This is a genomic window from Robertmurraya mesotrionivorans (assembly GCF_050971805.1).
Classification (GTDB): domain Bacteria; phylum Bacillota; class Bacilli; order Bacillales; family Cytobacillaceae; genus Robertmurraya_A.
The window spans coordinates 4,415-62,085 of sequence record NZ_JBPCCH010000016.1; the positions used below are offsets into that span (position 1 = coordinate 4,415).

The following is a 57,671-nucleotide window of genomic DNA, read 5'->3' on the forward strand; positions in this document are numbered from 1 at the left end:
AAGTGTCATGTATGAAAAAGGACAAAGAAGTGACTATTCCTTAAACGCAAATCCCGGTTTAGACCTATCTATCCACAACACATAACTTTAGGAAAAAGTCCCTATCACGTGATAGGGGCTATTTTTTGTGTATAAACACTGTTTCGACAAGTTTCACTGTGCATAATGTGGATAAAATAAACTAAAATTGTGGATAATGTGGAAAACCCTGTGGAAAGCGCATATAAAAACAATTTACCTGTGAACAAAATTGTGGAAAAGAAAAAACCGGGATAGATTCATTCTCCCGGTTCTTTCTGCTTATTCAGCAAGTTCACTCCATTCTTCTAGTAACTCATCTAATTGGAGTTTTGCTGTTTCATTTTCTTCATTAATTTTGAGCACTCTTTCGTGGTCTTGAAAAATTTCTGGATCACAAAGCAGTGTATTATTCTTTTCAATCGTTTCTTCGAGATGTTCAATCAATCCTTCTATTTCTTCGATGCGTCGCTTTCGTTGACGCTCTAATTTCTTGGCTTCCTTATCGATTTGATACGTATTTTTTTCTGGAGAAGCTACCGCGGTAGCTGCAGCCTTTTCTGCTTGTTCTATGGCTTTCAACTCTTCTTGTTCAAGCTTCTTTTCCACGTAATAATCATAGTCCCCAAGGTACTCAACAGCAGCGGTTTTGCTTAATTCAATCACTTTCGTAGCAATGCGATTGATGAAATATCGATCATGAGAAACAAATAAAATAGTACCTGGATAATCTACTAGCGCGTTTTCTAATATTTCTTTACTGTCCAAGTCCAGATGGTTGGTAGGCTCATCTAGTATAAGAAGATTCGCTTTTTGCATCATAAGTTTAGCGAGTGCTAGACGTGCCTTTTCCCCACCGCTAAGGGTGGATACCGTTTTTAACACATCGTCGCCGGTAAACAAGAAATTCCCTAGCACCGTCCGGATTTCCTTTTCACTTTTCAGAGGATATTCGTCCCAAAGCTCATTTAAAACTCGCTTGTTCGAGGTAAGAGCTGCCTGTTCCTGATCATAATAGCCAATGCTAACGTTAGACCCATAATGAACTTGTCCTTCTAACGGTTGTAACGTTCCTTGGATGGTTTTGAGCAACGTTGATTTTCCAATCCCATTCGGTCCAACTAAGGCAACGGAATCGCCTCTAGTAATTCTAAGGGAAAGTCCTTCTGCTATTCGCTCATCATGATAGCCAACTGATAGGGAATGAACATTTAACACCTCATTACCACTTTGCTTTTCAATATCAAACCCGAAGGAGGCGGACTTCTCATCTCCAAGAGGTTTGTCCATTACTTGCATTCTCTCAAGCTTCTTCCTTCTACTTTGGGCCCGCTTTGTGGTCGATGCACGAGCAAGATTCTTTTGAATAAAGTCCTGTAGCTTGGCTATTTCATCTTGCTGTTTTTCGTATTGCTTTAGATCACGCTCGTAGTTTTCGGCTTTTTGTTCAAGATAAGAACTGTAGTTTCCTGAGAATTTGCTGATTTGATTCCTAGAGATTTCGTACACTTGATTGACCACTTTGTCTAAAAAGTAGCGATCGTGGGATACAATTAAGATGGCACCAGTGTAGCCAGTAAGATATTGCTCTAGCCAAGACAAAGTATCAATATCTAGATGGTTGGTAGGTTCGTCCAATATAAGAATATCAGGTTTCGTTAATAACAACTTCGCAAGAGCTAAACGAGTTTTCTGGCCACCACTCAAGCTATCAATTTTCGTAGAGTAATCAAATGAGTGGAAATTTAATCCATGTAGGACAGAGCGTATATCAGACTCGTACTGATACCCCCCATTCTCCTTAAATTCATTTTGGAGATGGTCATATTCTTTTATTGTCCGCTCGTACAAAGCAGCATCTTCAAATACGGTAGGATCAGCCATTTTTTCCTCAAGCTTACGAAGCTCTTTCTCTTGGTTCATGACATGTTCAAAAACGGTAAGCATTTCTTCCCAAATGGATAATCCGGAGACAAGACCTGTATTCTGAGCCAAATACCCGATCGTTACATGTTTGGGTTTGATTAAATCTCCTGATTCATAGGAAAGATGGCCGGCAATAATCTTGAGTAAAGTAGATTTTCCAGCCCCATTTCGACCTACTAAGGCAATACGGTCTCTTGTTTGAACTTCTAGTTTTATATTCGATAAAATAAGGTCAGCTCCATAAGACTTGGAAAGCTGGTTCACTTGTAGTAGTATCATTGATTTCACCTCTATACTTCTACGGTTAGTGTATCGCATTCAATACGGATGAGCAATGATATGAGTTGTGAAGTATGTTACAATGTTTTCATACAGAACGAGGAAAATAGTGTATGATTTTGAAAGAGGTGTATAATAGATGTCAGAGTTCACTCATTTTAATAAAGAAGGCAGAGCGAAAATGGTAGATGTGAGTGATAAGCCCGAAACAGTACGGACGGCCATTGCCCATTCTAGTATCACAGTCAATCAAGAGATATATGATCGTATCACACATAACCAAATGAAAAAAGGTGATGTGCTAGCAGTGGCACAGGTTGCAGCGGTTATGGCTAGTAAAAAAACATGGGATATTATTCCAATGTGTCATCCTATTCCACTTACCGGTGTCGATATTTCTTTTGATTGGGAATCAGATAACCATTGCCATACTCTACATATTTCTGCTAGTGTAAAGACAAAAGGGAATACGGGTGTAGAAATGGAAGCGTTAACAGCCGCTTCTGTTTGTGCGCTTACCGTTTATGATATGTGTAAAGCAGTAGATAAAGGAATGGTTATCGGGAAAACATACCTTGTTGAAAAAACGGGTGGTAAAAACGGTGACTTTAAAAGAGAAGAGAAACTATATTAGTTAAAGATAGAAGGTAGGGGAAGAACGATGAGTAATGAATCCATGAAAATCCCACAAGCAACGGCGAAAAGACTACCATTGTATTATCGCTTTTTAAATAGTTTACACTCATCAGGAAAGCAACGAGTTTCATCGGCTGAACTAAGTGAGGCGGTGAAGGTCGATTCTGCAACGATCCGAAGAGATTTTTCATACTTTGGAGCGTTAGGCAAAAAGGGATACGGTTACAATGTAAACTATCTATTATCCTTTTTCCGTAAAACACTCGACCAAGATGAGTTAACGAAGGTAGCGTTAATCGGGGTGGGGAATTTAGGGACAGCCTTTTTAAATTATAATTTCTTAAAAAATAATAATACAAAAATTGCTGTTGCATTTGACGTAGTAGAAGAAAAGGTAGGCACAAAAATTGGAGAAGTGCCTGTCTATCATATGGATGATTTAGAAGAGGTTATTGAAAGAGAAGATATTCAAGTAGCGATATTAACCGTTCCAGCAACGGTTGCACAATCCATTACCGATCGAATGGTTCAAGGAACGGTGAGAGGAATTTTAAACTTTACACCGGCCCGATTAACGGTTCCATCATCGATCAGGGTTCATCATATTGATCTCGCTATTGAGTTACAGTCACTTGTGTACTTTTTAAAGCACTATTCAGTGGATGAAGAAATGGTAGAGGAATAAACAACAAGCCGCCCCTTATTGGAGCGGCTATTTCTTTTGCTGTTTCTTCATCTCTTTGATTTTAAAATGTAAAAGAATCATCCGAATGCCTGAACCAATATCAAATGTAGCTAGCAAGACTAGCAGGTAGGTAAAAAAGCCCCACTCTCCATTTTGCTGTAAGTCCTGTATCGCAAACACTGTGAACAGAGCACCTAAGATGATGTATATAATACCTGAGAATAAAGGTGACTGTCTCATAAGAAGAATCCTCCAATAAAGCTTTGCATTTGTTCTGCTTGTTTGATTAATTTTTCTAAGTCTTCCCTATATACGGATTGCACAAGAACAACGAACGTATTCATTGATACGTGAGCAACGATCGGAACGAGAATACGATTGGTTTTTACGTATAAATACGCAAAGGTGAATCCCATCGCGGAATAAAGTAGGGTGTGCTCAGGCTCCATATGGGCAAAAGAAAAAATGACGGAGCTAAGCAAGGCAGATAGGAAAAAGTTAAAACGCTTATAAAAAGCCCCAAAAATGATCTTACGAAAGACAATTTCTTCTAATATAGGACCAATAACCGAGCTAACGACAATCATAATAGGAAAAGATTCAATGATACGTAAAATCTGCTGTGTATTATCAGATCCTACCTCAATACCAATCCAACGTTCAATATTTGCAGCAAAGGCTTGGGCAAATAGGGCAAGAAAGACACCTGTGATGGACCAGAGGATCGACCGACCTAAGCTTGCTCCGTTTCTTACTTCATTTGCGTTTACCATCTCTTCACGCAACAACAGCAGGACAATGACAAGTGTGATCGAAAAGCTGATAACAAGCCAAGTGACACCTGCAAACCCTTGAGAGTTTGTTTCAAAACCAATCATTTCTAGTACGAGAGAGGTTATAGGGACACCAATAAAGCTTGAAAGCTGCATAGCAATATAAGCAATTAATATAATCCAATATTCACGTTTCAAAACAAGTCTCCTTTTCAATCCAATATAGTTATTCTACTCGTAAACATCAGGTTGTATCAAATAAGAAGAATTATTGTCCGTATTTTAGCATTATATGGATAGAATAGGTGGAAAAGTACATACTTAGTAAGGTTGTATAATTAACAAGTTATGGGAGGACTTTTACAAAAAAATTATAAAAAAAAGCGGTTTCTCGCTTGCAAAAAATGAAGAGATTCATTAATATAATAGTTGTGTTAGCACTCTAGTTAAGTGAGTGCTAATAATTAAATCTTACATATATTTGAGGAGGTTGTTTCACTTGTTAAAGCCACTAGGTGATCGCATTGTAATTGAGCTAGTTGAAACGGAAGAAAAAACGGCAAGCGGTATTGTACTACCAGACTCTGCTAAAGAGAAGCCTCAAGAAGGCAAAGTAGTTGCTGTCGGCACTGGCCGCGTACTTGAAAGCGGTGAGCGTGTAGCTCTTGAAGTTTCTGTGGACGACCGCATTATCTTCTCAAAATACGCTGGCACAGAAGTTAAGTACCAAGGAAAAGAGTACTTAATTCTACGTGAAAACGATATTCTAGCTATTCTTGGATAAGAGTAGAACTTTCATAATTTAAAAACTAAACGAAGACAGAATAGATTGAAAAAACTCGAGGAGGGTATTTTACAATGGCTAAAGAAATTAAGTTTAGTGAAGACGCACGTCGCTCGATGCTTCGTGGGGTAGATGCACTTGCAAATGCTGTAAAAGTAACATTAGGACCAAAGGGACGTAACGTGGTTCTTGAAAAGAAATTCGGTTCACCACTTATTACAAACGATGGTGTAACAATTGCAAAAGAAATCGAACTTGAAGATGCATTCGAAAACATGGGTGCTAAGCTTGTTGCTGAAGTAGCTAGCAAAACAAATGATGTTGCTGGTGACGGTACGACAACTGCAACTGTTCTTGCACAAGCGATGATTCGTGAAGGCTTAAAGAACGTAACAGCTGGAGCTAACCCAATGGGTATCCGTAAAGGGATGGATAAGGCTGTAGCAGTAGCGGTTGAAGAGCTACGTGCGATTTCAAAGCCAATCGAAAACAAAGCTTCTATCGCTCAAGTTGCGGCTATTTCTTCGGCTGATGATGAAGTAGGGCAATTAATCGCTGAAGCAATGGAACGCGTTGGTAACGACGGCGTTATCACAATCGAAGAATCAAAAGGCTTCACTACTGAGCTTGATGTAGTAGAAGGTATGCAATTCGATCGTGGATATGCGTCTCCATACATGGTAACTGACTCTGATAAAATGGAAGCTATTTTAGACAATCCATTTATCTTAATTACTGATAAGAAAATTGGAAGCATTCAAGAAATCCTTCCTGTTTTAGAGCAAGTTGTACAACAAGGTAAGCCATTATTACTTGTTGCTGAGGATGTAGAAGGTGAAGCATTAGCTACATTAGTAGTTAACAAGCTTCGTGGAACATTCAATGCAGTAGCTGTTAAAGCTCCTGGTTTCGGTGACCGTCGTAAAGCTATGCTTGAAGACATCGCGATCTTAACAGGTGGAGAAGTGATCACAGAAGAGCTAGGTCGTGACCTTAAGTCTGCAACGATCCAATCTCTAGGTCGCGCTTCTAAAGTTGTTGTAACAAAAGAAAATACAACAATCGTTGAAGGTGCTGGAGACTCTGCACAAATCGCAGGTCGTGTAAACCAAATCCGTGCGCAAATGGAAGAAACAACTTCTGAATTTGACCGCGAAAAATTACAAGAGCGCTTAGCTAAGTTAGCTGGCGGTGTAGCAGTTGTTAAAGTTGGAGCTGCTACTGAAACAGAATTAAAAGAGCGCAAGCTTCGTATTGAAGACGCATTGAACTCAACTCGTGCAGCTGTTGAAGAAGGTATCGTTTCTGGTGGTGGTGTTGCCCTACTTAACGTATACAACAAAGTTGCTGCTCTAGAGGTTACTGGTGACGAGAAAACAGGTGTGAACATCGTTCTACGTGCGATGGAAGAGCCAGTTCGTACAATCGCACACAATGCAGGTCTTGAAGGATCTGTTATCGTTGAGCGCCTAAAGCGTGAAGAAGTGGGAACAGGTTTCAACGCAGCTACTGGCGAGTGGGTAAACATGATCGAAGCTGGTATCGTTGACCCAACTAAAGTAACTCGTTCAGCTCTTCAAAACGCTGGATCTGTTGCAGCAATGTTCTTAACAACTGAAGCAGTTGTTGCTGACATTAAAGAAGACACTCCTGCAATGCCTGACATGGGCGGCATGGGTGGAATGGGCGGCATGATGTAATCTGCCCCCAAATATAAAAAAGAAGCTTCTCATAAGTTCACTGAACTTTTGGGAGGCTTCTTTTTTTTATTCCTGAGTTACATAAAGGTAAACTTTTTCGTGATCTGACCAATCATTGGAATGCCTCCTTATGAATGGTTCAAGTAACATTTTTAATAATAAAAGGGGTTTTTCATTTCGTAATCTATCGTACAAGAATATAAAAGTGAATATAAAGAAGAATTTCAACTATCATTGTTCTTACACTTTTTGAGAATTGGATTTACAAAATATATAAAGGAGATCACACTAGCTGGTAATTTTATAATCTCCTGTCCCTTATTTTCCATCTGCTTATTTTCAGTCCCCGCTCTAATCTTGAGTAACAGCATCGTTAATACATCATTACATAGTTGATAGGATTAATGTTTACCTCTAAAAATACTTTTTCCATATATGTTTTTCCGATGAATAGGTAGTTAATTGTATAGTGATGCTTGTTCTTATTTGGTTTTATATTTCTAACATCATACGTTTTGCTTCGAAATATAAAGCATGAATAAATTTCTTTATATTTATTCGTGTGGAAGTGAACGCTGGTTTTGTATCATTTTTTAATTCTGTCATCTTATTACGAACGATAGTAAAGTCAAAAAACTGGGAAGAATACTTTTCAAATTTTGCATTTGAGAAATCTGTAAGTCCCAAAGATGCTAAGTGATTCAATGACTGATAAATGGTTCTCCGAACACGCTGTTTAGAAGCTTTTGCCTCTCTTCTTAAAGCCCCTTCGTCAGCAGTAGCTCCAAGCTTTTTATTTGCTAAATACTCATAAATGTCATTAAGAGATGGTAATCCGTGTTCAAATGTATTCTTTTTCTCATAATTAAATAAAAAAGCCAATATTTCTATTAAATCTTTGCTGCCACTCTCACCAGAAATACCTAATTCTGTGAAAAGTAACTCACCATAATTTTTAATATTATATTCCTTAAAAGATTTCTCCTTTTGCTGCAACATTGTATCCATTTGAAGAACAGTATTTAATGACTTTTGAATGTCATGAATGGATTTTTCTAGGCGAGTATGTTCCATTACTTTTCGGATAACAGCAAGCACTTCTATCTTATTAATTGGCTTTATAATGTAGTTTTCTATTCCAAGTGTATATGCTTTACTAATCAGTTCTTTTGACTCTATTTGAGAAATCATTATGATTTTCCCCTTAAAAGTCGGTTTGATAGATTGTATGGTTTCAAGACCATCACGATTTGGCATTAATAAATCGATCAATAAAATATCGACCTTTTTTAAGTTTAAAGTTTCTCCATTCAATAATATCCCATCATCGGATTCGCCAACAACTTGACCTAGATCTTCATCCTCGATAAATTGAGCAAGCATGGAACGAACTATTACATCATCATCTGTTATATAAAAGTTCATCAAGAATTCTCCTTTTCAATCAAATTATCAACAGGCAAAAAAATAATGAAAACTGTTCCTTTTTCGTTTGAGCCACGTTTAAAGGTGACGTTTCCATTGAGCTTTTTGACCATATGTTCTACAAAAGTTAATCCAATACCTGTTGAGGGATACCCCATACCGTCAAATTTAGAAGTGAAGCCAGGTTTAAATATTAATTCCCTATTTTTATCTGAAATTCCTGGGCCGTCATCTTCAATCTGAAATTGAACCGAGTTATGTTGGAAACTTACTTCTATATTGATTGTTCCCTTTTCTTTAATAGCTTCTACAGCGTTTGCAACTAAATTGTTAACAATCGATAGAATGGTATATATATGGTAATTGGGGTGATTTCCCTTAATGTTATAACTAAAAAGAATACCTTTTTCTAAGAAATGTGCATACTTTTCATTTGCTCTTACAATTATTTTAATCAGATCAGAAATATTGACATAGTCTGTAAAACCTTCATTTGAGATAAGTTTTGATAAGCCTGCAAAAATTCTCTGATTATCTTTTTTAATCTCATGTATTTCACCAGCTATTTCTAGTAATTGTTGACTGGTTTTTTCAATAAATTTAATGTCTACAATTTCATTTTGAATTAATTCTCTATATAATTCGTAAGTTTTTATTGTAATCGTTTCCGAATTTTGTAGTGTTTTTTTTAAATGAATAGATTCCTCATATAAATTAGATACGTGCAATAACATATGTTCATTACGCTTTCGAACTTCTATCTCCCGGGATTGTGCTTCATAAAGTTTCATCATACTAAACACCCCTAATACCATAAAGCTATGAGTAAGAGCAATAAAAAACATCTCAATAAATGAGCCTGAAGTAATCGTGACTTTAAAAATAATATACTGTATGAATATCTCTACGAGATTGGATAATATTTCAATGGTTATCCCAAAGAAACCAATGATCAAAGGTCGACGATGAAAATGATTTACTTTTACTATATAAAAAAGGCAAGTATAGGTGAAGTAAAAGAAAAAGCTGGGATAATGAGTTTCAAAAGAAGTTAGCCAGTTTAAGTTTGCTTCCATTATGAAATCTAGTAGAATACGAAAAAATACAACAAGCATAGCTGTTAAAAAGCCTGGGATAATTGCAGTTTTTCTTAAAAATAATAGGAATAAGAAAAGGGTTGGAGGGCCTAAGCTAACTCGAAACGTCTCATTAATGGGATAAAAGTTTATTTCACCTGCTAATGGAACAAAAAGTATCATGAATAAAATAATGGTACGATCTTTCCTTATCAAAGGATTAATACTCAAAACGAACACTTCCCATTTAAAATTTCGAATAGTAATGATAGTTTAAATAAAAAGTTCTTCTGAATCAACAACAGATTATCTGAATATTATTTAAATTTTTAAAAATTTATTTGTAGTAATCGGTTACTTTTTGTAGCTTGGATTCTAAAATAAGTTATATTTGTGAACAAAAAGTGAAAACGCTTACAAAAGGGGGGTGGATTCAATTTGAAAAAAGATGGGATGATGCAATTGGATCAGGAAGAAGTTGTACTTCTTATCACAATACCAGGATTAAAGAAATATAGCTGCAATTATTCTTGCAGAAATAGGAGCAGATATTCCTCAATTCCCTATTTCTAAACATCTTGCTTCTATAAAACTATATTTATTATCACAGAAAAAGAGGTGATCTTTATGGCAGAAAGTTTGATTAATTGGGGAAATGCAATTCTATGGTCCTATGTTTTAATAGTTTTACTTGTTGGTATGGGGATTTATTTTACTTTCAAAACAAAATTTGTTCAGGTGACGAATCTAAAAGAAATGTTTCGTTTATTAAAGGAAAGTCCTCCTACTAGAAATGGAAAGAAACAAGTTTCATCATTTGGAGCGTTTTGTATTAGTGCAGCTTCAAGAATAGGTACGGGTAATCTAGCTGGTGTTGCCATTGCGATTACATTAGGTGGTCCAGGTGCTGTGTTCTGGATGTGGGTTGTCGCGATCTTCAGTGCAGCATTAAGCTTTATTGAAAGTACGCTAGCTCAAGTCTATAAAGTAAAAGATTCAAACGGGTTCAAAGGCGGACCAGCCTACTATATGGAAAAAGCGCTTGGTGCAAGATGGATGGGAGTGTTGTTTGCACTTTTAATCACCTTTTGTTTTGGACTAGCTTTTAATTCCGTTCAAGCAAATACCATTTCAATTGCATTTGAGGAAGCATTTAATACGAACCGTCTTGTGATCGGTGTAATCTTAACTGCGCTTACCGCAGTCGTTATTTTTGGTGGTGTTAATCGTATTGCTAAAGTGTCTCAGGTGGTTGTACCAGTCATGACTGTATTCTATTTATTGTTGGCTGTATATATAGTCATATTAAATATTGGTGAACTTCCAAGGATCATCGGGCTTATCTTAACTAGTGCATTTGGTTTAAACGAAGCAGTTGCTGGTGGGATTGGTGCTGCAATAATGAATGGTGTAAAACGTGGATTATTTTCTAATGAAGCTGGTATGGGAAGTGCGCCAGTTGCAGCCGCTACAGCAGATGTAAGCCATCCAGCAAAGCAAGGGTTTATCCAAACGCTAGGTGTTTTTGTGGATACATTGTTAATTTGTAGTGCTACAGCATTCATTATTTTATTGTCTGGAATTTCTGGAGAAGGGCTAGGTGGAATACAGCTTACTCAGAGCGCATTAGCTAGCCACGTTGGTCCATGGGCAAGTATTTTTGTTGCCATTACGATTCTGTTACTTTGTTTTAGCTCAATTATTGGAAATTATTATTACGCCGAATCAAACATTGGATTTATTAATGAAAACAAATTGGCTATCCTTATATTCCGTTTAGCTGTGTTAGGAATGGTTCTTTTTGGTTCACTATCAAATTTAAGCATGGTTTGGAATTTAGCCGACCTTTTTATGGCACTTATGGCAATCACGAACTTAATCGCACTTGCTCTAATTGGGAAGATTGCACTTGCTGTGTTAAAAGACTACGTGAAACAGAAAAAAGAGGGGAAAGAGCCTGTATTTTATGCAAGCAACATCAAAGGGCTTAAAAATGTAGAATGCTGGAAAGATGAAAAGACCGAGGTGCGTAAAGAAGCATAAAAGAAATGCGCAGGCACCCTGTCACAAGAAACAAATTATATATTTAGTTATCTGTTCAGCTTAGTGTATGTGTATGAAATAGAAATATATTAAATATAAAAATAATTTTTTGATGTATTTGTAGTGTTCTGTTTCTTTTCGTAGCGTGGATCCTAAACTGAATTATATCTAATTAACTCAGAAAATAGGAAGCGCTTACAGGGTGGTGGGGAAATGTATCAGCAAAAGATAATAGAAATAAATCAAGAAAGTGACCTCATGGAGGAAAAATACCTTGATGAATGGGTTAGGAAATACCGTTTGCTTGGTATGAAAGGCCGATGTGCTGACTATATCCCAGCTTTAAGCGAGTCTAACCGATCGGATTTAGGAGTTTACATGATTAGTTCTGATGGTCTTGAGATTAAGGCAGGAGATTGGCAAGTTCCTTTTACTTTGCAAAGTATTTCAAAAGTTATTAGTTTTATTGCTGCATGTTTAGACCGTGGAATTCCATATGTATTAAATCACGTTGATGTCGAACCAACAGGGGACGCTTTTAACTCTATCGTTCGTTTAGAATTGCATAAACCAGGTAAACCGTTCAATCCAATGATTAACGTGGGAGCGATTACAGTCACATCTCTTCTTAATGGGGAATCACCAGAGCAAAAGTTAGAATCGATCTATGCATTAATAGAAAAAATGATTGGGAAACGACCAACCTTTAATGAAAAGGTATTTCAGTCTGAGTGGAAAACAGCAAATCGAAATAGAGCTTTAGCTTATTATTTGAAAGAAAGCGGATTTTTAGAGTCAGAAGTAGAAGATGTGTTAAAAGTTTACTTAACACAATGTTCAATCGAAGTAAATACAAGAGATATTGCGTTAATGGGTTTAATTATATCTAATAATGGTTACGACCCAATTCAAAAAAGACAAGTCTTTCCTAAACAAATCGGGAAGTTAATCAAAGGTTTAATGCTAACTTGCGGGATGTATAATGCTTCAGGGAAGTTTGCAGCATTTGTTGGAATTCCAGCAAAAAGTGGCGTATCGGGTGGGATTATGGCATCAGTTCCAGCTAGATATCGACAAAATACACCTTTTCAAACAGGGTGTGGTATTGGGATTTATGGACCTGCTATAGATGAATATGGAAATAGCCTGGCAGGTGTTGAGTTATTAAAACAGCTAGCTGAGGTTTATGACCTCAGTATTTTTTAATTATTGAGCTATTTTATTACTGAAAATGAAAGTTATAAAGGGGATATTATCTTGAAGAAGTTGCTGTTACTTACTACAGGTGGGACGATCGCTTCATTAGAAGGAGAAAATGGATTAGCTCCTGAGATGAAGGGAGATGAACTTTTAAGTTATCTATCAGGAATAAATTTACATTGTCAGATTGATAGTAAGCCTTTGATGAATATAGATAGTACAAATATGCAACCAGAAAATTGGGCGAAAATAGCAATATCAATATATGAGCATTACCATGATTACGATGGCTTCGTTATTACACATGGGACAGATACAATGGCTTACACTTCAGCTGCGCTATCTTATATGCTACAAAATAGTGGGAAACCTATTGTGATAACAGGATCTCAAGTCCCAATTTCCTTTCGGCAAACAGATGCTAAAAGAAATATCTCTGATGCGTTTCGGTTTGCTTGTGAAGAAATTGGTGGAGTATATGTTGTTTTTGATGGGAGAGTTATTCAAGGGACAAGAGCAATTAAAGTAAGAACAAAAAGCTATGATGCGATTGAAAGCATTAATTATCCTTATGTGGCTTTTATATATAATGAGTGTATTCATTATAATTTACCGATCGATACGTCAAAGAATAAAGAGATAAAGCTAGATACTTCCCTTTGTACAGATGTTTTATTAATAAAGTTGTATCCTGGCATGAAGCCGGAATTCTTTGACTCTCTGAAGAATTTATGTAAAGGGATTGTAGTTGAGAGTTTTGGAAGCGGTGGTATTCCATTTGACAGAAGAAACATTGTAGAAAAATTAAATGACTTGACTAAATACGGAATATCTATTGTCGTTACTACTCAATGTTTAGAAGAAGGAGAGGATATGGATATTTATGAAGTAGGGAGAAAAGTTGATCGTAATACCATTATTCGTTCAAGGAATATGAATACTGAAGCCATTGTTCCAAAATTAATGTGGGCTTTAGGCAAGACAGGGGATCCGCAAAAGGTGAAGATGGTTATGGAAACACCAGTTGCAGATGATTTAGATTTTAAAACTTACAAGGGGTGTAAAGGAAATGGTGATAGACAAGAAAGAATACCGAATTGAGAAAGATTTTCTTGGAGAAAAGGAAATACCTGCAAATGTTTATTATGGAATACAAACGTTACGGGCTGTAGAAAATTTTCCAATCACTAGCTATAAAATTCATACAGAAATGATAAAAGCACTAGCAATGGTTAAAAAAGCAGCAGCACTTGCCAATATGGATATTAAGCGTTTATATGAAGGAATTGGTAATGTAATTGTTCAATCTACAGATGAAATTCTAGAGGGAAAATGGCACGAGTATTTTATAGTCGACCCGATCCAAGGTGGAGCCGGTACGTCAATGAATATGAATGCAAATGAAGTCATTGCAAACCGTGCGCTTGAGTTACTTGGCCATAATAAAGGAGAATATGGAAAATTAAGCCCTAATAGTCATGTGAATATGTCGCAATCAACAAACGATGTATTTCCGACAGCCATCCATATCTCGACACTTAATATGCTGAACAAGCTTCTGGATACCATGAATGACATGTTAAATGCCTTTAAGAAAAAAGCTCAGCAATTTGACCATATTATAAAAATGGGACGTACTCACCTTCAAGATGCTGTACCAATTCGCCTAGGTCAAGAATTTGAAGCTTACAGCCGTGTATTGGAACGTGACATTAAACGGATTGGACAAACACGCCTGCATCTTTACGAAGTGAATATGGGGGCGACGGCTGTAGGGACAGGGTTAAATGCTGACCCCAAGTATATAAAAAATGTTGTAAAGCACCTTTCAGATATTAGTGGCTTACAGCTTGTAGGAGCTGAACACCTTGTCGATGCAACACAAAATACAGATGCTTACACAGAAGTGTCAGCAGCATTGAAGGTCTGCATGATGAATATGTCCAAAATAGCGAATGACTTACGATTAATGGCATCTGGACCTCGTGCGGGATTTGGAGAAATTACCTTACCATCACGTCAGCCTGGTTCCTCCATCATGCCAGGAAAGGTAAACCCAGTAATGCCAGAGCTTATTAACCAAGTTGCCTTTCAGGTTATTGGAAACGACCATACGATTTGCTTAGCCTCTGAAGCAGGGCAGCTTGAATTAAACGTGATGGAACCTGTGTTGGTTTTTAACTTGCTGCAATCAATCAGCATCATGAACAATGCATTTCGAAGCTTTACAGACTTTTGTTTAACAGGTATAAAAGCAAATGAAGACCGGATGAAAGAATATGTTGAAAAAAGTGTGGGATTACTTACAGCTGTAAATCCTCACATAGGGTATGAAGTTGCATCGCGAATTGCTCGAGAGGCCATCCTAAAAGGTAAATTGATTAGAGAGCTTTGCCTACAATATGAAGTGTTGACAGAGGAAGAGCTGGATTTAATATTAAATCCTTATGAAATGACAAATCCTGGAATATCTGGTAGTGCCCTTTTCGAACGCGTGTAACAAACTATACTTTTATAAATAAAACTTAAAAGGTAATAGCTCCTATTATAAAAATCATCCTATTAGGAACCATAGTATGATAGTAAAAGATATTCGTTGTTAAACATTTCCTATGTATCTCTTAATTTTGAGATGACTTTTAAAAGAAAGATGAACGTTTAAATATAGAATTCCGAAAGAGCTTTATTGTTGATAGGGGGAGTAGGAGTGAGGAATGTACGATTACCATCAATGTTAGAGATTATCATAACATTGGGTTTGTTTTTAATCATTGTTTTTTCATTTACCACTATATTTGATTTACCGATACAGCTAGCGCTATTGATATCGTGGTTCATTGTTATTTTACTTGGATTACACTTAGGACACAGATACCAGCAATTGCAAGGAGCTATTACAAATGGGATTTCAAATGGTCTTGAGGCTATTTTAATTCTCATTGTAGTCGGTGCCCTTATCGGTACTTGGATTGCAGGAGGAGTCGTACCAACACTTATTTATTACGGTTTAGAGTTTATCCACCCGAGTATTTTCTTATTAGCTACACTCGTCACTTGCTCGATCACATCTTTGGCAACAGGTACGTCGTGGGGAACAGTAGGGACTGCAGGAATCGCAATGATGGCAATTGGAGAGGGAATGGGTATCCCTCTGCCGCTTGTAGCTGGTGCTGTTCTTTCAGGTGCATACTTTGGAGATAAACTTTCTCCACTTTCTGACAGTACCGTACTCGCTGCATCAATGTCGAAAGTTGATGTTATTGCACACGTACGTGGCATGTTATATTTAGATATCCCTGCATATATCATTACTGCTATTCTTTTTACTATAGTAGGGTTTATGTATAGCGGGAAAAATACAGATTTAGAAAAAGTGGAATTTCTAAAGACTGCATTACTTGAAAACTTTACAATTCAAATCTGGATGCTCATTCCAGCTATTTTTGTCATTCTAATGCTAGCACTGAAACAACCTTCTATACCAACAATTGCTGCAGGAGCTTTCCTAGGTACTATTTGGGCAACTGCCTTTCAAGAGGTAGATTTTTCCGTAGCTATTGGTATTGCTTACAATGGTTTTTCAATAGATACAGGCATTGAATTCATGGATGATCTTCTGAACCGTGGAGGGATCCAGGGGATGCTAGGATCAATCGTCGTTATTATTTTTGGATTAGGATTTGGTGGTCTTTTAGAACATTTGGGAGTACTAAAAGTAATAGTATCTAAATTCCAGAACAGGCTAACTTCAGCAGGTAATGTGACCATATCAACAATAATTGTAGCCTTTTTAGCGAATGTATTTGGTTGCGCTATGTACGTATCTTTAATTTTAACACCTAAGATTATGGAAGAAAACTATGATAAATTATATATTGATAGGAGAGTATTAGCGCGAAATTCTGAAGTCGGTGGTACACTAACATCTGGGATGATTCCATGGTCTGACAACGGGATTTTCATGGCAGGGATTTTAGGAGTAGCTACCTTTTCTTATGTTCCATTTATGTGGTTAAGTTTTGTTTCCATTTTACTAGCGATCATTTATGGTTATACAGGAAAATATATTTGGTACACTAAAAATGATGTCCAAAAACTTCGACAGCAGGCTAACTAAAAAATCTGATCAATATTTTCTCTCTTTAAAGGGAAATATTCATAAAAGGAAGTAAGAATTTAAAATCAACACTATTTACTTTAAAATGCTAACATTTTACTAATGCAATGGAAGTTTCTCGTAAGTTAACTAACTTGTGAGAAGCTTCTATTTTTTTTAGTTTTGCTCAAGGAAAACGTTTGTTAAATTCTAGAAAATTGAACGAAACTTATCTATGATTAAATCGTATAGATAAGGTGAAAAACATAATTTTGAAAGGGGAGAGGGCCATGGAATATTTTATTGGTTTTATTTTGATCGGATTCTTCATTCTGCTAGGAAGTACATTGTTTTCAAGCGGGAAGAAAAAATCATTAAGGAATGACCCGATCCCAGAACAACTGGGTGTACAGGTAGAAGAAGGAACCCCGATTGTGAAAAAGCTCGATCAATCCTTACCAAATTTTTATATGGACAATGTGAAAAACCGGGTCTTACAGAATCATCCTAAATGGAAGGATCATGAGTTTGACTGGGGAATGTTTGAACTAAAGCGGTATTTCTTGATGAATAGTTTATTAAAAACAGTTCCGATGTTTAGCCATCATGTAGATGAAATTTGGCATGAAATGCTAATGTTTACAAGGGATTACGAGAAGTTTTCCAAGGACTTTTACAAAGATACACTGCATCACACACCTAATATGGATAGCACACCGATTCCAGGGGAACGAGCTTTTTTTGATTGGGTCTATATTAGTTTGTTTGAAGTGACTACGAACAGTAGAGCCATCTGGGGGAGCTTTTTACAGAACCCCATCAAGCGTGAGATTTTAGATGATTTTCGTTTATTACGTGAAGATGAGCTATTATCAAAATATTTTAGAAAAAATGAAGATTGGTTGGACGTGAAAAGATATTTAATTAGCAAAATGAAAAACGAGATTCATGAGGCTGAGCAGCAATACACTGACTCTAAGGAGTTTGCGCCATATTCATCAACAAGTAACGCCCACATTTATTCAGTTGCAGCGGGGGCAGCTGTCTATTATTCCATATACGATGAAGATGAATTTCATGAGCAGATGAGCGAAGTCGTTCCTGAAGAGTATCAAAAAGGTACACATTTCAGTGGTGGATCATCTTGTTCTGGTTTTGCTTGTAGCAGTGATTCAGGCGATTCAAGTGGTGGTGGTGATTCAGGAGGTTCTAGCTGCTCCAGTTGTGGAGGCGGCTGCAGTAGTTAATTAATGGGAAAAAAAGAGACCGGATTCGGTTTCTTTTTTTTCTAGAATAATAGAATCATGATTAGTTTCTTTTAATTTCTTAGAGTTATAGAGCTAAACATCCATACCCTTGTCCTCCTTCATGAATAACATGTTATGAAGGAGGTGAAGGGGTAATGTCAAAGAAGAAAAAAAAGAAAGAGAAGTGCTGTTGTTCCAATCAAATTTTCAATCCAATCGTACAACCCTGTTCATTATCAAAGGTAAAAGTAATACCTATAAGAGACATACCGGACAACTGTCAATTAGTTTGTGTAGGACCTTTTTGCTCACTAGTCTGTTTTGGTGAGGGTTTACGAGTCATTCATTGTGATATTGTCTGTGATGATGCTGGCAATTGTACGGTGAATTGTACGCCTAGTGGCGGAGGGGGAAATGTTTAAATTTTTTTGCCCAAGAATTCTCTATTAATTTAAATAAACCATAGAAAGGAGTGAAGTTACTTGTTTAATAATAACCAATTTAGTAAAACCGTTAATATCCCTAACCCCTTGTATCAATCCTTACAAGGGAGATATTTTGTTGGACAAACAGATCACATTCGTTTCGGAAAAGGGAAAAATGCGTGGGGAGGCTTAATTAATCCGTTTAAATCCAATGTCAATTTATTTGTAAATGCGTTTACCATCACGAATCATTCCAATCAACCTTTTGAAGCTGAAATTTGGTTTAATCCCATTCCTCCTAGCAAACTTATGATTTCGAATAATGTGACACCCGCAAACACAGCCCTTTCGCCACTCCCAAAGCCCGAAGTGAAAATCGCATATGCTGAATTTGTTAAAGGATTCCCAAAAGGAGGGGTAATGGCATTTAGGCGGATTGTTCCCCCGCAAAGTACTTTAGTTAGTGATGAAGATGGGAAATTTATCTTTCCACCGGGTGGGTCTTTTATTATTTATTTAGTTTCACCAAATAATGAAATCATTCAGGCGGAAGTTGCGTTCGGCTGGTTTGAAAAAAATAAAAAGGAATAGCATGAAGAAATAATTGAATGAAATACAATCTGTTTGATAATTATGTATGTTTTTTAGCGATAGGGTGCTTTAGTGGAAAACGTCAAATAGCCTCTTCCTTCAAAAAGGTAGGGACTTGATTTTATTATTGAAGGCTCCGATAAGCAACGGGAAGATCCAATCGATTTGGGGTAGTAGGGAAAAATGCCCCAAACAAAGAAGTTTCTTATAAGTTGACCAAACTTGTGGGAGGCTTTTTTTTATTTATTACGTCTTAGGTACTTCTTCTTCAATCTGACAAAAAACGGATAAATAATACCTCAATACTTGATTTTAGACATAAGAATATATGACTAAAATTTCATAAAAGATTTAATTGACAGATATTTCACTTGGGATTAAAATGTTTCCCAAGGGAAAGTTTTTTAAACGGATGCATATAATGTGATTATAGGGAAAGAATGATCCAGTTTTTTTTGCTCTAAAAATTGCACTAAGCAAACAATGTTAGAGGTATGAAAGATGGTTGTCTTAATGAAAATAGCAGTAGGAGGCGATTAAATGAGTGATGCACTCGCAGTTAAAAGCTTGTTTGTATCCTATCACGGTAATGAAGCGGTTAGAAACGTTAGTTTTTCAATAGAACAAGGGAAGATGGTTGGGATAATAGGCCCGAATGGAGCCGGAAAATCAACTTTATTAAAAGCATTATTAAACCTAATTCCAAAAGATAATGGTGAAGTTCAAATTTATGGAAGATCCTTTAATGAATTAAGGAAATCTGTAGCATATGTTCCGCAAAGAAGCAATATCGATTGGGATTTTCCAATTAATGTTTTAGACACGGTCCTAATCGGAACGTATCCCAATATGGGGATTTTTAAAAAGCCAAAGAAAAAAGAAAAAGAGTGGGCAATGCAATGTCTTGAAAGAGTCGGTATGGAGAACTTTGCAAATCGTCAAATTGGGGAACTTTCAGGTGGCCAACAGCAACGGGTTTTTTTAGCAAGGGCACTTGCTCAAAAGTCTGAAATATTCTTTCTTGACGAACCTTTTGTAGGAATAGACGCATCGAGTGAGGAGACAATTATTACAATTTTGAAGGAACTGCAAAACAGCAGGAAAACAATTCTTGTCGTTCATCATGATCTAAGTAAAGTAAGTAATTATTTTGACCAGCTTATTCTGTTAAATAAAGAACTGATCGGTTTTGGGGAGATTGAGGATGTTTTCCGACCGGAGGTTTTGGCCAAAGCTTATTCTGGACAATTTTCATTTCTTGAAAGACTGGAGGGAGTGAGATAAATAGCTTGTCTTGAGAGACTGAGAGGAGAGAGAAAAATGTTATTTTTAGATGCTGTGAGCCAATACGGATTTTTACAAAAGGCTTTACTGACCTCGACTATGGTTGGGATTATTTGTGGAGTAATTGGCTGCTTCATTATTTTAAGAGGGATGGCACTTATGGGAGATGCGATTTCCCATGCTGTCCTTCCTGGTGTAGCAATTGCTTACATGCTTGGAATTAACTTCTTTGTTGGTGCGGTTGTTTCTGGAGTATTAACAGCAGTGGGTATTGGTTTTATTAGTCAAAATAGCCGTATCAAAAATGATATCTCCATTGGAATTATGTTTACCTTCGCATTTGCATTAGGAATTATTCTTATCACATTTATGAAGAGCAGCACAGATCTTTACCACATTTTATTTGGAAATGTATTAGCTGTCCGGCCTTCGGATATGTGGACGACACTTGGAATTGGAATATTCGTTCTTGTATCCATTTATTTGTTTTACAAAGAGCTTCTTGTTACATCGTTTGATCCAACAATGGCAGAAGCGTATGGATTGCCGACCAAGCTTATTCATTACTTTTTAATGACGTTACTTACAATGGTAACAGTAGCCTCTTTACAAACGGTAGGAATTGTACTTGTAGTGGCTATGCTGATTACACCAGCAGCAACAGCTTACCTTTTGACCGATCGACTTTCGGTGATGATTTTCATTTCAGCTGGTTTAGGAGTAGTTGCTTCCATTGTGGGACTATACTTTAGCTTCACATACAACCTTGCATCTGGGGCAACGATTGTTCTAGTTTCAACCTTTCTATTTTTAATCGCCTTTACCTTTTCACCAAAACAAGGCATTCTATGGCGTTTACTAAAGGCAAATAAAAGAAAGCAGGATGTTTCATTTTAAGGAAGCAGGCACGGTTCTCGTGCATCCTTTTCGACCTAACCAAAAAGCAGAGAGAATGTCTAATCAAGGAACTTTCAGAAAAGAGGAGGAGTGTTATTTTGAAACACTTAATAAAATTATTTATTACTAGTTTTGTTGCAATAGTTATTTTAGCAGGATGCGGTGGAAATAAAGTTTCTAAAGAAGAGGGAGACGGTAAATCAGATAAATTACAAGTTGTGACGACGTACTCCATTCTTTACGATATTGTAAAAAACATAGGTGGCGATCAAATTGAGATTCATAGTTTAGCGCCAATTGGATCGAACCCTCATGAATTTGATCCGCGTCCTTTAGATGTTCAAAAAACCACTGATGCAGATGTTGTTTTTTACAATGGTTTAAATCTTGAAGCGGGGAATTCCTGGTTTGAAAAACTGATGGTTACAGCAGGAAAAAATGGTGAAGATGCACCTGTTTATCGAATGAGTGAAGGTGTTGAACCGAAACATTTAACAACTAAAGGAAATGAAGGGGAAGAGGATCCGCATGCATGGCTTGATATCCGAAACGGCATTAAGTATGCAAAAAATGTCAGAGATGCGCTGATTAAGGTAGATCCAGACCATGCTGATATTTATGAAACAAATGCTAAAGAATATATTGAGAAATTAGAAAAGCTTCATCAAAATGCAGTAGAGAGCTTTAACAAAATCCCGAAAGAAAAACGCTTTTTGGTTACAAGTGAGGGAGCTTTTAAATATTTTAGTGACGCGTATGGATTTGAAGCAGGATATATTTGGGAGATAAATTCGGAAAATCAAGGCACACCACAACAGGTTAAGGAAATAGTAGATATCATAAAATCAAGAGAGGTTGCAACATTATTTGTGGAAACCAGCATAGACCCACGTAGCATGGAAATGGTATCATCAGAAACCGGGGTGCCGATTGGTGGAAAACTATTTACAGACTCTCTAGGGAAACCGGATGAAGATGGAGATACCTATATTAAAATGATGGAATGGAATATCACAATTATTCTAGATAACTTAATGAAATAAGAAGACGTGGGACGGTCCTTTTCTTCATTTAGACCTAAACTATAAGGCAGAAGAGCCGTCCCTGCTTCAGATAACAAAAGCAATAACCACTTCCTATCAAGGTAGGAAGTGGTTATTTTTAGATTATTTTACTACCTCAGGCTTCAGTAAAACACTTATTAACCGATCCATCCCGAGTTCAATGGTTTCAGGGGTTGAATGGCTAAAGTTTAGTCTGAATGTGTTGTTCTTTGGTTCATTCACGTAGAATGGTGCGCCTGGTACAAAGGCAACTCCTTTTTCGACTGCTTGGTGTAATAGAGCGGTTGTGTTTAATTCTTTATTGCCTTCCACCCAAATAAACATACCGCCTTTTGGTTCCTTCCATTTGAATAAATCAGGTCCTAATTTATTTAAATAATCTCTCATGATTGTCATCCGTTCATAATAGACACTTCTTATGACCTCAATATGAGAAGTAAGGTTAAAATCACGCAATAAATAATAGAGAGCTTGCTGGTCGATCGAACTGGAATGTAAATCATTCATTTGCTTCGCTTGAACCATCATATGGATTACTTCCGATGGTCCCGTTACCCACCCTGTTCTTAATGCAGGAACCACGGACTTTGAAAATGTACTAGTATAAATAACGTGGGTATGTTCGTAATCATAGGAAGCCACAGGGTTATACTGTTCCTCTGGATGAAATTGAATATCCCCATATGGATCGTCCTCTAAAACAAGCACATTATTCTCTTTGCAAAGGCTTAGAAGCTTTCGACGTCTATCATCGCTCCAGACCTTCCCATCCGGATTAGCAAAGGTAGGAATGATATAAACAAATTTAGGATTCAACGTTTCCATTTTCTCCTTTAAGTCTTCTGGTAACATCCCGTGTTCATCACTGGATACGGAAATGACATTTGCCCCGTAAGACCTGAAAACCTGCAGAGCTGCTAGGTAGGTTGGATCCTCTGTAAGAATAATATCTCCGGGAGTCAGCATAATTCGTGAAAACAAGTCAATGGCTTGCTGAGATCCTGTTGTTACAAGAATATTATCAACAGTAGATGAAATTCCTCTATCCTCCATCTTTGCTTTAATTGCTTCCCTAAGCGGAATAAATCCTTCTGTTAAACCATATTGCAAAGAAGAATTTCCTGAAGCAAATACTTTCTCATAGGCAATTTTCACTTGTTCAAGAGGGAAGATATCTTCTGCTGGTAATCCCCCAGCAAATGAGATGACGTGTCCTTGTTGAGTCACCTTAAGGATGTCTCTTACTGCAGAAGATTCAAAGTTTTTGGTTTGGGGTGCAAATGTATAATACATGGTGGTCGCTTCCTTCTATTAATAGTCTGTTAGTTGATCAAAAGTAAAATTAATTCGGCATATAATATATTGTTTTAAATAGTACAATATAACAGCCAGGTTGTGCAATGGTTTTTTTAAAATATTTAGAAAAATTAAATAAATACCTTTAACTAATATTCGGTGTATTGACAATTTTCTGACTTGCGATAAGAATATATAATAACATCCTGTGTATATGGTATACAGAAATGAAGGAGTAAAATTAAACATGGATAAAAACTCTTTATCTGTCCAAATTGGTGAACAGTTGCGTTATTTCCGTCAGCAACGTCATTTGACATTAGAAGATTTGGCTGAGTTAACAGGTGTTAGTAAACCAATGATCGGACAAATTGAGCGTGGCAGCTCTAACCCCACTGTTTCAACTCTTTGGAAAATTGCAGCAGGACTACAGATTCCCTTTGCTTCTTTCTTAACAACCAATCCTTCGGTTAAAATCAAAAAAGTAGATGAACAACCTTTCTTTACAGATGATGATGACTTATTCGAAGTTTACAATACCTTTTCATCACCTGGTATTCCCGTTGAAATATATAGAATTCGTTTGTTACCTGGGTGTATGCATTTTTCTGAACGAAGTGGAGCTGGTACAGTGAAGTCTATTACTGTCCATACCGGAAGGCTAACTGTAAAAATCGGTGAGGAAGAATCATTTACTATTAATAATGGAGATTCTGTTTCCTTTACAACGGATAACTGTCAAGTCTATGAAAATACGTCAAAAACCGTATGCGAAATCAATATGGCCATCTATTACTCTCGTAATCAAGTTCAACTTTAAATCTGTTATACCAAATCTTAATATAGTAACTTTTATGAGGCCTCTCTTAGTTGGGAAGCCTCTTTCTAGTTGGTATTAAAAAACACTACAACGAAGATGGATATATTGAATACTTTGTGACAATTTGAAATTGTATTGACAATTATATGCTCCAACTCTACTATTGATAATAGTTATCATTATCAGCTTAGGAGGAGGAAGTATTATGTCAAAAAAACCCGTTCTAATTATGTCTATAATTATTCTTATTTTATCTATAGCTTTAATTGGTTGTTCAAATGAATCAGCAGAAAATAATGAGGAAACTACAGGTAAGAGTGATAATACACTTACTTTTGCATGGCCTAGAGATATCGGTGAATTGAATCCGCATATGTATAATCCATCACAATTATTTTCTACATCGATGGTATATGAGCCTTTAGTAAGCTTTGGGGATGGAGGAGAGCTACAACCACATTTAGCAGAGTCTTGGGATATTTCTACGGACGGGAAGGAATATTTATTCCATTTACGTCAAGATGTAAAATTTTCAGATGGTACAAGTTTTAATGCAGAGATTGTGAAAAAGAACTTTGATGCTATACTTAAAAATGTAGATTTTCATAGTTGGTTAGGATTTATTTCAAAGATTGCTCAAACAGAGGTTATCGATGAATATACGTTTAAATTAACGCTAACGGAACCCTATTATCCTACTATCCAGGAGTTAGCAGTTGTACGTCCTGTACGTTTCCTTGGAGAAGCTGGTTTCCCTCAAGATGGGGACACGTCTAAAGGTGTAGAAAAGCCAGTGGGGACAGGTCCATGGGTGCTCGATGAATATAAAGTGGACGAATACGCTGTCTTTACACGTAACGAAGATTATTGGGGAGAAATTCCAAATGTAGAGAAGATTACAGTAAAAGTCATTCCTGATGCGGAAACACGTGTACTTGCTTTCGAAAAAGGTGAATTAGACCTTGTGTATGGTGAGGGCGTAATCAGTATCGATTCGTTTAATCAATTAGAATCAACAGGTTCTTATGGGACGAGCATTTCTGAACCAGTAGCTACTAGACAGCTCGTCATGAATACAACCAAAGAACAGCTATCTGACGAACGTGTTCGTCAAGCATTACATTATGGATTTGATAAAGCGGCTTTGGTTGAGGGAGTTACCTCCGGATTAGAAGAGAAGGCAGACTATATCTTACCAACAAACCTCCCTTATACTTCTGATATTGATGTTACTACAGTAAAATATAATGTAGAAAAAGCACAGCAATTATTAGATGAAGCGGGCTGGAAGTTGCCAAAAGGTAAAACGGTTCGTGAAAAAGATGGAAAACCACTAGAAGTCGAGTTAATGTATAACTCAGCTGAATCTATTCAAAAGACAATGGCTGAAACATTACAATCGGAATGGGCAGGAATAGGCGTAAAATTAAATATTGTAGGAGTGGAGCTTACTACTCAAGTAGAAAGGTTCAAAGCGAATGAGTTTGAAATGAACTTCTTCAGTAACTATGGTGCTCCATATGACCCACATTCTTTCGTAAATGTCGTTGCGACAGAAGGATTTGGATTTAATGAAGCCATTTCCGCTTATCCTAACAAAGATGAGATAATTAGCAAAATTTCTAAAGTCACACAAACAACAGATGAAGCTGAGCGTCAACAACTATATTCAGAAATCTTAGGTTCTTTACAAGAGCAGGGGGCAATCCTACCTATTTCGTATATTAAGAAAATAGCAATATATAAAAAGGATATTTCTAACTTTACATTCCCTGCTAACAGAGATGAACATCCATTTACAGGAGTTAGTGTAAAAGAGTAAACATCAGGAGGAGGTATTTATGGCTACTTATGTCTTTAAACGAATCATCACTATCATTCCCATTTTTCTCATAGCTACTTTCATAACGTTTGGGATGATTAATCTATCACCGGTGGATCCTGCAGAGGCCTATTTTGCTGCTGCACATATCCAAGCAACGGATGAGGCGTTAGAACAAAAAAGGCATGAGTTTGGCTTAGATCAACCTCTTTTAATTCAATATGTGAATACCGTTATTAAGATATGCCAGTTTGATTTTGGTACATCTTATGTTACGAATAAACCTGTATGGGAAGAAATTTCCGCTCGAATTCCAGCAACGATCCAGCTAACGATCGGTAGTCTGTTGATAGCTATATTAGTAAGTGTGCCTATAGGCTTTTTTGCAGGTATAAAGAAAAACAGTGGGATCGACCATTTTAGTCGATTCCTCTCTTTTATTGGAGCATCCATCCCATCTTTTTGGCTTGGATATTTATTTATTTTTTTCTTTTCTGTGAAATTGGACCTTTTCCCTGTAGAAGGTACGGGAACGTGGAGGCATTTAATACTACCTTCAGTCACTTTGGCATTCCCTTTAATCGCTTTGTATACTCGACTGTTACGTGCTAGCATCATAGAGAATTTACAGGAATCTTATGTGCTTTTTGCAAGAACCAGAGGGCTTCATGAGATGGTCATCATGGGAAAACATGTGTTAAGAATTTCCATTTCTCCAATGATTACGGGACTTGGAATGAACTTAGGGAATTTATTGACTGGGGCTATCATAGTAGAGGCAGTCTTTTCATGGCCAGGATTTGGACGGTATTTCCTTGAAGCGATTTTTAACCGTGATGTTCCTGTTATTCAAGCCTATGTGTTATTAGCAGCGGGATTATTCCTGATAAGCAACTTGATTGTCGACCTTATCCAAATGTATATTGACCCACGTATTTCTAGAAAAGGAAGGCAGTTTCAATGATTGCAAAGTTACGTACTAAATTAAAAGGTCATAAAGTGATTGTTATTTGTTCTTTTATATTGTGTTTGTTGTTTTTTATTACGATTTTTGCTCCATGGCTTGCACCTAATGACCCTATTGCTGTTAATTTAGCAGACAAGCTACAGAAACCTTCATTAGAGTATCCATTAGGAACCGATCATTTAGGACGATGTACGTTATCACGTATCCTATATGGTGCCCGTATCTCTCTCGGATACGCCATGCTCATTTTTATTTCAGCTTTAAGTATCGGGCTTATTATTGGTATCATAGCAGGGTACAAAGGTGGTTGGGTGGATCAAATGTTAATGAGACTCGGTGATGGCCTAATGGCGATTCCAAGCCTTTTGTTTGTTATTGGTTTTGTGGGTATTTGGGGAGCAGGTCTAAAACAAGTCGTCTTAGGATTAATCCTCGTACAATGGGTTTACTACGCTAGGGTCATTCGAGGAATGGTTTTAAGCTTGAAAGAACAGAATTATATTACGGCAGCTAAAATCAGCGGTTCTTCTACATGGACCATCTTAAAAAATCATATTATCCCCAACGTGATTCCCTCACTAGCGGTAATGGGAACATTAGAAATGGGTTGGGCAATTATGAATTTATCCTCCATGTCCTTTTTAGGGTTAGGGGTTCAGCCCCCAACACCAGAGTGGGGAGCGATGATTCATGAAGGGAAATCATATATCAGAACAAATCCTGCTTTAATGCTATACCCGGGTTTAATGATTATGCTAGTCGTTGTTACCTTTAACTTATTAGGAGAATCACTATCAGAACGTTTTGGAGTTAAACGTCGCTAATAACAAAGGACTGTTGAAGAATGGAAACAATAGAGCGAAACATTTTAAATGTACGAGACTTACAAGTGAAAGTAAGAACGAAAGAAGGTTCTTCCACACTTGTCCAGGATATTAATTTTGGAATAAAAAAAGGGGAAGTCCTTGGTCTTGTTGGGGAGAGCGGTAGTGGAAAAACCGTTACAAGTATGTCTATTTTACAGCTGCACGATCGAAAGAACATGGACATTACGGGGAGTATTACACTACACGACAGGGAATTGAATGGTTTAAGTAACAAGGAGATGCGGAAAATAAGAGGGAAAGATATTGCGTTTATTATGCAAAATCCAATGAATGCATTTACTCCCGTTTTTACGATTGGTCAACAGTTTATAGAAACGATTCGCTCTCATACTTCGCTAACTAACAAGCAAGCAAAGGAGCTTGCCATTGAAGTAATGGAAAGTGTGAATTTGCCAGAGCCAGATAAATTATTAAAATACTACCCTTTTCACTTAAGTGGGGGAATGCTTCAAAGAGTGATGATTGCCATGGCTGCATGCTTACAGCCATCAGTTATTATTGCTGATGAGCCCACTACAGCACTTGATCTCCACAGCCAAGTGTTAGTTCTTCGTCTACTAGATAAAATTCGCTCGGAATACGGAACAGCTATCTTACTCATTTCTCATGATCTTGGAGTGATTTCGGAAATGGCTGATCATGTAATCGTGATGCAACATGGGAAGATAGTAGAATCGGCAAATGTGTTAGAAGTATTTGATAATCCACAACATGAATACACGAAGAAGCTATTAAGGACAAGACCGACCTTATATTCTGAAAAACAACCTTATACTTATATGTTGTGAATACTGATTTAAATTCCAAGAGGTGAAACCAATGAGCCTATTACAGGTAAAGCAAGTAAATCTGAGCTTTCATTCAAAGAAGCTTTTTAAAGGCAAGGATCAACCAAAAGTTCTAAAGGATATTTCCTTTGATATTCAAGAAGGAACATGTTTAGGATTAATTGGTACAAGTGGAGCCGGTAAGAGTACTTTAGGGAAAGTCATTCTTGGAATTCAACGTCCACAGCAAGGTCAGGTTTTGTTTCAAGGACATGATATTTACAACGCGGACAAACAAACTCGACAGAAACTACGTCGCAATCTTCAAGTGGTTTTTCAAGACTCCTATTCATCCGTTAATCCTCGCATGACAGCTGAATCTATTATAAGTGAGCCATTAAAGAATTATGAAAAACTTACTGTGGAAGAACAAAGAAGAACGGTGATTGAGCTACTTGAAAGAGTAGGTTTAAATGAGAAGGATCTAAAAAAATATCCGCACCAATTTAGCGGTGGTCAATTGCAAAGAATTAATATTGCTAGAGCCATAGCTCTGAAACCGAAGTTAATTGTTCTTGACGAATCAGTAAGTAGTTTAGACATGGTCACACAGAGCTTGATTTTACAGCTATTAAGCGAATTAAAGGATGACTACGGCTTATCTTATCTTTTTATCACACATGATATTAAAGCTGCTTTTTCTATATCGGATAAAATTGGCGTTCTCGAAAAAGGAGAATTGGTTGAGCTTTACGACTCAAATGATGAATTCTTTTCCTCAAAACATCCTGTAGTCAAACGATTGAGAGAATCCGTTCTTTCTGAACATCCACGCTTTCGTACGATTAGGACGTGGGAGAATAGGGTGTAAAGATTTCCCACGATAAAGTTACTGAAAATCTTCAGCAAAAAAATATTGATATTATACGGAAACCGGCTTGGGTGCCTATGTTTCAATGATGGTTTTGTAGAATTATTCGGACTCTCAAAGGCGGTTTCAAACAAGATTTGTCTAAATAACCTCTGTATTCGGACTCTCAAAGGCGGTTTCAAACAAGATTTGTCTAAATAACCTCTGTATTCGGACTTTCAAAGGCGGTTTCAAACAAGCTTAGTCTGAATAACGTCTGTATTCGGACTCTCAAAGGCGGTTTCTAACAAGCTTAGTCTGAATAACGTCTGTATTCGGGCTCTCAAAGGCGGTTTCTAATAAGATTTGTCTGAATAACGTCTGTATTCGGACTTCCAGGTGTAATTCCCATCAAGTGCAGTCTGAATAACCCTTGTAATCAGATAATCAACTAGTTTCTTATCACACCTGGTGCTTTTGTTGGTAGGGAAAAAACTTATTCCTTATTTTGATTATTAATTAGCATAAATAAAAAAATGGCGAGCTATAAATGAAAACAATACCCGCCATTTTCTATGTTGTTTAACTGTATAGAACCTCAAAAAGAAACTTTATATATAGTGTGAAGCTACTTTTTCCCTGTCTCAACCATAAAAAATTATTCGTTTGAGCTCCCGCCAAAAGCCTCTGGAATCATGGTGAATCCTTCAATCACCGTATCTTCTTCCACTTCAATCATAAGGTACCGTTTACCCGCAAGGTGAACTTGTTTGACGTAACGTAAATCTTGTGGACTAATCGAAATATTAGCGATTTTTGTGCTGATTTTAATAGATTTTGAATTAAACTTCGGCAAGATATTACTTGCTTTGATCTCATATTTGTCATCATCTATGATTTTTTGGAAGGCTGCTTCTACCTTTTCCGTGTTTATATCTTCAATGCCGCTCATCGTTAAAACTCGTTCCACGTCTTTTGTATCTAATTTCGGTTGCTCTTCCTCTTCATTTTCGACGATCATACGATTAATCTCTTCGTACACATTAGCGAGAGTGGATGTATTTAACTGATCTCCTGTGACATCTTTAATAATTTCTTCAAAAACGATTTTATCATCTTGTGCAGTCATGATCTCTTCGCCATTTAACACGTCCTCTATGAATTGATAATCAGGTTCATGCACTTTTCCTGCTGAATAGAGAATATGGTTCACATCGGCTGCGTTATCGGTAAAGCAAGGAAATAAAAAGCCTGCAATTGGAGCGTTCAGGTTAATGATGGGATCCACAACAAAATGGTATTTAAACTCTCTCTCCACATAGTCAAAAAGCAGCTCTTTTTTCGGCTCTTGTGTGTTATTGATACTACATAGAATAAAAGGGTGGGAGTAAACGGTATCGCGTTCACTTTCCTCTGCCTCATCATTTCGGCGTTTCGTTGGCTTTAAATATTCTGCGCGAATGAATGTGACAACCAGATCCTTTTCATATTGTTTGTTTAGGAGCATTTTGCCTATAATCTTCAGCATTTGCTCCTTCCAGTCCTCCACATCACTGCTTAATAATCCTTGATGCAAAATGAGCTGACTGTTATTCTCAGCATTGCGTTGAAACTTTAATTCAAAGAGCTTTTCATCTAATTGGCCGGCAAGTAATTTTTTAAAGTTATTCATGAAGAGCTCTTGTTGATCTTGGTCAAGCATTCCGAAAGGTTGACTTTGGTGATGATAGATATCACTAGAATCCTTCATAATATAGACATTGAAAATGTCGAGGATTTTGAGTAGATCATTATTTATTTTGAATTGTTTTCGTATGTTTGCTACATCTTTTTTGTTCATGATTTATTCCACTCCCAAACTGCACTGATTGGATTTCCACGTATGTATAAGTATTTTTCCTGTTATCGACATCCATTTATTTTAACATAAATTGTACTGCAAGTTTTAAGCTAAGCATTTGGGAAATAGTTGTGTAAAAACTTATTTGCATAAAACTAATGGCCACTCTAAACGAAGGTATTAATCCAATATCATACCGGGAGAATGAGTAATTAAAGTAGTAATTTAAATTGATGGGAATATTATCCTGTTTTCTCATACCTACTTGGATTTTATTGGAAGATTCTACTGGAAACAGTTATAAAATAAAAGAAGATATTTTAGAAATGGGTGATTTTTTGAGAAAGAAGTATTTAGTATTTTTGTTAGGGCTGATACTCATCATCGGTGGTTGTAGTAAGGCAGACGAGAATAAAGCTACAACTTCTGTTATTACGCAGGACAGTAAGACAGAGTTAGTAACAAATGATACAACAGAAGCAAAAGAGAGTATAGCAGAAGTTGAACAAACTAAACTATGGCCAGAAGCATTTAAAGTAGATTCCGAAATAAATTTTTCTTATCCTTCTACATTGAGTGAAGCAGAGAGCTTCCCGAAAGGAATATGGTGGGCAAAAATTAAACAAAGTGAGCCAAATGATACCGACAAGGAATTGGTTCAGCAAACCCTATTGTCAATAGCAGAATCCACTCTTAGTGATGGGGAAAAAGGAAGCCAGATCAAACGTTTTTTTGCAGAGACATATTTTCCTGACCTGCCCGGTATGTCTTTATTTATACCGAGAGGGAAAATTGACCTTAAAGATGTTGAATCAAATTCGAATATTAAGCTGAATGGCCGAGAAATGAAAGAGCAAATAAATATTGCTATCATTCTGGATGCATCTGGATCAATGAAACAGGTGCAGGGCGGAAAGACCATAATGGAAATGGCGAAAGAATCCATAAGCGATTTCACCTCTAACCTTCCAGAAAACGCTAAAGTCTCTCTCACTGTGTATGGCCATAAAGGTACAGGTTCAGACCAGGATAAAAAACTTTCCTGCAGCAGTATTGAAGATATCTATCCGCTTTCTAGTTATAATCAAGACTCATTTGAATCGGCTTTAAATACCATTTCACCAAGCGGTTGGACATCTATGGCGGAATCTTTAAAACAAACCGGGGCTAAGCTTAGCCAGGAAAATGATGTAACAAACGTCATATATCTAGTATCGGATGGTAAAGAAACATGTGATGGAAATCCTACTGAAGAAGCTAAGAATCTAGTAAACTCTAACATTAATCCAATTATTAATGTCATAGGTTTATCGGTAAACGGGGAAGATGAAGCCCAGCTTAAGGAAATCGCAGAAAGTGCTGAAGGACGTTATATTGATGCGAAAAACCAGCAGGATATGGACCGCGAATTCGAACAATCTAGAAATACATTAAACTTATGGGTCGATTGGTATAGACAAAATAATGATAAAGCAATCGACCAGTTAAGTGAGGATAAACAACGGTTGATGGATTTAAATAAAGAAACCGTCGATAACCTCCAGACGTTTAAAAACATAAGTGAAAAAGCTTTAATTGACTTGAATCATAGTGGAAAAATTAATGATTCTATTTATCAGGATGTGTATGGAGCGTTAAATGACTTTTATCGCCAATTATATAGTGAAAAAGATCAACTTTACAATGAAAAATACAAGCAGATAGAAGACTCTTTTAATTTAACAAAGGAAGAAATGGATACCAAGTACAATAATAAGTGATACCCAGTAGGGAGGGTGTTGGGAAAAGTAGTGTAACCGATTTACAGCCTTCCTATTGATAGCTTGCATACTAATAAAATTTTAATGGTTAGAAAGGTCTTTCATCAGTTTGGTAAAATGTTGGAGACCTTTTCCTATATTGCGATCATATAGGCATAGAAGTTTCTATTGACGCAGTATAAATATCCGTTTGTCCAAGAGCTCTCCAGAATGGCGACAGGTTTGATGAATAATCCACGAGACTGTATATCTTCTATCTTCTCTAATAATTATTCTTTACAGCTTCTAAGATATCCCACAAATCATATTTAACAGATACCCTTTTTGCACTAGTTTCTAATAAGTTTGAAAATACATTTCTAACAATTTTCTAATTTGAATACTGTCAAAAAGGGGAAAAAATGAACTCAAAGTGAAATATTACTCTTAATTCAAACGATTTATCAAGTAACCAATTTGTTTCATTACAAAGAATCATTGAAAATGAGTAAATAGAACTATGAAATTTAACATTTGTAATTTATGGGAAAATCACATTGATATTTTAGATAAAAAATATCATCATAGTAATTTTTTTATAGGAATATATAACTATGTAAAAATCTTGGTTTTGAGATAATTATAGGAAGAAAATTACAGACAAAATTCGACATACCCTAAGTGGGTTTGACGAAATTGTGAACGCATGATAGTAAATATATAGTAGAAAAAAAGAAAAATTTTCTAATAATGACCTTTTCTACAGATAAACGAGGTAGAAAGTAGGGAAAAGGTTTTCAATCTTTTATTATACAAAAATACAACTACTGTGGGAGAGAAGAAGCAGGATGTTAGAGTCAAAGAGAAGAGCCATCATATTTTTATTATTAGCCTTTCTGTTAGCTGCATCAGCTGGATACCTTGTTTTAGATAAAGTAAGGGATTTGAATGCAGAATTGGGTGGAATGACAAAGATATATATTGCGAATAGTAGTATACCTGTGAGAACAATGATCAAAAGCAATCAAATCACTACAATGCAAATACCGAATAAATTTGTGAACGAGGCACATATAACTGATAAGGATGAAATACTCAATAATGTTTCTGTTGTTCCTCTATCAGAAGGAGAAATTATTACTTCGAATATGTTGAAGCCATTTACAGAGCTGAGGGATGAAAATAATCGTCTAATTGCCATGTACCCTTCGGAGAAGGTCCAGTTTGATCAGGTAATTGAGACACTTGATCGAGTGGATATTATCGTTTCCACCGACAATAACGGAGAACAAAAAACAGAGGTTTTCATGAGAGATGTGCCTGTTGCCTATGCACAAGGGACTGAGGATGATTTTGCTGGTGTTGCGCTTGAGGTAAGCATGGAGGACGCTCCAAAGCTCATACATATTCAAAACTATGCAGATAAAGTAAGGATTTTAAAGGCGAATGTAGGAAAAGAAGATACTACTTCCACTTCGCAAAAACTAGATGAAGAGCAAGTTGCAGAAGAACAGCCTTCTCAAAATCAAGAAGAAAATGCAGAGAAACAAGGAGCGGCGGATCCAGCTGCTAAAACTAAAAGTGAAACCAGCCAAACTAAAAAATAAGAGGGAATCCTATGGAGTCAAATCTAAAAATATTATTAGTCAGTGATGATGAGGTTATACATAATCCAATTTTAAATGCGATTTCAGGCAGTTATTCGGTGCAGCTGATTAGTTCAACCGATGTAGTAAGGGAAATGAATCGTGAAGATCGGGATATTGTAATATTTGTACAGCCAGACAGTGATATTGCTGTAGAAAGTATTCAATATATTAAATCAATAAGCCCATCCACTTTAGTGATTTTTATTGCAAAAAGCTCGGATTTCACCCAACTACGGAATATAACAAAAGCGGGAGCTTCCGAATTTTTTGTTTACCCAGAAGAGCATAGTTTATTTATAAGTAGAGTTCCAGCAATATTTAAGAGCTACGAGGTAAATAAGACAAAGAAGAGCGAGAGTATATCTTCCTTTACCAGAGGAAGAGGACAAATATTTTCCATTTTTAGTGGGAATGGGGGAAGCGGAAAATCAAATCTTGCCGCTGCCCTTGCGCAGACAATAAAGGTCGAATCAACTGCAGAAGTAATTTTAATCGATTTAAACTTACAGTTTGGCGGGCTTGAAACGTTACTGGCAATCGAGTCTAATCGGTCCATCGCCGATTTAATGCCGGTTATTAGTGAGTTAAATGAAAGCCATATTCGTAATGTTTCTCAAAAGCTCGAAAGCTCTAAGCTGGAGGTATTAATCAGTCCATGTGATGCAGAGACTGCAGAAACCATTACAGAGGAGTTTGTGGCAAAACTATTAAGAACATGCAGACGTAGTTTTGATTTTGTGATCGTGGACCTCCCATCCTATTTGAATAGTCATGTGGTTACTGCACTAGAGGAATCAGATCGGATTTATTATGTGCTCACGCCAGATACACCAGCCTTAAAGGTGTTAAAGCAATTTGAAGAGTTGGCAGTAAGGCTTGGTATTGAATTACCTTCCAGGACTTCTGTGATCTTAAATAAAATGAGCAAAGAGAACGAAGTACAGGAAAAGGATATAAAGAATGTACTGAGGTTTCCGCTAGGAGCAACGATTAGGTTAGATAATAAGGGGCTACAGCCCTTTTTAAATAAAGGAGAGCCGGTAAGAAAAACAGCAAAGGAAAGAAGGCTCATCCCATTTGCTAAGGACGTAAGAAAATGGGGGCTTTCAGTCCTAGAATAGGAGGTTTGGCAAATGGCATCCTTATTTGAGAAGAGAAAAGAGAAATTGGTTAGCTCAGCCAAACTTCATTCGTATCAATATGAAAATCATCTTGTAGATGAGTTGGTTGAGCACTATAAATCAAGACTTCTGCGTGATACAAACTTAGAGGCACTAACAAAGCTGTCACAAGGTGAAATGCGGTTAAGCATCGAGCAGTTTGTGAGCCAATTTATGGCGGAAGAAAGAGTAATCATTTCCCGTCATGACAAGGACATATTAATTACGCGGATCCTAGATGAATCTGTTGGTTTCGGTCCACTAGAGCCATTAATTAATGATTCTTCTATAACAGAAGTGTTGATCAATGGCTTTGAGGAGGTTTATGTCGAACGGTTTGGGAAGCTAGAATTGACGGATATTAAATTTCGTGACGATGATCATGTCAGGCATATTGTCGATCGAATTGTGGCACCAATTGGGAGAAGGATTGATGAAAGTTCCCCAATGGTTGATGCTAGATTACCAGATGGAAGTCGTGTAAATGCAGTCATTCCACCCATAAGTTTGAATGGAACATTAGTATCCATCAGGAAATTTCGCAAAGAGCCATTTAAAATGGAGGATTTGTTGAACTTTAATGCGCTTAATTCCGCCATGTCTCAGTTTTTAGATGGGATCGTAAAGGCAAAAATGAATACTCTTATTTCCGGAGGGACGGGAAGCGGGAAAACAACCATTCTGAACGTGCTAGCAGCTTCCATTCCCCATGGAGAAAGGGTGGTTACCATTGAGGATTCAGCTGAATTAAGGCTGAATCGTCCCAATGTTGCCGGACTAGAGGCGAGGCCTGCCAATGTAGAAGGAAGCGGTGAGGTGACAATCAGACAGCTTGTGAAAAACGCCCTTCGGATGAGACCTGATCGAATAATTGTCGGTGAGGTGCGAAGCGGTGAAGCATTTGATATGCTTCAAGCCATGAACACCGGTCACGAGGGTTCTCTCACTACCGTCCACGCCAATTCCGCTGATGATGCACTCAGAAGGGTTGAGGCAATGGTTGTCATGGCGGGTATGGAATTACCGAGTCATATTGTAAGGGAATATATCGTTGGGGCGCTTGACATTATTATTCAAGCAACACGTCTTACAGACGGAACAAGGAAAATTATATCTATTTCAGAAGTGGTAAAGAATCCAGATGGTTCCCATTCTGTACACGAAGTCTTTCATTTCAAAAGAACAGGTATAAGATCAGATGGAACCATTGAAGGTTTTTTCACACCGACGGGATATATTCCAGCATGTCTTGAAAAGTTGAAAGTATTTGGCATAAACATTCCGGATGCTTCCTTTTCTCCTGTTTATGAGGAGGTGAGATAATGGCTGAATTTATCCTTTCAACGCTTGCGACCTTGATGTTGATCATCTCCATTTTTTTCATTCTCGATTATCGGATGAAAAAACGGGAATGGCGAAAAGGTGTATATGACTTTTATAACGATGGGGTAAAGCGGAAAAGTGTCATTGTTTTACTTGGGAGCAAATTCGATCAAACCGAAATGGCCCAGCCAATTTATAAAAAGCTGCGTGGGGCCAATATTCCTTTAACGCCTTCCGAATACATCGGGGCACATATTGTCATTTTTATGGGGATTATCATTGCCCTGCAAAATTTCTTTAGTATTCATTTTCCAGTAAATATACTTGTAGCTGGTCTAGTCCTGGAAGGTGGGAAAAGGCTGCTGTTTATCATCCGGAAAAATTACATGAAACAGCGCATTGTGGAACAGCTCCCTGAAATTTGTCGAACGTTAGCTAATTCTAGCCGTTCAGGTATGACATTAACTCAAGGTATTAATCTTGTCGCACAAGAAATTAGTGAACCCGCTAGAAGCGAATTCCGGAGACTTGCACAGGAGCTGACGCTAGGGATCGATTTCAACACTAGTCTTAAATCAATGGAGAAACGGATCAATAGCAGGGAGTTCCAGCTGTTTGTTGCCACAATGCTTATACAAAAAAAAGCAGGGGGCAACCTCTACTCCGTTCTTGATGAGATGAGCCAAACACTTGAGGATCGAAAAATACTACAACAGGAAATAAAAACGATGACAGCGGAACAACGGTATGTTTCCTATATCGTGCCGGTTATCCCGATTTTTCTAGTTTTAATGATGAATAACGTCATAGACGGATTTTTAGATCCTTTATTTTCAGGGTTAGGGCTATTCCTGCTTGCATTTTTCTTAGCTGGAACAGTGTTAACATTCATTCTTGTCCGTAAAGTGACAAATATTAAGGTGTGAAAAGATGGATGGATTAATTCTTATCATTATTAGCTTATGTTTAATCTTTTTTGCCCTTTCTTTGAGGAGTTTTTATCAGTACTTCCTCTCAAAAGAAAGACTAAGAGAAGAAATAAAAGAGAAAACATATATTTATAACTCGTTTGAAAAGAAGATTACGAGAAGAGAAAAAATGATATCCAAAATGCTACAATATGCAGATGATTTCTCTGCTATCGGACAGCGGATCAACTTTTTTAGTGAAAATGAAGAAGTTAAAAAGCAGTTAATGCAGGCTGGGTTACCATACGGACTAACGGTCGAGCGTTTTCAAGGGTTGAAAATTTTTTTGCTAATTATCGGGGTCATTATTGGTGGTGTATCCCTTGTCCTCCGCCTTCCATTTGCGGAAATATCCATTATCCTTTTGCCAGTTGCCGCCTATATGCTGACTATCCTCTGGCTTAAGAAAAAAGCAAAGGAAAGGCAAGCAGAGCTATCGTACCAGCTACCGGACTTTTTGGACACGATGAGTGTTACCCTGCAGGCAGGAGTAGGTTTAGATCAGGCACTGCGCGATATCGTTCCTTATTTTGAAGGTCCAGTTAAGGATGAATTTGGTCGATTCATACAGGAAACCGATGTGGGAGTTCCAAGGGCAGATGCTTATCGGGCACTGTTAAACAGGAATGACAGCAGAGAGTTTCAAATGTTGATTAAGTCATTAATTCAAGGAGAGAGACTTGGTGTCCCCATCTCTAAGACCTTTAAACAGCAATCAGAAGAGATGCGGAAAATTAAAAAGGAAAAAATAAAAGAAGTAGCGGCAAAAGCCTCACCGAAAGTTACACTAATTACAACATTCCTTGTTATGCCGTCTGCACTTATCTTAATTGGCGGCTTAATGGCTATCAATATGTTCAATGATAATAGTGATCTATTTAATTTATTCAAATAAACCTATGAGGAGAGATTAAGATGAAAAAAATGATGATCAAAGCTTGGGTAAAATTAATGAACCCGGTGAAAAACGAAACAGGGGCACAATCACTTGAATGGCTTGGACTTGCAGCATTGCTAATTTTAGTGCTGGGGATTATTTCTACAGCGGTTGATGGCCAGAAGGATGGAATTGGAGATCTTATTGAGAAAATGATTAAGAAAATCTCTGATATGGTAGGATAACCGAGATAGATAGTGGGGTGGAGCAATGAAAAAAATCAATGTATTAATATTCTTATTTATCGTGTTGCTAGTGCTCTCAGCATGCAACAATCCTAAAAAGGAATCAACCACTCAGAGAGTAAAGGAAGATAATACACAAGCAGTGGAGGCGGATACATCAGAGGACTCAATTGAAGAAGAGTCTACTAGTGAAGAGGAGATTGAAGTTGAGCCACTTCCAACTACTTATCAAGAGCTTGCTAGTTTACCAGTAGGGGAGTTAGTTGATTTCAACCCCTCGATCAGTGAACCTGAGAAAACGGTAGAGGTTTTCAAAGACCTACCAGATATAAGCAAGAATCCGTCCCAAGAGGAGCTTGACAATTATTATAGGCAATTACTTTCCATGGTTCAGGACCAATTTACAGGTCCTGAACAGCTGATGCGAAAAATGAAGTTTGATGCTTTAGGAGATCCTGACATGGAGGATACAAGGTATCAATTAAAAGAAAACTTAAATGTTATGATTCTATTAGATTCATCTGGAAGCATGTCAGCAGAAGTAAAAGGGAAGTCAAAAATGACGATTGCTAAGGAAACCATCACGAAATTTGTTCAATCTCTTCCTGAGGGAGCCAAAGTAGGAATTAGAGTATATGGACATAAGGGCAGTGGTTCTGATAGCGATAAGCAGCTTTCATGTTCAAGCAGTGACATTCTATATCCAATTAACACCTATGATGAAGGTGCGTTTAATCAGGCGCTGAACAGTATCCAACCTAAAGGCTGGACACCAACAGGACTTGCTTTACTAGAGGCAAAAAAAGATTTGGCACAAATGAATGGAGAGAATCATACCAATATTGTTTATCTCGTCAGCGATGGTGTTTCTACTTGTGGAGACCAGCCAGTAGAGGCAGCGAAGGATTTATACAATTCAAATATTTCTCCCATCATTAATGTAATTGGATTTGATGTAGACTCGGAAGGTCAAAATGAACTCATAAAAATTGCAGATGCAACAGAAGGGATTTATCAAAAGGTAAATGATCAAAACGAGTTGCAGAAAGAGTTCGACCGTATGAAAGATATGGCTGAAACCTGGAAGGACTGGAAAGATCAGAGTCAAACAAAATTAGAACGCAAACAAGTTCAAAATGATCTTGCCATCTTCAGCTATATAACAACAGAAGAATACAATGCTGAATTTGAAGGAGTTGAAATTGAACTCATTCTGTACAACTTAAAAGAAGAAGGAAAAATGGACAGAGATTCGTACGATTATCTTCTTAAGAAAAACAAGGATTATCATGATTGGATACAAGAAGAAATTGATGGATTTAAACAAGAATTAAAAAATTTGAATAATCAAAGTTATACAGAGGCATTAAAGGCACTGGAGAATAAATATTTAACAAATACTCAGTAAGTGAGGTGAGTATGTTGGGAGAAAAATGGATCAATAGAGCTGCTGCTTTTCTAATGATAGGGGTACTTCTATTTTGGAGTGCTTTTCCGGCAGTAGCTGCAGCAGGAACCTTTATAAAACCTGGAAAAGCAATTACTCCAGGACAAAGCATCAAACCGGGTTCACCTATCACAGGGGGAACATTTATTATACCAGGGAAAACGTATGATCCTGGGAATCCAATAGATCCAGGTAATATAACTGGTCCATCAGGTCAGCCTATTTTACCTGGTTCTTCATTGGAACTAGGGACCTTTATAATTCCCAATGCACCTCCAGCACCACCGGGTTCACTTTATTGGCAGTTGAGGGGGCTTGATCCAGGAAATGCTCTTCAAGGCGGGAATGCCTTGACTGGAGGTAATGCCTTGACTGGAGGTAATGCCGTAAATGGTGGAGATGCCGTAAATGGTGGAGATGCCGTAAATAGTGGAGATGCCGTAAATGGTGGAGATGCCGTAAATGGTGGAGATGCCGTAAATGGCGGAGATGCCGTAAATGGTGGAGATGCCGTAAATGGCGGAGATGCAGCCAATGGAGGCGACGCGGTAAATGGTGGAGATGCAGCCAATGGAGGCAACGCCCTAAACGGTGGAGATCCAGCAAACGGAGGCAACACCACAAATGGTGGTAACGCTACAAACGGAGGTAATACCTCTCTTGGAAATGCAGCGGATAGTGGAGAAGTTCCTCCTTGGTATAATGTAATTTTTAAATCGACCGATGGATCCAAAGGGTGGTTTAGCCATGTCACGGGAGCGGTAAGTGATTTTAAAACATACGGCTTAGGCTTTCTAAATGGAAATGTAGCTGGTGGCGCATTATCAATAATGGCTGGGTTTAAATATGCACCAATTCCTGGAACGTCTAATTACGCCATCTATGGACAGAGCGGGTTTAAAAATAGTTTACTAGATAACTTATATCAAAAATATAAAAACTACACCTTTAACGGGGAAGAAAAAAATCTAGGGCCTAATTCAAGAAGAATTAGTGAAACCAGGCTGAATGCTTTTCTAGATGGAAAAAAGTTGAAACTGACTGATAAAGGATTAATTAGCCATATTGGTAATCAGTTGAAAAATTCCGTAAAAAACAGCTGGATTCCTTTTAACCGTACAGTGCTCAATCCTATTAAAGGTCTTAACCCAAAGAACTGGCTAAATGGGAGTGTATTTAATAAGGATTTCTTTTCTAAGAGTAATATATTCAAGTTGAGTGGTCCTGTTGGATATATAACGACAGCAGCCAGCAGTGTCTATGATTATGGATGGGGCGCTAAAAAGGATATCGGTCTTGGTTCCACGAACTTTGCTGCTGACTTAACAACGGATGTTGCTCTTGGAGTTGTATCAACTGGTATTGGAAGTATTGCGTCTAGTATGGCTGCAGGTGCATTAGCGGGTTCCGCAGTTCCGGGCTTAGGTACTGTTGTGGGTGCTGGTGTCGGTTTGATAGCGGGCTTAACTACCACTTATTTTTTAAATGGTACTGCCACAGGACGAAGGTTCAAAAAGAATATATCAGGTGGAATAAAGAAAGCCTACGACTGGGTAGGTGGAGGTCTCAAGAAATTAGGTGGTTTATTTGGTTAGGGAAGTTGAAAGAACAGCAAAAAATTTCTTCGATGGAAATGGTTTGGCTTTACTAGGCTCGAATCTCCTAATGGGAACACTATTGAACTTAGTCCCTAGGTGGTCATTATCTGTCTTTTTATTTTTTATGGTAATCACTCTCATTGAGACAGTTATAGCATGGGTATGGTGGAAAAAAGGGATGGAGATTGTTAGGTTTAATTCCTTAACTGCCTTTCTACTACTTGCAACAATAGGGCTGTTTGGTGTTTTTCCGCTGTTCAGAATGATACAAGGTATCTTGTTTTGGTTGGTCCTAATCATTTATTTGCTTGTTGCTTTTTACGCTCTATATCGTAAAGAGTTGATCTTCCAAGCATTTCATAATCCTAGGGAATCCAAACTGATTTATGGTATTTTTGGTGTGTTTTTCGTATTTCTTATTTTAGGAGCGTTTTCGTTCCGAAACGGTCAAGAAATGGTCATTTTAGCAAGTTTGAATGATCATCAGGGGGCTTTATACGTAGCTGGCTTCGCCTATGCACTAGGATTATTTTTCACATTTATATCAACAGCATTGTTGAAAAAACCATCAGAAATCAAGTGAAACGCGCAGCTCGAAGGTCTATTCTACATCTCCTGGATTATAATAAGAGTCCATAAATCGGTTCCCCCTGTATGCTGCTTTTTATACCAACGTTCAGGGGGAATGATATCCCGCTAATAAAGGATAAGTTTTTAACTAATTATTGTTTACCTTAAATTGAGGTGATTAAATTGTTTAGTTTCTCCGGGTTCTTAAAAACATTGGGGATTGTATTACTTGTATTTATAACTACTTCATTTTTCTCTGGGTTTGTAATGCTCAATCAAATCGGTACTTTGCTTAGCCTAATGTATATGTCTTGCTACATTCTGGCTGGTATTTTGGCACCGGTTTGGAATAAAAAGACGCCCTATTTTACAAGTTTTCTTCTTAGCGTCACACTGACCGTTATGAATTTATTAGTTGCAATGTATTTATTAGATGTAATGGTGTTAGCTGATCCGGCAGAAATCAATAGCAGTCTTGTGTATAACACGTCAATATCCTTGCTTGCAACCTTTGTGGCTATAAAGATTATAGGAAAAAGTAAGGTGAGCAGGCATGCTTAGAGACGTGGCGGATCTATATAATCGCAACATAACCAACATATTACTTATTTGTTTAATCTTAGTTGTGCCATTTACCTTTTTTAACTATGCTGCAATTGTCTACATAATGAACCTTGATACACTTGAATATGCAAACATTCCGGCGTTGGCATTGTGGGTATTAAATTTTACGATACTATTTCCTCCTTTTTTTCTCATTGCAAAGAAGGATGCAACTGATCAAGAGGTGAATTTAAAGGAAATATTATCCTTCTTTATTATGAGATTTGGATTTGTTAGTATTATAACTGTTTCATTTTTTGTGATTGGGATGTTCGGGTCTATTCTCCTGTTTATTCCCACTTTTTTTGCCGTACTGGTTATCCTTCTTTTTCCGTTATATACAGATCGGGAGAATATCGGTGAAGCGATGAAGGGAGTTTGGGAGATTATTCTAAAGGAACATATATTTCTATTACTGGATGTCCTCATTATCGTGTCCCTAAACGTTCTCGTATGGTCGGGTTCATTATATTTGTTATCGGGCTTCGAGAATAATACTCTCGTATTTATTGTTCTCCGTGCATTGATTAACTCGCTTGTTTTTCCAATTGTATATTTTTATTTAACGTTCAAGTATCGAAAGGACTTAGTGTAAAGTAGGTGGAGATATTGGCAGAAACAGAGCATATAAATAGCAGGAAGTTTAAAGAAGTTCATGTGGGCTTGGTAGTTTTGTTCTCCCTACTTACATTGGGAGTGTATCTAGGTTATTGGTTTTTAAGTAGACGCCAAACGATTAGAGAGTATGCAGGATCTCAATTTATTCCGTTTAAATGGTGGAGAGTTTTTATTATTCTCTTAACTCTGTCATTTTTGTATAAGTTTTTTGGGCCAATTTTTCTTACTCCATATGGAATTGCTATTTTTGATTCCATTGATATAATATTTTCTTATTATTTTCTTAGCATCCTCTATTATTCTGTTTTCCGATTAAGAACTATTTTAGAAGAAGCGTATGGGGAAAAACTATTCGCACCATGGCTGCTCGTGTTATTCCATGTGTGGTATATACAATTTAAAATAAATAGGTTGGGGGACGTGGACAGTAATGAAAAAGTATTTGCGCCCCAAATGGCAAAATGAAGAAGGGGCCATCAGTATTGAGTTTTTAGGTATTCTTCCATTTTTCTTTATGTTCTTCCTACTCCTTTGGCAAGTTGTTGGGACAGGATATGCTGTTTTTACCTCAAAGACAGCTGCGAACGATGCTGCTAAAACTTTCGCAGCTACAAATGATTTAACAGAAGCCATTGATACTGCCAAGGATTCAATTGGAACGAGCGGTGTACTCAAATATAAAAACCTGACCGCCCCAGAATATGCGAACGGCAACTTCAAACTTGTACTTTATACAGAGCATACACTGAGTTTTATTCCTGATCGTTGGAAAAAAAAGGCGACACTCGAGTTGAATCAAGAAGCATATGGGAAGGTCTTGTATACAGAATGAAGGTTTGGAATAATGAAAGAGGAAATGCAGCGATTTATATGCTGTGGCTTCTCGGCATTGTAGCTATTATTTTTGTTCTAACCATCAATATCGTAAAGGTTTATATTGTGAAGGAGCATAGCAGTATGTCAGCGGAACAGGCGGCACTGGCAGGTACGGCTGTCCTCGTTGAAAAAACTTCACAAGCGATTGAAAACTATGAATCAAATCCAGTAAATATTCCGGTAAGAGGATTACATGAGCTAGCAGAAGGAAGAAAAATATCGGAGTTAATTGAGAAGAAGAAAAATGATTACATCAGCAGTGGTTACGATGAGTCAGATGCCTATATTAAAGCGGTAAATAATGTATTGACCAAAGGGAGACTCGATTGGAACGGGTTTTTAAAGAAAGAATTAAGAGATGAGCTTTCAGATTCAGCGAGTGGAGCAGAGTATTTGATTCGGCCAACCATCTTAGAAGTAATCGAAAAAAATAGTGCTAGAGAAGAGGATACAGAAGTATCTTTTTCATCGGATAAATGGCGTGTAGAAGTCAAATCAACAGTAAGGTTTGAATCTGTTTCTGATAACAGAATCATTTCAACATTTATTGAGGATATCCCGCAGAGAGGATATGGACCAAAGCTTGCATATATAGAACATGTGTATTCAGGAACAATTAACTATCCGGAAATCCCAGAGAATCCCCCGGAAGATACAGAGTAAGTAAAAATGTATTTAGTATTGCCTATTAATAGAAAAAACCACTTCCTAGTATGGTTAGGAAGTGGTTTTTGAGTTGTCTATCGTCTTGATTTTCTTAATAAAATAGTAATGCTTGTAGAGGGCTGTTCCCACTAATAGGATTTGTACGAAAAGGATGTCCACATAAAATACTGAAAATAGGATGAAGGCATCAGCAATCAAGTTGATACGAATTTTCTCTTTACGTGTGAGTCCTTTTTTCTGGAGGAACCTTACCACATATTTTTCATAAAGTGGTGTACTCTTGAACCAATTTTCGATCCTTTTAGAGCTTTTGGCAAAGCAATAAGAGGCAAATAGCAAAAATGGAAGGCCAGGCAGTACAGGGAGGATGATCCCTGAAATACCAATCCCTAAGGAGATAAATCCAATAAGGAAAAATAGAATGCTTTTTATATTTTTAATGGTAATCACCTTACTTTACCGGAAGATATACTATAAGCTATAACATAAATAGTGGTATATCTCCATAGATCTATCTCCTTTTTTCACAAAAAGGTTCATAACACCATTTAGCCTAATATGCGTTTTTCCCCGTCAATTTCTTTAATAGGGGCAATATTTTGGGTGAATTCAAGCGTCCCCATGTACGTTCCCTTCTCATCTCTTACCGCAAAGTATCGGATATAAACATATTTATCTTTGAACTTTATCCAAAAGTCTTCACTATCTTTTTTCCCTGATTTAAAGTCCTGTAAAATCTCTTCAACCATATGAACACTTTTCGGAGGATGGCAATTTTGAACAGTTCGGCCAATGACGGCTTTGGTTCTAACAAAAATACGTTCTTTTCCATGTGAGAAGTATCGTACCACATCGTCCTGGTCGATAAAGGTGATATCTACAGGTAAATGGTTTAGCATGAGTTCCAGTTGTTCAATAGATAAGAAGCCTGTTTCCATACGGATGAAGCCTTCTGACATAGCTGTGCTGGTTAGTGCTTTTCTTTCTGGTTTCCACTCGACAGCAGGACTTGTTAAACAATAGCCGATTTCATCACTTTCGTGGGCGATCTTAATCCATTCATCCTCTGTTAGATGCTGAAGTGCCATAGGGAATAGTATATTTTCTTCTTTAAATATCATCTCAGATACTTCGCGGATAACGAATTCAATGCTATTGACGGCTGTTTGATGATCATGATTTGTATAGTTGGTTAAGACTTGTTTAGCCGTTTTTATTGCTTCTCGAATTCGATCATCAACTCCCCACATCACTTTTGTTGGACCGAAAATACCGTATTTCTCTAAGAAAGGAAATAACAAATTCTCCTTACGACTGTAATGTTTATCAATATCGAGTAACAGGTTTAAGTCTTCAATTAATTTAAATATGTTATCACTGCTGTCCTCTGCTTTAAAACGGTCAAAGTGTAATTGTATTTTGAAGTTCACTAGCATATCAATTTCTTTATTTTCTAGCTTAAATGTATGAACAGGGTGTCCAGGTTGATCTTCTGGTTTTTGGCTGCGATGGATTTCTTCAATGGAACCTTTAAATATCGCAGTATGAACAGAACATAGGCGCTGAACTTCTTCAACTGGAATTCCCTCTTCTTCCATAAGAGCCTGTTCAAGTTGGGAAATTTCCTCGATAGAGATGGTACCTACGGCTTTTTCGAATTCATCCCTAACTTCCTCAACACTTCGCCCCATGTGCAAATCTTTAATAATTGCTTTTAACATTTCTTGGCGCTCTGTTTTATTTAACTGTACTTGTTCACGATTATTTATGATCTCGCTCATTGATAACCCCTCCGTTACTTGATTAATTCAAAACCATGATTTTCAAATGTATGGATGACAGTTTCTAATGGAATATCTTTCACTCGGCAGCCTTTAGGTATGGTCATTACACGGCCAACGGTTTGAAGCATGGTGGGTTTTGAGATGTTTTCAAAACCTAGACTCTCCATGATTGATATCACTTCTGGATATTGAGTACATATTTCATAAAGGGATTGATTTAAATTAATGGTTTTTGACATTTCCATCACCCCATAACTTAGTGCTTTATGTGGTTAATGTATCATATCTGTCTTGAAACCAATGTGATGTGCATCACAAATGAAAATGTTTCTCATCTATGAGCAAATAGCACTAGGTATATGTTGGTAAACTCTCTATTATTTCAATTAAATTACGATATAATGAATATATTACTAGGGCTATATTAGGGGGATTTTTATGAAAAGGAAGGCCAAGTCGTTAAAAAATACATTTATGTTCATGCTTTTTACTATGATCATAGGAATTTTTATTATAAACGCTGCCATGATTTACTTTAGTTCTCAGCAGTCCATTGATAAAACGCTCAAAACGAATGGGATCATCCATGCTGAAAGGGTAGCGAAGGCAATTGATGCGGATGATTATGCAAGTTTTCTATCAGATCCAGTAGAAAATGAAACTTATAGTAATCTTCAAGAAGAACTTAATGATTACAGAGTAAAGATGGGGGCCATGTACGTTTACACCTTGGCAATAGAAGAGGATCAGTCGCTAAAAATTATGATTGATGGTTTACCAAAGGGTGAGGCGGTTCCAATTGGAGAACCAACAACAGCAACGAAATATGATGATGTAAAAGAGGCTGTGGATGGTGATGTTAGTAGCACAGATATTGTAAATGACTCAGAATTTGGAGAATATATGTCTGCTTTTGCTCCTATTAAAAACAAGGATGGAGAGGTTCTAGGGATAGTGGGTGTTGATATGGAAGCTACCCAAGTTCATGCCATTACTGACTCCGTAATTAAAGAGTCTATTCCTATTCAACTTGGGGTATCTCTTGTGATCCTGCTGAGCATTCTAGGAGTGGTTTATTTCTATTTAGGAAAAAAGCTTCGTCCTTTATCCATTCTCACAGCTGTATCCAAAGATATTACACAAGGGAATCTTATGCATGCTAAAGAAACGCTAAATACACTCACTTTTAAATCAAAGGATGAAATTAGTAGATTACATAAATCAATGGCAGAAATGAGTAAGATTCTGGAGAAGATGGCTCAAGATATGCAAGGAACCTCACTGACAATCAATAGGAAAAGTGAGGAGTTAAACGTTGCCTCTACTGAATTACTAGAAGGTTCTAGCCAAATTGCCTTAACGATGGAGGAAATGGCAACTGGAGCAGAGACCCAAGCAACTTTATCTACAGAACTTGCAGAGAATATGAGGCAATTTTCAGGATTAATTGAAGAGGCAGATTCAAAAGGAAAAGAATTGACTATATTGAATGATGAAGTGACTCAATATACGGAATCAGGTTACCAATTAATGCAGCAGTCGGTCACCGGTATGAGTGATATCCATAAGGTAGTCACTCGGTCAGTAACGGAGGTAAGGGACTTAGCTGAACAAACTAGACAAGTTTCCTCCTTAGTAACTCTGATACGTTCTATTGCAGACCAAACCAATCTGTTGGCACTAAATGCAGCGATTGAAGCGGCAAGAGCAGGAGAGCAAGGAAAAGGGTTTGCGGTTGTTGCTTCAGAGGTTAGAAAACTAGCTGAGGAAGTATCAAAGTCAGTGGACGAAATTCAAGAGATTGTTGGAAAAGTGGACAATAATTCTAGAATAGTGGTTGATACCCTTGAAGAAGGACTACAAGTGGTAACAACTGGCCAAGAGAATGTAAAAGATACAGGTCACACGTTTAAAGAGATTTCACAGCTAATTGAAGGAATGAACAAAAAAATTACCGACTTAAGTCAGCAGTTGAATATGGTTGTTACGAAACAGGACAGCATGAATAAGTCGATTGAAGAAATTGCCGCAATTGCAGAAGAAAATGCAGCCGGTATTGAAGAAGTATCAGCATCCTCTCAGCAGATGACTGGGTCGACAGAAGAGATGAACCAATGGATTAAGGAACTTAACTCCGCCTCAATAGAGCTTAAAGAGGAAAGTGAACGGTTTAAGATATAACTACTCTTTAAGAAATAGAAAGTCTTAACTCAAATGGGTTAAGACTTTTTTTCTAAAATTTCCCTACTTTTTCACTATATTACATATATTGGTAATGTGTTAGAATGGTATTAATTTTTGAGTTTAGGGGTTGGGAAATAATGGCTAGATATTGGGTGTTGCTTTTTACAATGCTAACATTACTAATTATTAGTGGTTGTGGAAGCGATAAGAAAGAGACAATTGCTGATGAAAATGTAAGTGCATCTAAGGAGAATTCTAAAGAGGGTGACAAAGTAGAATCTCAGGAAGAAGCAGAGGAAGCAACGGCGACTGGAAGCGTTGGTGATTTTACAGAATTAATCACTTATATGGAAAAAGAAACAGAAGGAACAGCAAAAATACTTTATGAAAATAAAGAACAACAAGTGCATGAAATGGATGGTGTTAAGGTATCTTTAGATGCCTATACACTTCTTGAACTTACTGATTTCCATACTGATTTCAGTATTCCTTTCAATGATCAGACAGATGGTGGGGTCATTATTGCACAATATACAGTGACAAACGAGCTGGATAAGGATGTTTATTACATGCCTTCCTTTTATCTATCATTCACTGGAGCACAGAAAGCGTATGATAATATAAGAGACCTGTTACCCCTTGAAGAACAGCTAGTTGAAAAACTTTCACCATCAAACGATTATTTACTTAAAGCGGGTGAATCTGTAACGGGTTATTATACATATCCATTTGGTAAAGATCATTTGGAAACAGTGTTAAACTTATCTACTGCTTCAGTAGAAGTTCCTGCAGCTCAAGCTGTAAAAGGTGAATTTAGTTCCCAAATTGGGAAGGATGGTCAATTTACTTTAAGCTTAAATAAATCGGGTGCTGAAAAAGTCGAGGCTAATAAGGCATTTTATAACGATAAGGTTACAAGTGCTAATATGGGTGAAAAGAAGCTACTGAAGGAAGCGCAAGATATCAGTACAAGTGAGCAATTAGGAGATGTAACCGTTACATTGGACGGATATCAGTTTACAGAATTCACTCCAAATGAGGTAGAAGCTCCACGATTTGTTGATTTTAAGAATGGAATTGTGCTACTGACAGTAAAGTTCAATTTAGACAATAAAGGTTCTGATTCTATCGGATTGTCATCCATGTCCTCAAAGCTGACTGTTAACGATGGTAGTCAATATATGTTTGGGGAAGGAATGCTACTAGATTACGGCTATGATGATTTGATTGAAGCTGGTAAATCTGGTGAGTTGCTACAAATATTCATACTGGATAAGGAACAGTATGAGAAGATTTGGAAGAATAAATCCTTTGAAGTGGAAATTGGGCCAATTCTAAATAAAGAGGCAAAGGATATTTCTAAAGGGAAGAAAGCTGTTTTTGAACTATAGTCCTAGTTCCTGTAATGTACAGTATCACGAAAAGCAGAATCAAACGTAGCAATAGTTAATTTTATTTACTTAAATTGTACTTATATGAAAAAATCACAGTGTTTATTGACCTGTGATTTTTTTAGTTGCAGGAAAAAAATGTGTATTTTTTCCTATCTGATATGGTATAACCAAAATATTGATGTTGTTAATAGGGTTATCGTCTTCGTACTACCATCGAACTTCAACATTTTTTACTAACGATAGTTTATTGGTTTGTGAATTTACTTATTTGCTCCACAAAGGAAAAGAGGAAAAACAAGTGAAAATTGGTTTGAAGGATGTTAGAAAAAGCTACAAAAATGATAGCAATACAATTGAAGTATTAAAAGGAATCACCTTAAACATTGAAGAAGGAGAGTTTATCTCAATTGTAGGAAAGTCCGGGAGTGGCAAGAGCTCCCTTATTAATATGATAACTGGTATAGATGAACCTAGCTCTGGAGAGATCTGGATTAATGAAGTAGGACTACATAAGATGAATCGTAGAAAGATATCTAGATGGAGAGGTTTACATATTGGTGTTGTGTTTCAGTTTTTTAAATTAATTCCTTCCTTGACGGTAATAGAAAACATTTTCCTCCCAATGGATTTTTGTAACAAGTATGAGAAGCGTGAGAGAAAACATGTTGCTAGAGAACTATTAAAAGTGGTTGAATTATCCGATTGTGAAAACAAGCTACCGTCCCAATTAAGTGGAGGCCAGCAGCAAAGAGTGGCCATTGCACGAGCATTAGCCAATGATCCCGCTTTAATTGTGGCAGATGAACCAACAGGAAGTCTTGATAGCCAAACAGCAAACACGATTTTTAATCTCTTTAGAAAACTAGTTGCTGATGGCAAGACGGTTGTGATGGTAACTCATGATGAAGAATTAGCGTACCTAGCCGATCGGGTGGTTCATATTAAAGATGGAGAAATTGTGAATATCCAAGTTCCAGATTCTCGGAGCAGTTTAACATGAGTATCCAATTTAAAAAGATACTGAGAGACCTCCTTTCAAGCAAGGGTAAGAGTTTCATTGTCATTCTTTCTGTCCTAACGGGCATTGTCGGAACAGGGGTTATCGGTCATACCGGATACATATTAGATAAAGGAATGAAGGATAGTCTTGAAACCTTCCAACCAGCGAGTGGAACGATTGCCTTTCAACAGTTTGATGAGAGTTTTGTCGAAAAAGTAAAAGACATAAGTGGCGTTCAAACAGCTGAAGCAAGGATCACCTTTGATTCAGAAATATACATGGCTCAGGAGAAGGAATGGAAAAGGACCAAGTTATTTGTTATCGACAAAGATGATCCCAATACACTCGATGTTATCCTGTATAAGGAAAGCGAAGCTCCCAAAGAAGGTGAAATCCTACTAGAACGTTTATCCTTTCCATTTCTACAAGTGAAACTGGAAGATCAGGTGTTACTGAAGTCAAATCAAGAGGTAGAAACAAGTGTAAAGATAACAGGAAGCGTTCATCATGGCGGATTAGAGGCAACACCCATTTCTAGTGTCGCCTATGGTTATGTCTCAAAAGAAACAGCTGCAGATTTAGGGATGAGTACAGAAACGAACCTTTTACTATATAAGACAGAATCGAAGGAAAAAGAGACGGTCGAAAAGATTGAAAGTAAGATTAGAGATTTGGCTCATGCAGAAGGCTACACCTATATATCCTCAACCATCCATAATAATAAACATTGGGGATATGACATCGTTAATTCTATGGAGAATATTTTAATATCCTTAGGACTTCTGACTATCTTATTAAGTACTTGTTTAATAATTAATACCATACTATCAATTATTAAAAGCCAAATTCCTCAAATTGGAATTATGAAGGTCATTGGAGCAAGTGGGTCTCAGCTTCAGTGGTTGTATTTATGTTATATCATTGTTTATAGTTTGATAGCCCTTTTGTTAGGAATCCCCATTAGTTTGTATCTCGCTAAAGTATTAAGTTCCTACTCGTACGTTTTATTGAGCTTTACTACAAAAGAAGTCACGTACTCCGTGAACACATTGCTTATTCAAATCGGTATTGGGTTGGGTTTACCGATTATTTCAGGCCTAATACCTGTTATGAATGGTGTGAGGATTAGTATATATGATGCTCTTAATAAAGGTAGCAGGCAAAGTACCAAAGGTTTTCCTACTTGGTTGTTAAATATCCCGTGGGTATCGCGCCCTTTTCTATTTATTATAAGAGATACCCTACAAAGAAAATTCCGCTTCTTCTTAACAGTTGTGACATTAAGTATTGGTGGAGCAATCGTAATATCTGTACTAACAGTTTACCAATCCCTACTTCATACGGTAGATGAATCATTAAAATATGAGAAATATGATTTACAGGTGATTGTTAGTGGGACAAGCGACAAAAAACAGCTGGAGGATGTATCAACTACGGATAACGTTCAAGGTGTTGAGATATGGAATCTTACAAGTGGATCCTTTGTTAACGGTACTGTACGAAGCGGATATTTATCGATTGTGCAACCTCCGATTTCTACCTCCTTTATGGAGCCGAAAATCATTGAAGGAAGATGGTTGAAAGATAATCAAAGCAATGAGATTGTCCTAGATTCCTATTTTTTAAGAAGCTATCCATCCATAAGAGTTGGAGATTATGTAACCATAGAGATAAATGGAGAAAGAGTTAGGTATAAAGTAGTTGGGAAGTTTAGAAAAGTTTCGGGTGCCGTGGTTCAGTATGTTAATAACTTGGGTCCTGGGTACACACCTGTGACGTCTTCTTTTATGGTGAACATAAAGGCACAAGAACATAGTGTTGCTGAACAGAACCGTTTAAAGGAGAAAATGAAGGGCGTCTATCACGATAATAATATACCTATCAGAACATCTCATACGTTTACTGAAATAAAAGAAATGCAAGAGGCACGAGTAAATATTGTGACGGTTTTCCTCATAGGAATGGCCATCATCCTTGTTGTAGTAGCCGTGTTAGGGCTGAACGGAACACTCAGTCTTAATGTTTCGGAGCGAAGTAAGTCCATTGCTATTATGAAGCTAATAGGCGGAGGCGATATGACTCTTTGGAGAATGATTATGGTGGAGAGCTTATTGATTGGGTTGATCTGCTTCTTTATAAGTATTATTCTGGCCTATCCATTTAGTAAACTACTGTGTAATAAGGTAGGACAATCTTTATTTCTATCTGATTTAGATTTTTCATTTTCTATGCTAGGGATACTCATTTGGTTCCTATTTGTAATTGTTTTATCGTTGGTAGCAAGCTTTATCCCCGCATACAAGGCCACAAAAATATCTATTAGCAAGGCTTTGGCCTATGAATAGTAAAAATCCTCACTTCCTATTGAAGTGAGGATTTCTTTCGAATCTATAATACAAACTTATTCATTAATTGCTTTAAGTCATTAGCTAAATCATTTAAGCGAGTCGCACTGTTTGCGATTTCCTCCATAGAACCACTTGACTGTTCAACAGAAGCAGCTGTTTCTTCAATTCCTGCTGCAGCTTCTTCTGAGACAGAGGCAATTTCAGAAATGGATTTGTTTATACCATCACTGTTCGTAGCGATTGTGCCAAGAGTCCGTGAAATAAACTGAACTCCATTCGCCATTTCTGTAAGGGAACGTTCAATTTCCTCAAATGTATGACCGGTCGTAACAATTTGATTTTTACCACTTTCTACTTCTTTATATCCACCTTGTAGAGAAGAGGTTACTAGTTTTGTTTCATTTTGGATATTGTTAACGATTTGTGTAATGTCAGTTACAGACAAGGAAACTTGTTCGGCTAATTTTCTTACTTCATCGGCAACAACTGCAAAGCCTTTTCCGTGTTCACCAGCACGAGCTGCTTCAATCGCTGCGTTTAAGGCTAATAGATTGGTCTGTTCAGCAATGGCTTTAATGACGCCTACTAACTTTGAAATTTCTTGTGATTGGTCATCTAGCCCCTTAACTTTTTCTACAGCTTCTTTTACGATCTGGTCAATGATGCTCATTTGGTTAATGGATGAAGTCATTAATTTACTACCATCTTTAGTTAAACCAAGTACTTTCTGTGAAGAGTCATAGACGATTTCACCACTTTGATTTGCGTTTTTCACTTCGGTTGTGAATGCACCCATTGAACTGGAAAGGTCACTCGTGATGTTTACTTGTGTTTCTGATCCCGATGCTAGCTCCTGCATAGTAACAGCAATTTGATTACCGCCTTCCTTAACCTCAAATGATGTCTGGGTTAAGTTACTACTTTGGTGTGATAGAGCTTCTGATACTGCACTGATATTATTAAGCATCTCTTTCAGGCTGTCATTTACTCGGTTAGATGAATCTAACAACATTCCAATCTCATCCTGTGATTTTATCTCTAGTGGTTCATTACTCAAATCACCATTTGCGAGTAAGTCCATTCGCTCTTTTAACATCGTAATAGGCTTAGCAATATTTCTTGGAATGACAATCGAGAATATAATAATGATTATTAATAATAAAAGTCCAAACATCATCGAAATAAAAGAGGTGGTTTCCGCTTGCTTTAAAGCATTTATCCCATTCTCTTTACTTTCTTCTCCTCTGGCTAAAGCTAGAGTCGTCATTTGCTCAACAACTTTCATTAGCTTTGGCTCTATTTCACTCGTGAGTATGAGCTTTGCTTCATCAACATTTCCTTCTTCATAGGCTGGAAAGTATTTCTCCTCAACTATTTTATAGATAGTCGCTGTTTGTTCAGATACTTCTTTAAAAGCTGGGTCCTCGGATTTTTCCAATAATTCTTTCTGGATGGACAAGCTAGGTTCTTTTAGCCCAAAGTAGATTTGTTTATATTTTTCTTCTCCAGTTAATAAGTATCCTCGAAGCTCACTTTGTTGTTGTGTTAGAATTCCTAGCAAACTAAAATCAGAAGCCATTAACGGAATATCTTCTGCAGAAAGCTCTCTTGTATGGTCCTCCATTTTGTTTATTGAGTTTATTAAATAAAACCCAAACCCAAATACAAGAATGGTAATTAGTAAAAAGACAGACATTAATTTCGTTTTAATGCTCTTAAACTTAAATAAGTTTTTCATAGAAATACTCCATTCATATAATTTTTACGCTTTCTACTTATATCGACAAATTTCGAGAATTTTTTAAGTGGTTTTTGAAAACGCTTTTAACAAAAGCTCCTCCTGTTATGAATAAAGGGTTCCCTTTTGAGGTGCTTTTCTTAAAATACGTGCCGAAGTGACTCACAGTCGTATTGGCATCGTTAATGGTATATAAAAATTAAAACTTGCCTTGATTGGCGAGTTTCTTTATTAGGAATACAAAGACCATATTTATAAAAAACCTCACTTACTTGTGATACGGTTCACCATTATGGACCAAAATGAGGTTCTTTTGGATTTTTGCGATAAAAAGATGTTTTGTCCTTAATCGTGTAACCAGCAAAAGTAAAATAAGCGGAGATTTTTCCGTTAGATGAAGAATGTAGCTCGTTTCGGGGGAAATAAGGGGAGGTTTTCCGCTTATGCAAAGCAAAATCTCCCCTTTTCGAATTTTTTGAGCAAATAGGCGGAATTTATCCGTCTATTTAAGCTTTTTTTAATCTTGATTACTAAGTAAACGGAATTTCTCCGTCTATTTATCAACTCGGGTGCATTGCAATTCCAAAGTTAATGGAATTCAGTAGAAACCTTGATAAATAAAGAAATGACGTATGCCAATACGTCATTTCTTGTGTCTTTTAATAAGAAAGCACTCGAAAACAGAACCCTTTATATTATGAAAGGGGAGCTCTTGTTTCTGTTTGAGGTGCTTTTCGTTTATATACCTGGTATAGAACTAGGGTAAAAAGTGAAAGGATGGCACCAGACACATATGGAAGTGGAAGAGAAACTGAGAATAGCCATCCTCCGAGTGGTGGACCAATGATACGACCTAGTGAATCAAAAGATGAGAGTAAACCGGTAGTACTCCCGTGTCCAGCACTTGATGTCTTTGTTAGTAAGGATGAGACACTAGGTCTAATAAATCCATTCCCAATACCAAAAACAGTTAAATAAATTGCTGCGGTTACAAAGTTATCAATGAGTAAAATTAATGAAAACCCAATGGCAGAGATCAAAATTCCGAGCTGAATAACAGCTCCTTCTCCCCATTTTTTTGTCAGCCTTCCTACTAGTCCGCCCTGAACGATGGCACCAGCAAGTCCCATAATCATAAATACGTAACCAAGCTGAGCTGACTCAAGCCCTGCTTTTTCAGAAGCAAAGTATGCGAATGTTGCTTCCAAGCCCGCTAAGGATAATGTAACAAACCATTGTAGGATATACAAAATGGATGTCGGCCCTTTAAAGGCTGAAAAGATGGAAAATTTCTTTTTATGTAGGTTCTCTTTACGCTGTTCATTTGATAGTGACTCTTTTAATACGAACAAAACAAGTAAGAAGGTAAGTACAGATGATGCACCGGCAATAAAGAAAGGAGTGTGTAAGCTTTCTTTTGAGAAGATACCACCAATGGCTGGTCCAAAAATAAAGCCCAGTCCTACGGAGGCTCCGATAATTCCCA

52 protein-coding genes (1 of these 52 cut by a window edge) are annotated in these 57,671 nt (G+C 37.2%); 40 read left to right on the forward strand and 12 right to left on the reverse strand.

The annotated features are described in order from the left end of the window. Window positions 1-300: 300 nt before the first annotated feature. Window positions 301-2,223, reverse strand: a complete 1,923-nt coding sequence (locus ACRX5O_RS19195; protein ID WP_433907432.1) for an ABC-F family ATP-binding cassette domain-containing protein — start codon at window positions 2,221-2,223, stop codon at window positions 301-303. Window positions 2,224-2,362: 139 nt separating this feature from the next. Here ACRX5O_RS19195 and moaC point away from each other — a divergent pair, with 139 nt between their 5' ends. Both moaC and ACRX5O_RS19205 read left to right on the forward strand, forming a co-directional pair. Beyond that, the gene (gene moaC / locus ACRX5O_RS19200; protein WP_433907433.1) at window positions 2,363-2,857 is read left to right on the forward strand and encodes a cyclic pyranopterin monophosphate synthase MoaC; all 495 of its coding nucleotides are present in this window, start codon (window positions 2,363-2,365) and stop codon (window positions 2,855-2,857) included. Between the two features lie 27 nt (window positions 2,858-2,884). Beyond that, window positions 2,885-3,544 carry a redox-sensing transcriptional repressor Rex gene (locus ACRX5O_RS19205; protein ID WP_433907434.1) on the forward strand — a complete coding sequence of 220 codons (660 nt, stop codon included), beginning with the start codon at window positions 2,885-2,887 and terminating at the stop codon, window positions 3,542-3,544. Between the two features lie 27 nt (window positions 3,545-3,571). On the opposite strand, the gene ACRX5O_RS19210 is transcribed toward ACRX5O_RS19205, so the two are convergent. Beyond that, window positions 3,572-3,784 (reverse strand): YdiK family protein, encoded by a 213-nt coding sequence (locus ACRX5O_RS19210; protein ID WP_433907435.1) that lies wholly within the window; start codon window positions 3,782-3,784, stop codon window positions 3,572-3,574. Continuing rightward, the gene (locus ACRX5O_RS19215) at window positions 3,781-4,515 is read right to left on the reverse strand and encodes a CPBP family intramembrane glutamic endopeptidase (RefSeq protein ID WP_433907436.1); all 735 of its coding nucleotides are present in this window, start codon (window positions 4,513-4,515) and stop codon (window positions 3,781-3,783) included. Before ACRX5O_RS19215 ends, ACRX5O_RS19210 begins: the two co-directional genes overlap by 4 nt. 301 nt (window positions 4,516-4,816) lie before the next feature. On the opposite strand from ACRX5O_RS19215, the gene groES reads away from it, so the two are divergent. After that, entirely contained in the window at window positions 4,817-5,101 is a 285-nt protein-coding gene (gene groES / locus ACRX5O_RS19220) for a co-chaperone GroES (RefSeq protein ID WP_433907437.1), read from the forward strand. A 74-nt stretch (window positions 5,102-5,175) separates the two neighbouring features. Continuing rightward, entirely contained in the window at window positions 5,176-6,801 is a 1,626-nt protein-coding gene (gene groL / locus ACRX5O_RS19225; protein ID WP_433907438.1) for a chaperonin GroEL, read from the forward strand. Window positions 6,802-7,293: 492 nt separating this feature from the next. On the opposite strand, the gene ACRX5O_RS19230 is transcribed toward groL, so the two are convergent. After that, complete coding sequence (locus tag ACRX5O_RS19230) at window positions 7,294-8,226, reverse strand: response regulator (RefSeq protein WP_433907439.1); 933 nt, start codon at window positions 8,224-8,226, stop codon at window positions 7,294-7,296. Further along, window positions 8,226-9,542 carry a sensor histidine kinase gene (locus tag ACRX5O_RS19235; RefSeq protein ID WP_433907440.1) on the reverse strand — a complete coding sequence of 439 codons (1,317 nt, stop codon included), beginning with the start codon at window positions 9,540-9,542 and terminating at the stop codon, window positions 8,226-8,228. The genes ACRX5O_RS19230 and ACRX5O_RS19235 overlap by 1 nt, the downstream gene beginning before the upstream one ends. A gap of 387 nt (window positions 9,543-9,929) precedes the next feature. Between ACRX5O_RS19235 and ACRX5O_RS19240 the strand changes: the two genes are divergently transcribed. The 11 genes from ACRX5O_RS19240 (at window position 9,930) to ACRX5O_RS19290 (ending at window position 22,128) form a co-directional block, all read left to right on the forward strand. After that, window positions 9,930-11,345: an alanine/glycine:cation symporter family protein gene (locus ACRX5O_RS19240; RefSeq protein ID WP_433907441.1), complete on the forward strand. Its 1,416-nt coding sequence runs from the start codon at window positions 9,930-9,932 to the stop codon at window positions 11,343-11,345. Between the two features lie 213 nt (window positions 11,346-11,558). Next, entirely contained in the window at window positions 11,559-12,551 is a 993-nt protein-coding gene (locus ACRX5O_RS19245; RefSeq protein ID WP_433907442.1) for a glutaminase, read from the forward strand. A gap of 51 nt (window positions 12,552-12,602) precedes the next feature. After that, entirely contained in the window at window positions 12,603-13,646 is a 1,044-nt protein-coding gene (locus ACRX5O_RS19250; protein ID WP_119710446.1) for an asparaginase, read from the forward strand. Beyond that, window positions 13,615-15,045, forward strand: a complete 1,431-nt coding sequence (aspA, locus tag ACRX5O_RS19255; RefSeq protein ID WP_433907443.1) for an aspartate ammonia-lyase — start codon at window positions 13,615-13,617, stop codon at window positions 15,043-15,045. The genes ACRX5O_RS19250 and aspA overlap by 32 nt, the downstream gene beginning before the upstream one ends. A 207-nt stretch (window positions 15,046-15,252) precedes the next feature. Continuing rightward, a complete protein-coding gene (nhaC, locus tag ACRX5O_RS19260; RefSeq protein WP_433907444.1) occupies window positions 15,253-16,662 on the forward strand; it encodes a Na+/H+ antiporter NhaC in 1,410 nt (469 codons plus the stop codon). A 269-nt stretch (window positions 16,663-16,931) separates the two neighbouring features. Next, complete coding sequence (locus tag ACRX5O_RS19265; protein WP_433907445.1) at window positions 16,932-17,888, forward strand: UCP032817 domain-containing protein; 957 nt, start codon at window positions 16,932-16,934, stop codon at window positions 17,886-17,888. Between the two features lie 155 nt (window positions 17,889-18,043). Next, a complete protein-coding gene (locus ACRX5O_RS19270) occupies window positions 18,044-18,310 on the forward strand; it encodes a hypothetical protein (protein WP_433907446.1) in 267 nt (88 codons plus the stop codon). A 60-nt stretch (window positions 18,311-18,370) separates the two neighbouring features. Further along, complete coding sequence (locus ACRX5O_RS19275) at window positions 18,371-18,904, forward strand: DUF6143 family protein (RefSeq protein ID WP_433907447.1); 534 nt, start codon at window positions 18,371-18,373, stop codon at window positions 18,902-18,904. Window positions 18,905-19,444: 540 nt separating this feature from the next. Beyond that, the gene (locus tag ACRX5O_RS19280) at window positions 19,445-20,188 is read left to right on the forward strand and encodes a metal ABC transporter ATP-binding protein (protein WP_433907448.1); all 744 of its coding nucleotides are present in this window, start codon (window positions 19,445-19,447) and stop codon (window positions 20,186-20,188) included. A gap of 36 nt (window positions 20,189-20,224) precedes the next feature. After that, entirely contained in the window at window positions 20,225-21,085 is an 861-nt protein-coding gene (locus ACRX5O_RS19285) for a metal ABC transporter permease (protein ID WP_433907449.1), read from the forward strand. Between the two features lie 98 nt (window positions 21,086-21,183). Then, a complete protein-coding gene (locus tag ACRX5O_RS19290) occupies window positions 21,184-22,128 on the forward strand; it encodes a metal ABC transporter substrate-binding protein (protein ID WP_433907450.1) in 945 nt (314 codons plus the stop codon). A 123-nt stretch (window positions 22,129-22,251) separates the two neighbouring features. Here the strand turns inward: ACRX5O_RS19290 and ACRX5O_RS19295 are convergent, their stop codons facing one another. Continuing rightward, a complete protein-coding gene (locus tag ACRX5O_RS19295; RefSeq protein ID WP_433907451.1) occupies window positions 22,252-23,442 on the reverse strand; it encodes an aminotransferase-like domain-containing protein in 1,191 nt (396 codons plus the stop codon). A gap of 250 nt (window positions 23,443-23,692) precedes the next feature. Between ACRX5O_RS19295 and ACRX5O_RS19300 the strand changes: the two genes are divergently transcribed. The 6 genes from ACRX5O_RS19300 to nikE all read left to right on the forward strand — a co-directional run bounded on the left by ACRX5O_RS19300 (window position 23,693) and on the right by nikE (window position 29,579). Beyond that, the gene (locus ACRX5O_RS19300; protein ID WP_433907452.1) at window positions 23,693-24,265 is read left to right on the forward strand and encodes a helix-turn-helix domain-containing protein; all 573 of its coding nucleotides are present in this window, start codon (window positions 23,693-23,695) and stop codon (window positions 24,263-24,265) included. 205 nt (window positions 24,266-24,470) lie between these two features. Next, window positions 24,471-26,087 carry a nickel ABC transporter substrate-binding protein gene (nikA, locus tag ACRX5O_RS19305; protein WP_433907453.1) on the forward strand — a complete coding sequence of 539 codons (1,617 nt, stop codon included), beginning with the start codon at window positions 24,471-24,473 and terminating at the stop codon, window positions 26,085-26,087. A gap of 19 nt (window positions 26,088-26,106) precedes the next feature. Beyond that, a complete protein-coding gene (nikB, locus tag ACRX5O_RS19310; RefSeq protein WP_433907454.1) occupies window positions 26,107-27,051 on the forward strand; it encodes a nickel ABC transporter permease subunit NikB in 945 nt (314 codons plus the stop codon). Continuing rightward, complete coding sequence (gene nikC, locus ACRX5O_RS19315; protein ID WP_433907455.1) at window positions 27,048-27,878, forward strand: nickel ABC transporter permease subunit NikC; 831 nt, start codon at window positions 27,048-27,050, stop codon at window positions 27,876-27,878. The genes nikB and nikC overlap by 4 nt, the downstream gene beginning before the upstream one ends. Window positions 27,879-27,898: 20 nt before the next feature. Beyond that, the gene (nikD, locus tag ACRX5O_RS19320; RefSeq protein WP_433907456.1) at window positions 27,899-28,729 is read left to right on the forward strand and encodes a nickel import ATP-binding protein NikD; all 831 of its coding nucleotides are present in this window, start codon (window positions 27,899-27,901) and stop codon (window positions 28,727-28,729) included. A 31-nt stretch (window positions 28,730-28,760) separates the two neighbouring features. After that, on the forward strand, window positions 28,761-29,579 hold the full coding sequence (gene nikE, locus ACRX5O_RS19325; protein WP_433907457.1) for a nickel import ATP-binding protein NikE: 819 nt from the start codon (window positions 28,761-28,763) through the stop codon (window positions 29,577-29,579). 637 nt (window positions 29,580-30,216) lie between these two features. Here nikE and ACRX5O_RS19330 read toward each other — a convergent pair. Beyond that, window positions 30,217-31,398, reverse strand: a complete 1,182-nt coding sequence (locus tag ACRX5O_RS19330) for a DUF4317 domain-containing protein (RefSeq protein WP_433907458.1) — start codon at window positions 31,396-31,398, stop codon at window positions 30,217-30,219. A 233-nt stretch (window positions 31,399-31,631) separates the two neighbouring features. Here ACRX5O_RS19330 and ACRX5O_RS19335 point away from each other — a divergent pair, with 233 nt between their 5' ends. From ACRX5O_RS19335 to ACRX5O_RS19405, 15 genes are all read left to right on the forward strand, one after another. After that, window positions 31,632-33,158 (forward strand): VWA domain-containing protein, encoded by a 1,527-nt coding sequence (locus ACRX5O_RS19335; protein WP_433907495.1) that lies wholly within the window; start codon window positions 31,632-31,634, stop codon window positions 33,156-33,158. A gap of 827 nt (window positions 33,159-33,985) precedes the next feature. Next, window positions 33,986-34,744 carry a CpaB family protein gene (locus ACRX5O_RS19340; protein ID WP_433907459.1) on the forward strand — a complete coding sequence of 253 codons (759 nt, stop codon included), beginning with the start codon at window positions 33,986-33,988 and terminating at the stop codon, window positions 34,742-34,744. Between the two features lie 11 nt (window positions 34,745-34,755). Continuing rightward, a complete protein-coding gene (locus tag ACRX5O_RS19345) occupies window positions 34,756-35,907 on the forward strand; it encodes a CpaE/TadZ family protein (protein ID WP_433907460.1) in 1,152 nt (383 codons plus the stop codon). Window positions 35,908-35,919: 12 nt separating this feature from the next. Beyond that, on the forward strand, window positions 35,920-37,269 hold the full coding sequence (locus ACRX5O_RS19350) for a TadA family conjugal transfer-associated ATPase (protein WP_433907461.1): 1,350 nt from the start codon (window positions 35,920-35,922) through the stop codon (window positions 37,267-37,269). Continuing rightward, window positions 37,269-38,195 carry a type II secretion system F family protein gene (locus tag ACRX5O_RS19355; protein WP_433907462.1) on the forward strand — a complete coding sequence of 309 codons (927 nt, stop codon included), beginning with the start codon at window positions 37,269-37,271 and terminating at the stop codon, window positions 38,193-38,195. Before ACRX5O_RS19350 ends, ACRX5O_RS19355 begins: the two co-directional genes overlap by 1 nt. 4 nt (window positions 38,196-38,199) lie before the next feature. Continuing rightward, window positions 38,200-39,132, forward strand: a complete 933-nt coding sequence (locus ACRX5O_RS19360; protein WP_433907463.1) for a type II secretion system F family protein — start codon at window positions 38,200-38,202, stop codon at window positions 39,130-39,132. A gap of 20 nt (window positions 39,133-39,152) precedes the next feature. After that, window positions 39,153-39,359: a hypothetical protein gene (locus ACRX5O_RS19365; protein ID WP_433907464.1), complete on the forward strand. Its 207-nt coding sequence runs from the start codon at window positions 39,153-39,155 to the stop codon at window positions 39,357-39,359. Between the two features lie 25 nt (window positions 39,360-39,384). Continuing rightward, window positions 39,385-40,767 carry a vWA domain-containing protein gene (locus ACRX5O_RS19370; RefSeq protein WP_433907465.1) on the forward strand — a complete coding sequence of 461 codons (1,383 nt, stop codon included), beginning with the start codon at window positions 39,385-39,387 and terminating at the stop codon, window positions 40,765-40,767. 11 nt (window positions 40,768-40,778) lie between these two features. Continuing rightward, window positions 40,779-42,401, forward strand: a complete 1,623-nt coding sequence (locus ACRX5O_RS19375; protein WP_433907466.1) for a hypothetical protein — start codon at window positions 40,779-40,781, stop codon at window positions 42,399-42,401. Further along, on the forward strand, window positions 42,394-42,987 hold the full coding sequence (locus ACRX5O_RS19380) for a hypothetical protein (RefSeq protein ID WP_433907467.1): 594 nt from the start codon (window positions 42,394-42,396) through the stop codon (window positions 42,985-42,987). Before ACRX5O_RS19375 ends, ACRX5O_RS19380 begins: the two co-directional genes overlap by 8 nt. Window positions 42,988-43,157: 170 nt before the next feature. Further along, the gene (locus tag ACRX5O_RS19385; RefSeq protein ID WP_433907468.1) at window positions 43,158-43,535 is read left to right on the forward strand and encodes a hypothetical protein; all 378 of its coding nucleotides are present in this window, start codon (window positions 43,158-43,160) and stop codon (window positions 43,533-43,535) included. Beyond that, a complete protein-coding gene (locus tag ACRX5O_RS19390) occupies window positions 43,528-44,172 on the forward strand; it encodes a hypothetical protein (protein ID WP_433907469.1) in 645 nt (214 codons plus the stop codon). The genes ACRX5O_RS19385 and ACRX5O_RS19390 overlap by 8 nt, the downstream gene beginning before the upstream one ends. A 14-nt stretch (window positions 44,173-44,186) precedes the next feature. After that, complete coding sequence (locus ACRX5O_RS19395) at window positions 44,187-44,660, forward strand: hypothetical protein (protein ID WP_433907470.1); 474 nt, start codon at window positions 44,187-44,189, stop codon at window positions 44,658-44,660. Further along, window positions 44,626-45,027 carry a pilus assembly protein gene (locus tag ACRX5O_RS19400; RefSeq protein ID WP_433907471.1) on the forward strand — a complete coding sequence of 134 codons (402 nt, stop codon included), beginning with the start codon at window positions 44,626-44,628 and terminating at the stop codon, window positions 45,025-45,027. The genes ACRX5O_RS19395 and ACRX5O_RS19400 overlap by 35 nt, the downstream gene beginning before the upstream one ends. Further along, the gene (locus ACRX5O_RS19405) at window positions 45,024-45,734 is read left to right on the forward strand and encodes a hypothetical protein (protein ID WP_433907472.1); all 711 of its coding nucleotides are present in this window, start codon (window positions 45,024-45,026) and stop codon (window positions 45,732-45,734) included. Before ACRX5O_RS19400 ends, ACRX5O_RS19405 begins: the two co-directional genes overlap by 4 nt. 54 nt (window positions 45,735-45,788) lie before the next feature. On the opposite strand, the gene ACRX5O_RS19410 is transcribed toward ACRX5O_RS19405, so the two are convergent. The 3 genes from ACRX5O_RS19410 to ACRX5O_RS19420 form a co-directional block, all read right to left on the reverse strand. Continuing rightward, entirely contained in the window at window positions 45,789-46,187 is a 399-nt protein-coding gene (locus ACRX5O_RS19410) for a YbaN family protein (RefSeq protein WP_433907473.1), read from the reverse strand. 98 nt (window positions 46,188-46,285) lie between these two features. Next, window positions 46,286-47,518: a DUF438 domain-containing protein gene (locus ACRX5O_RS19415; protein ID WP_433907474.1), complete on the reverse strand. Its 1,233-nt coding sequence runs from the start codon at window positions 47,516-47,518 to the stop codon at window positions 46,286-46,288. 14 nt (window positions 47,519-47,532) lie between these two features. Then, complete coding sequence (locus ACRX5O_RS19420) at window positions 47,533-47,760, reverse strand: DUF1858 domain-containing protein (RefSeq protein WP_433907475.1); 228 nt, start codon at window positions 47,758-47,760, stop codon at window positions 47,533-47,535. Between the two features lie 199 nt (window positions 47,761-47,959). On the opposite strand from ACRX5O_RS19420, the gene ACRX5O_RS19425 reads away from it, so the two are divergent. From ACRX5O_RS19425 to ACRX5O_RS19440, 4 genes are all read left to right on the forward strand, one after another. Continuing rightward, window positions 47,960-49,702 carry a methyl-accepting chemotaxis protein gene (locus ACRX5O_RS19425; protein ID WP_433907476.1) on the forward strand — a complete coding sequence of 581 codons (1,743 nt, stop codon included), beginning with the start codon at window positions 47,960-47,962 and terminating at the stop codon, window positions 49,700-49,702. A gap of 140 nt (window positions 49,703-49,842) precedes the next feature. Continuing rightward, a complete protein-coding gene (locus ACRX5O_RS19430) occupies window positions 49,843-51,096 on the forward strand; it encodes a DUF5068 domain-containing protein (protein WP_433907477.1) in 1,254 nt (417 codons plus the stop codon). Window positions 51,097-51,397: 301 nt separating this feature from the next. After that, window positions 51,398-52,099 carry an ABC transporter ATP-binding protein gene (locus ACRX5O_RS19435; protein WP_433907478.1) on the forward strand — a complete coding sequence of 234 codons (702 nt, stop codon included), beginning with the start codon at window positions 51,398-51,400 and terminating at the stop codon, window positions 52,097-52,099. Continuing rightward, window positions 52,096-54,444, forward strand: a complete 2,349-nt coding sequence (locus ACRX5O_RS19440) for an ABC transporter permease (RefSeq protein ID WP_433907479.1) — start codon at window positions 52,096-52,098, stop codon at window positions 54,442-54,444. The genes ACRX5O_RS19435 and ACRX5O_RS19440 overlap by 4 nt, the downstream gene beginning before the upstream one ends. A 43-nt stretch (window positions 54,445-54,487) precedes the next feature. On the opposite strand, the gene ACRX5O_RS19445 is transcribed toward ACRX5O_RS19440, so the two are convergent. Together ACRX5O_RS19445 and ACRX5O_RS19450 are read right to left on the reverse strand one after the other, a co-directional pair. Beyond that, a complete protein-coding gene (locus ACRX5O_RS19445; RefSeq protein WP_433907480.1) occupies window positions 54,488-56,185 on the reverse strand; it encodes a methyl-accepting chemotaxis protein in 1,698 nt (565 codons plus the stop codon). Between the two features lie 695 nt (window positions 56,186-56,880). Continuing rightward, window positions 56,881-57,671, reverse strand: the 3' portion of a protein-coding gene (locus ACRX5O_RS19450) for an MFS transporter (RefSeq protein WP_433907481.1). 391 nt of this gene lie beyond the right edge of the window; 791 of the gene's 1,182 nt are visible here — the last part of the coding sequence; its start codon lies off the right edge, out of view; the stop codon is at window positions 56,881-56,883.

Bases quoted from the DNA above. Each gene is read 5' to 3' on its own strand.
- ACRX5O_RS19350 (WP_433907461.1), top strand. From the start codon at position 35,920: ATGGCATCCTTATTTGAGAAGAGAAAAGAGAAATTGGTTAGCTCAGCC.
- ACRX5O_RS19205 (WP_433907434.1), top strand. From the start codon at position 2,885: ATGAGTAATGAATCCATGAAAATCCCACAAGCAACGGCGAAAAGACTA.
- ACRX5O_RS19240 (WP_433907441.1), top strand. From the start codon at position 9,930: ATGGCAGAAAGTTTGATTAATTGGGGAAATGCAATTCTATGGTCCTAT.
- ACRX5O_RS19230 (WP_433907439.1), bottom strand. From the start codon at position 8,226: ATGAACTTTTATATAACAGATGATGATGTAATAGTTCGTTCCATGCTT.
- ACRX5O_RS19400 (WP_433907471.1), top strand. From the start codon at position 44,626: ATGAAAAAGTATTTGCGCCCCAAATGGCAAAATGAAGAAGGGGCCATC.
- ACRX5O_RS19195 (WP_433907432.1), bottom strand. From the start codon at position 2,223: ATGATACTACTACAAGTGAACCAGCTTTCCAAGTCTTATGGAGCTGAC.
- ACRX5O_RS19360 (WP_433907463.1), top strand. From the start codon at position 38,200: ATGGATGGATTAATTCTTATCATTATTAGCTTATGTTTAATCTTTTTT.
- moaC (WP_433907433.1), top strand. From the start codon at position 2,363: ATGTCAGAGTTCACTCATTTTAATAAAGAAGGCAGAGCGAAAATGGTA.
- ACRX5O_RS19375 (WP_433907466.1), top strand. From the start codon at position 40,779: ATGTTGGGAGAAAAATGGATCAATAGAGCTGCTGCTTTTCTAATGATA.
- ACRX5O_RS19345 (WP_433907460.1), top strand. From the start codon at position 34,756: ATGGAGTCAAATCTAAAAATATTATTAGTCAGTGATGATGAGGTTATA.
- nikE (WP_433907457.1), top strand. From the start codon at position 28,761: ATGAGCCTATTACAGGTAAAGCAAGTAAATCTGAGCTTTCATTCAAAG.
- ACRX5O_RS19415 (WP_433907474.1), bottom strand. From the start codon at position 47,518: ATGAGCGAGATCATAAATAATCGTGAACAAGTACAGTTAAATAAAACA.
- ACRX5O_RS19370 (WP_433907465.1), top strand. From the start codon at position 39,385: ATGAAAAAAATCAATGTATTAATATTCTTATTTATCGTGTTGCTAGTG.
- ACRX5O_RS19430 (WP_433907477.1), top strand. From the start codon at position 49,843: ATGGCTAGATATTGGGTGTTGCTTTTTACAATGCTAACATTACTAATT.
- nikB (WP_433907454.1), top strand. From the start codon at position 26,107: ATGGCTACTTATGTCTTTAAACGAATCATCACTATCATTCCCATTTTT.
- ACRX5O_RS19445 (WP_433907480.1), bottom strand. From the start codon at position 56,185: ATGAAAAACTTATTTAAGTTTAAGAGCATTAAAACGAAATTAATGTCT.
- ACRX5O_RS19285 (WP_433907449.1), top strand. From the start codon at position 20,225: ATGTTATTTTTAGATGCTGTGAGCCAATACGGATTTTTACAAAAGGCT.
- ACRX5O_RS19440 (WP_433907479.1), top strand. From the start codon at position 52,096: ATGAGTATCCAATTTAAAAAGATACTGAGAGACCTCCTTTCAAGCAAG.
- ACRX5O_RS19295 (WP_433907451.1), bottom strand. From the start codon at position 23,442: ATGTATTATACATTTGCACCCCAAACCAAAAACTTTGAATCTTCTGCA.
- ACRX5O_RS19405 (WP_433907472.1), top strand. From the start codon at position 45,024: ATGAAGGTTTGGAATAATGAAAGAGGAAATGCAGCGATTTATATGCTG.
- ACRX5O_RS19270 (WP_433907446.1), top strand. From the start codon at position 18,044: ATGTCAAAGAAGAAAAAAAAGAAAGAGAAGTGCTGTTGTTCCAATCAA.
- ACRX5O_RS19355 (WP_433907462.1), top strand. From the start codon at position 37,269: ATGGCTGAATTTATCCTTTCAACGCTTGCGACCTTGATGTTGATCATC.
- ACRX5O_RS19300 (WP_433907452.1), top strand. From the start codon at position 23,693: ATGGATAAAAACTCTTTATCTGTCCAAATTGGTGAACAGTTGCGTTAT.
- ACRX5O_RS19335 (WP_433907495.1), top strand. From the start codon at position 31,632: ATGGGAATATTATCCTGTTTTCTCATACCTACTTGGATTTTATTGGAA.
- ACRX5O_RS19210 (WP_433907435.1), bottom strand. From the start codon at position 3,784: ATGAGACAGTCACCTTTATTCTCAGGTATTATATACATCATCTTAGGT.
- ACRX5O_RS19365 (WP_433907464.1), top strand. From the start codon at position 39,153: ATGAAAAAAATGATGATCAAAGCTTGGGTAAAATTAATGAACCCGGTG.
- nikC (WP_433907455.1), top strand. From the start codon at position 27,048: ATGATTGCAAAGTTACGTACTAAATTAAAAGGTCATAAAGTGATTGTT.
- ACRX5O_RS19340 (WP_433907459.1), top strand. From the start codon at position 33,986: ATGTTAGAGTCAAAGAGAAGAGCCATCATATTTTTATTATTAGCCTTT.
- nikD (WP_433907456.1), top strand. From the start codon at position 27,899: ATGGAAACAATAGAGCGAAACATTTTAAATGTACGAGACTTACAAGTG.
- groL (WP_433907438.1), top strand. From the start codon at position 5,176: ATGGCTAAAGAAATTAAGTTTAGTGAAGACGCACGTCGCTCGATGCTT.
- ACRX5O_RS19390 (WP_433907469.1), top strand. From the start codon at position 43,528: ATGCTTAGAGACGTGGCGGATCTATATAATCGCAACATAACCAACATA.
- aspA (WP_433907443.1), top strand. From the start codon at position 13,615: ATGGTGATAGACAAGAAAGAATACCGAATTGAGAAAGATTTTCTTGGA.
- ACRX5O_RS19265 (WP_433907445.1), top strand. From the start codon at position 16,932: ATGGAATATTTTATTGGTTTTATTTTGATCGGATTCTTCATTCTGCTA.
- ACRX5O_RS19420 (WP_433907475.1), bottom strand. From the start codon at position 47,760: ATGTCAAAAACCATTAATTTAAATCAATCCCTTTATGAAATATGTACT.
- nikA (WP_433907453.1), top strand. From the start codon at position 24,471: ATGTCAAAAAAACCCGTTCTAATTATGTCTATAATTATTCTTATTTTA.
- ACRX5O_RS19330 (WP_433907458.1), bottom strand. From the start codon at position 31,398: ATGAACAAAAAAGATGTAGCAAACATACGAAAACAATTCAAAATAAAT.
- ACRX5O_RS19425 (WP_433907476.1), top strand. From the start codon at position 47,960: ATGAAAAGGAAGGCCAAGTCGTTAAAAAATACATTTATGTTCATGCTT.
- ACRX5O_RS19245 (WP_433907442.1), top strand. From the start codon at position 11,559: ATGTATCAGCAAAAGATAATAGAAATAAATCAAGAAAGTGACCTCATG.
- ACRX5O_RS19280 (WP_433907448.1), top strand. From the start codon at position 19,445: ATGAGTGATGCACTCGCAGTTAAAAGCTTGTTTGTATCCTATCACGGT.